Annotated in this window: 61 protein-coding genes, 1 tRNA gene and 1 riboswitch (2 of these 63 cut by a window edge); of the genes, 25 read left to right on the plus strand and 37 right to left on the minus strand. The window is 43.9% G+C overall.

The window, feature by feature from the left end; all coding sequences use genetic code 11:
• Positions 1-560: the 5' portion of a LysR family transcriptional regulator gene (locus ACT6RZ_RS02085; RefSeq protein WP_444700533.1), read on the minus strand. It extends 349 nt beyond the left edge of the window; the window shows 560 of its 909 coding nt (coding positions 1-560); it begins with the start codon at positions 558-560; its stop codon lies off the left edge, out of view.
• A 299-nt stretch (positions 561-859) separates the two neighbouring features.
• Positions 860-944: riboswitch (Fluoride riboswitch) on the minus strand.
• 190 nt (positions 945-1134) lie between these two features.
• Here ACT6RZ_RS02085 and ACT6RZ_RS02090 point away from each other — a divergent pair.
• The 4 genes from ACT6RZ_RS02090 to ACT6RZ_RS02105 all read left to right on the plus strand — a co-directional run bounded on the left by ACT6RZ_RS02090 (position 1135) and on the right by ACT6RZ_RS02105 (position 4256).
• Positions 1135-1383, plus strand: coding sequence for a hypothetical protein (locus ACT6RZ_RS02090; RefSeq protein ID WP_444700534.1), 249 nt, complete (start codon positions 1135-1137; stop codon positions 1381-1383).
• Positions 1384-1542: 159 nt separating this feature from the next.
• The gene (gene crcB / locus ACT6RZ_RS02095; RefSeq protein ID WP_444700535.1) at positions 1543-1923 is read left to right on the plus strand and encodes a fluoride efflux transporter CrcB; all 381 of its coding nucleotides are present in this window, start codon (positions 1543-1545) and stop codon (positions 1921-1923) included.
• Positions 1924-1933: 10 nt separating this feature from the next.
• Entirely contained in the window at positions 1934-2251 is a 318-nt protein-coding gene (locus ACT6RZ_RS02100) for a DUF190 domain-containing protein (RefSeq protein WP_444700536.1), read from the plus strand.
• A gap of 562 nt (positions 2252-2813) precedes the next feature.
• Positions 2814-4256: a porin gene (locus ACT6RZ_RS02105; RefSeq protein WP_444700537.1), complete on the plus strand. Its 1443-nt coding sequence runs from the start codon at positions 2814-2816 to the stop codon at positions 4254-4256.
• A 195-nt stretch (positions 4257-4451) separates the two neighbouring features.
• Here ACT6RZ_RS02105 and ACT6RZ_RS02110 read toward each other — a convergent pair whose 3' ends face one another.
• Positions 4452-8537, minus strand: a complete 4086-nt coding sequence (locus ACT6RZ_RS02110; protein ID WP_444700538.1) for a chemotaxis protein CheB — start codon at positions 8535-8537, stop codon at positions 4452-4454.
• Positions 8538-9429: 892 nt separating this feature from the next.
• On the opposite strand from ACT6RZ_RS02110, the gene xth reads away from it, so the two are divergent.
• On the plus strand, positions 9430-10212 hold the full coding sequence (gene xth / locus ACT6RZ_RS02115) for an exodeoxyribonuclease III (protein ID WP_444700539.1): 783 nt from the start codon (positions 9430-9432) through the stop codon (positions 10210-10212).
• A 520-nt stretch (positions 10213-10732) separates the two neighbouring features.
• On the opposite strand, the gene ACT6RZ_RS02120 is transcribed toward xth, so the two are convergent.
• The 7 genes from ACT6RZ_RS02120 to ACT6RZ_RS02150 form a co-directional block, all read right to left on the minus strand.
• Positions 10733-11161, minus strand: coding sequence for a hypothetical protein (locus ACT6RZ_RS02120; protein ID WP_444700540.1), 429 nt, complete (start codon positions 11159-11161; stop codon positions 10733-10735).
• A gap of 146 nt (positions 11162-11307) precedes the next feature.
• Positions 11308-12207 (minus strand): SDR family oxidoreductase, encoded by a 900-nt coding sequence (locus ACT6RZ_RS02125; RefSeq protein ID WP_444700541.1) that lies wholly within the window; start codon positions 12205-12207, stop codon positions 11308-11310.
• A gap of 189 nt (positions 12208-12396) precedes the next feature.
• A complete protein-coding gene (locus ACT6RZ_RS02130) occupies positions 12397-13650 on the minus strand; it encodes an NRAMP family divalent metal transporter (RefSeq protein WP_444700542.1) in 1254 nt (417 codons plus the stop codon).
• On the minus strand, positions 13651-14064 hold the full coding sequence (locus tag ACT6RZ_RS02135; protein WP_444700543.1) for a hypothetical protein: 414 nt from the start codon (positions 14062-14064) through the stop codon (positions 13651-13653).
• 207 nt (positions 14065-14271) lie between these two features.
• Complete coding sequence (locus ACT6RZ_RS02140; RefSeq protein ID WP_444700544.1) at positions 14272-14796, minus strand: DUF4142 domain-containing protein; 525 nt, start codon at positions 14794-14796, stop codon at positions 14272-14274.
• 67 nt (positions 14797-14863) lie between these two features.
• Positions 14864-16030 (minus strand): zinc-dependent alcohol dehydrogenase, encoded by a 1167-nt coding sequence (locus ACT6RZ_RS02145; RefSeq protein WP_444700545.1) that lies wholly within the window; start codon positions 16028-16030, stop codon positions 14864-14866.
• A gap of 189 nt (positions 16031-16219) precedes the next feature.
• Complete coding sequence (locus ACT6RZ_RS02150; protein WP_444700546.1) at positions 16220-16405, minus strand: hypothetical protein; 186 nt, start codon at positions 16403-16405, stop codon at positions 16220-16222.
• Between the two features lie 391 nt (positions 16406-16796).
• Here ACT6RZ_RS02150 and ACT6RZ_RS02155 point away from each other — a divergent pair, with 391 nt between their 5' ends.
• Entirely contained in the window at positions 16797-17690 is an 894-nt protein-coding gene (locus ACT6RZ_RS02155) for an SDR family oxidoreductase (protein ID WP_444700547.1), read from the plus strand.
• Here the strand turns inward: ACT6RZ_RS02155 and ACT6RZ_RS02160 are convergent.
• Positions 17680-18228, minus strand: coding sequence for a CBS domain-containing protein (locus ACT6RZ_RS02160; protein WP_444700548.1), 549 nt, complete (start codon positions 18226-18228; stop codon positions 17680-17682). The two genes, ACT6RZ_RS02155 and ACT6RZ_RS02160, sit on opposite strands and share 11 nt — an antisense overlap.
• 56 nt (positions 18229-18284) lie before the next feature.
• A complete protein-coding gene (locus tag ACT6RZ_RS02165) occupies positions 18285-18449 on the minus strand; it encodes a hypothetical protein (protein ID WP_444700549.1) in 165 nt (54 codons plus the stop codon).
• A gap of 203 nt (positions 18450-18652) precedes the next feature.
• Between ACT6RZ_RS02165 and ACT6RZ_RS02170 the strand changes: the two genes are divergently transcribed.
• From ACT6RZ_RS02170 to ACT6RZ_RS02180, 3 genes are all read left to right on the plus strand, one after another.
• The gene (locus tag ACT6RZ_RS02170; RefSeq protein WP_444700550.1) at positions 18653-18823 is read left to right on the plus strand and encodes a hypothetical protein; all 171 of its coding nucleotides are present in this window, start codon (positions 18653-18655) and stop codon (positions 18821-18823) included.
• Between the two features lie 263 nt (positions 18824-19086).
• Complete coding sequence (locus tag ACT6RZ_RS02175) at positions 19087-19530, plus strand: DUF6232 family protein (RefSeq protein ID WP_444700551.1); 444 nt, start codon at positions 19087-19089, stop codon at positions 19528-19530.
• Positions 19531-19814: 284 nt separating this feature from the next.
• On the plus strand, positions 19815-21779 hold the full coding sequence (locus tag ACT6RZ_RS02180; RefSeq protein ID WP_444700552.1) for a PAS domain S-box protein: 1965 nt from the start codon (positions 19815-19817) through the stop codon (positions 21777-21779).
• A 148-nt stretch (positions 21780-21927) separates the two neighbouring features.
• Here ACT6RZ_RS02180 and ACT6RZ_RS02185 read toward each other — a convergent pair whose 3' ends face one another.
• Positions 21928-22212 carry a hypothetical protein gene (locus tag ACT6RZ_RS02185; protein ID WP_444700553.1) on the minus strand — a complete coding sequence of 95 codons (285 nt, stop codon included), beginning with the start codon at positions 22210-22212 and terminating at the stop codon, positions 21928-21930.
• 781 nt (positions 22213-22993) lie between these two features.
• Here ACT6RZ_RS02185 and ACT6RZ_RS02190 point away from each other — a divergent pair.
• Complete coding sequence (locus ACT6RZ_RS02190; RefSeq protein ID WP_444700554.1) at positions 22994-23845, plus strand: aldo/keto reductase; 852 nt, start codon at positions 22994-22996, stop codon at positions 23843-23845.
• 79 nt (positions 23846-23924) lie between these two features.
• Here ACT6RZ_RS02190 and ACT6RZ_RS02195 read toward each other — a convergent pair whose 3' ends face one another.
• From ACT6RZ_RS02195 to nhaA, 3 genes are all read right to left on the minus strand, one after another.
• On the minus strand, positions 23925-24701 hold the full coding sequence (locus ACT6RZ_RS02195; protein ID WP_444700555.1) for a mechanosensitive ion channel family protein: 777 nt from the start codon (positions 24699-24701) through the stop codon (positions 23925-23927).
• Between the two features lie 367 nt (positions 24702-25068).
• Positions 25069-25449, minus strand: coding sequence for a DUF6232 family protein (locus ACT6RZ_RS02200; protein WP_444700556.1), 381 nt, complete (start codon positions 25447-25449; stop codon positions 25069-25071).
• Positions 25450-25575: 126 nt separating this feature from the next.
• Positions 25576-26958, minus strand: a complete 1383-nt coding sequence (gene nhaA / locus ACT6RZ_RS02205) for a Na+/H+ antiporter NhaA (protein ID WP_444700557.1) — start codon at positions 26956-26958, stop codon at positions 25576-25578.
• A 703-nt stretch (positions 26959-27661) separates the two neighbouring features.
• Here nhaA and ACT6RZ_RS02210 point away from each other — a divergent pair.
• Positions 27662-28168 (plus strand): hypothetical protein, encoded by a 507-nt coding sequence (locus ACT6RZ_RS02210; protein WP_444700558.1) that lies wholly within the window; start codon positions 27662-27664, stop codon positions 28166-28168.
• Positions 28169-28278: 110 nt separating this feature from the next.
• On the opposite strand, the gene ACT6RZ_RS02215 is transcribed toward ACT6RZ_RS02210, so the two are convergent.
• Genes ACT6RZ_RS02215 through ACT6RZ_RS02230 form a run of 4 tightly spaced genes read right to left on the minus strand, consistent with a single transcriptional unit; the run spans position 28279 to position 31507 of the window.
• Positions 28279-29604 (minus strand): Y-family DNA polymerase, encoded by a 1326-nt coding sequence (locus ACT6RZ_RS02215; protein ID WP_444700559.1) that lies wholly within the window; start codon positions 29602-29604, stop codon positions 28279-28281.
• A complete protein-coding gene (locus ACT6RZ_RS02220; protein WP_444700560.1) occupies positions 29582-29968 on the minus strand; it encodes a LexA family protein in 387 nt (128 codons plus the stop codon). Before ACT6RZ_RS02220 ends, ACT6RZ_RS02215 begins: the two co-directional genes overlap by 23 nt.
• Before the next feature lie 43 nt (positions 29969-30011).
• Positions 30012-30887: a hypothetical protein gene (locus tag ACT6RZ_RS02225; protein ID WP_444700561.1), complete on the minus strand. Its 876-nt coding sequence runs from the start codon at positions 30885-30887 to the stop codon at positions 30012-30014.
• The gene (locus ACT6RZ_RS02230; protein ID WP_444700562.1) at positions 30884-31507 is read right to left on the minus strand and encodes a LexA family protein; all 624 of its coding nucleotides are present in this window, start codon (positions 31505-31507) and stop codon (positions 30884-30886) included. The genes ACT6RZ_RS02225 and ACT6RZ_RS02230 overlap by 4 nt, the downstream gene beginning before the upstream one ends.
• 131 nt (positions 31508-31638) lie before the next feature.
• Here ACT6RZ_RS02230 and ACT6RZ_RS02235 point away from each other — a divergent pair, with 131 nt between their 5' ends.
• Together ACT6RZ_RS02235 and ACT6RZ_RS02240 are read left to right on the plus strand one after the other, a co-directional pair.
• Positions 31639-33021 (plus strand): exonuclease domain-containing protein, encoded by a 1383-nt coding sequence (locus ACT6RZ_RS02235; RefSeq protein WP_444700563.1) that lies wholly within the window; start codon positions 31639-31641, stop codon positions 33019-33021.
• A gap of 65 nt (positions 33022-33086) precedes the next feature.
• A complete protein-coding gene (locus tag ACT6RZ_RS02240; protein ID WP_444700564.1) occupies positions 33087-33518 on the plus strand; it encodes a ProQ/FinO family protein in 432 nt (143 codons plus the stop codon).
• Between the two features lie 99 nt (positions 33519-33617).
• Here the strand turns inward: ACT6RZ_RS02240 and ACT6RZ_RS02245 are convergent, their stop codons facing one another.
• From ACT6RZ_RS02245 to ACT6RZ_RS02260, 4 genes are read right to left on the minus strand one after another with little or no spacing between them, the layout of a single operon-like run.
• Positions 33618-34199, minus strand: coding sequence for a helix-turn-helix domain-containing transcriptional regulator (locus ACT6RZ_RS02245; protein WP_444700565.1), 582 nt, complete (start codon positions 34197-34199; stop codon positions 33618-33620).
• A 27-nt stretch (positions 34200-34226) separates the two neighbouring features.
• A complete protein-coding gene (locus tag ACT6RZ_RS02250) occupies positions 34227-34481 on the minus strand; it encodes an AbrB/MazE/SpoVT family DNA-binding domain-containing protein (RefSeq protein WP_444700566.1) in 255 nt (84 codons plus the stop codon).
• A 19-nt stretch (positions 34482-34500) separates the two neighbouring features.
• Entirely contained in the window at positions 34501-35124 is a 624-nt protein-coding gene (locus ACT6RZ_RS02255) for a PEP-CTERM sorting domain-containing protein (protein ID WP_444700567.1), read from the minus strand.
• A gap of 47 nt (positions 35125-35171) precedes the next feature.
• A complete protein-coding gene (locus ACT6RZ_RS02260) occupies positions 35172-36005 on the minus strand; it encodes a hypothetical protein (RefSeq protein WP_444700568.1) in 834 nt (277 codons plus the stop codon).
• Between the two features lie 76 nt (positions 36006-36081).
• Between ACT6RZ_RS02260 and ACT6RZ_RS02265 the strand changes: the two genes are divergently transcribed.
• The gene (locus tag ACT6RZ_RS02265; RefSeq protein WP_444700569.1) at positions 36082-36318 is read left to right on the plus strand and encodes a helix-turn-helix domain-containing protein; all 237 of its coding nucleotides are present in this window, start codon (positions 36082-36084) and stop codon (positions 36316-36318) included.
• A gap of 20 nt (positions 36319-36338) precedes the next feature.
• Here ACT6RZ_RS02265 and ACT6RZ_RS02270 read toward each other — a convergent pair whose 3' ends face one another.
• The 3 genes from ACT6RZ_RS02270 to ACT6RZ_RS02280 are packed head-to-tail and all read right to left on the minus strand — an operon-like array spanning position 36339 to position 38625.
• Positions 36339-37130: a hypothetical protein gene (locus ACT6RZ_RS02270; protein WP_444700570.1), complete on the minus strand. Its 792-nt coding sequence runs from the start codon at positions 37128-37130 to the stop codon at positions 36339-36341.
• Positions 37131-37160: 30 nt separating this feature from the next.
• Entirely contained in the window at positions 37161-38399 is a 1239-nt protein-coding gene (locus ACT6RZ_RS02275; protein WP_444700571.1) for an Arm DNA-binding domain-containing protein, read from the minus strand.
• The gene (locus ACT6RZ_RS02280; protein WP_444700572.1) at positions 38392-38625 is read right to left on the minus strand and encodes a hypothetical protein; all 234 of its coding nucleotides are present in this window, start codon (positions 38623-38625) and stop codon (positions 38392-38394) included. Before ACT6RZ_RS02280 ends, ACT6RZ_RS02275 begins: the two co-directional genes overlap by 8 nt.
• Positions 38626-38773: 148 nt before the next feature.
• Between ACT6RZ_RS02280 and ACT6RZ_RS02285 the strand changes: the two genes are divergently transcribed.
• Positions 38774-38977, plus strand: coding sequence for a helix-turn-helix domain-containing protein (locus tag ACT6RZ_RS02285; RefSeq protein ID WP_444700573.1), 204 nt, complete (start codon positions 38774-38776; stop codon positions 38975-38977).
• Positions 38978-39781: 804 nt separating this feature from the next.
• Here the strand turns inward: ACT6RZ_RS02285 and ACT6RZ_RS02290 are convergent.
• Complete coding sequence (locus tag ACT6RZ_RS02290; protein WP_444700574.1) at positions 39782-40246, minus strand: RDD family protein; 465 nt, start codon at positions 40244-40246, stop codon at positions 39782-39784.
• 251 nt (positions 40247-40497) lie between these two features.
• Between ACT6RZ_RS02290 and ACT6RZ_RS02295 the strand changes: the two genes are divergently transcribed.
• From ACT6RZ_RS02295 to ACT6RZ_RS02310, 4 genes are all read left to right on the plus strand, one after another.
• Positions 40498-40869 carry a DUF6232 family protein gene (locus ACT6RZ_RS02295; RefSeq protein ID WP_444700575.1) on the plus strand — a complete coding sequence of 124 codons (372 nt, stop codon included), beginning with the start codon at positions 40498-40500 and terminating at the stop codon, positions 40867-40869.
• Positions 40870-41105: 236 nt separating this feature from the next.
• Positions 41106-41387, plus strand: coding sequence for a hypothetical protein (locus ACT6RZ_RS02300; RefSeq protein ID WP_444700576.1), 282 nt, complete (start codon positions 41106-41108; stop codon positions 41385-41387).
• Positions 41388-41512: 125 nt separating this feature from the next.
• A complete protein-coding gene (locus ACT6RZ_RS02305) occupies positions 41513-41959 on the plus strand; it encodes a hypothetical protein (RefSeq protein WP_444700577.1) in 447 nt (148 codons plus the stop codon).
• A 131-nt stretch (positions 41960-42090) separates the two neighbouring features.
• Positions 42091-42771, plus strand: a complete 681-nt coding sequence (locus ACT6RZ_RS02310) for a hypothetical protein (RefSeq protein ID WP_444700578.1) — start codon at positions 42091-42093, stop codon at positions 42769-42771.
• A 213-nt stretch (positions 42772-42984) separates the two neighbouring features.
• Here the strand turns inward: ACT6RZ_RS02310 and ACT6RZ_RS02315 are convergent, their stop codons facing one another.
• Both ACT6RZ_RS02315 and ACT6RZ_RS02320 read right to left on the minus strand, forming a co-directional pair.
• The gene (locus ACT6RZ_RS02315; RefSeq protein ID WP_444700579.1) at positions 42985-43506 is read right to left on the minus strand and encodes a hypothetical protein; all 522 of its coding nucleotides are present in this window, start codon (positions 43504-43506) and stop codon (positions 42985-42987) included.
• Positions 43507-44185: 679 nt separating this feature from the next.
• Positions 44186-44262 (minus strand) — tRNA-Arg (locus tag ACT6RZ_RS02320).
• Positions 44263-44420: 158 nt separating this feature from the next.
• Here ACT6RZ_RS02320 and ACT6RZ_RS02325 point away from each other — a divergent pair.
• The 5 genes from ACT6RZ_RS02325 (at position 44421) to ACT6RZ_RS02345 (ending at position 49629) form a co-directional block, all read left to right on the plus strand.
• A complete protein-coding gene (locus ACT6RZ_RS02325; RefSeq protein WP_444700580.1) occupies positions 44421-45560 on the plus strand; it encodes a sugar phosphate nucleotidyltransferase in 1140 nt (379 codons plus the stop codon).
• 143 nt (positions 45561-45703) lie between these two features.
• Positions 45704-47194, plus strand: coding sequence for a choice-of-anchor I family protein (locus ACT6RZ_RS02330; RefSeq protein ID WP_444700581.1), 1491 nt, complete (start codon positions 45704-45706; stop codon positions 47192-47194).
• A gap of 255 nt (positions 47195-47449) precedes the next feature.
• Positions 47450-47872 (plus strand): c-type cytochrome, encoded by a 423-nt coding sequence (locus tag ACT6RZ_RS02335; protein ID WP_444700582.1) that lies wholly within the window; start codon positions 47450-47452, stop codon positions 47870-47872.
• Positions 47873-48005: 133 nt separating this feature from the next.
• Positions 48006-48842, plus strand: coding sequence for a symmetrical bis(5'-nucleosyl)-tetraphosphatase (locus tag ACT6RZ_RS02340; protein WP_444700583.1), 837 nt, complete (start codon positions 48006-48008; stop codon positions 48840-48842).
• Positions 48805-49629 carry a sulfite exporter TauE/SafE family protein gene (locus ACT6RZ_RS02345; RefSeq protein WP_444700584.1) on the plus strand — a complete coding sequence of 275 codons (825 nt, stop codon included), beginning with the start codon at positions 48805-48807 and terminating at the stop codon, positions 49627-49629. The genes ACT6RZ_RS02340 and ACT6RZ_RS02345 overlap by 38 nt, the downstream gene beginning before the upstream one ends.
• 1 nt (position 49630) lies before the next feature.
• Here ACT6RZ_RS02345 and ACT6RZ_RS02350 read toward each other — a convergent pair whose 3' ends face one another.
• The 8 genes from ACT6RZ_RS02350 to ACT6RZ_RS02385 form a co-directional block, all read right to left on the minus strand.
• Positions 49631-50407, minus strand: a complete 777-nt coding sequence (locus ACT6RZ_RS02350; protein WP_444700585.1) for a lysophospholipid acyltransferase family protein — start codon at positions 50405-50407, stop codon at positions 49631-49633.
• 15 nt (positions 50408-50422) lie between these two features.
• Positions 50423-51211, minus strand: a complete 789-nt coding sequence (locus tag ACT6RZ_RS02355) for a GNAT family N-acetyltransferase (RefSeq protein WP_444700586.1) — start codon at positions 51209-51211, stop codon at positions 50423-50425.
• Between the two features lie 152 nt (positions 51212-51363).
• Positions 51364-51822: a glycine zipper 2TM domain-containing protein gene (locus ACT6RZ_RS02360; protein WP_444700775.1), complete on the minus strand. Its 459-nt coding sequence runs from the start codon at positions 51820-51822 to the stop codon at positions 51364-51366.
• A gap of 82 nt (positions 51823-51904) precedes the next feature.
• Positions 51905-52876: a carbohydrate kinase family protein gene (locus tag ACT6RZ_RS02365; protein WP_444700587.1), complete on the minus strand. Its 972-nt coding sequence runs from the start codon at positions 52874-52876 to the stop codon at positions 51905-51907.
• 143 nt (positions 52877-53019) lie between these two features.
• Entirely contained in the window at positions 53020-53586 is a 567-nt protein-coding gene (locus tag ACT6RZ_RS02370) for a TetR/AcrR family transcriptional regulator (protein WP_444700588.1), read from the minus strand.
• A gap of 82 nt (positions 53587-53668) precedes the next feature.
• Positions 53669-54430: a hypothetical protein gene (locus tag ACT6RZ_RS02375; protein ID WP_444700589.1), complete on the minus strand. Its 762-nt coding sequence runs from the start codon at positions 54428-54430 to the stop codon at positions 53669-53671.
• A gap of 3 nt (positions 54431-54433) precedes the next feature.
• Positions 54434-54844 (minus strand): CopD family protein, encoded by a 411-nt coding sequence (locus tag ACT6RZ_RS02380; protein WP_444700590.1) that lies wholly within the window; start codon positions 54842-54844, stop codon positions 54434-54436.
• A 2-nt stretch (positions 54845-54846) separates the two neighbouring features.
• Positions 54847-55353, minus strand: a complete 507-nt coding sequence (locus tag ACT6RZ_RS02385; protein ID WP_444700591.1) for a TlpA disulfide reductase family protein — start codon at positions 55351-55353, stop codon at positions 54847-54849.
• 224 nt (positions 55354-55577) lie between these two features.
• Between ACT6RZ_RS02385 and dld the strand changes: the two genes are divergently transcribed.
• Positions 55578-56135 carry the beginning of a D-lactate dehydrogenase gene (gene dld, locus ACT6RZ_RS02390; RefSeq protein ID WP_444700592.1) on the plus strand. It continues 1143 nt past the right edge of the window, so 558 of the gene's 1701 nt are visible here — the first part of the coding sequence; its start codon is at positions 55578-55580; its stop codon lies beyond the right edge, outside the window.

Genomic DNA, 56135 nt, shown 5'->3' on the forward strand with positions numbered 1-56135 from the left:
GCCAGGTCGCTTAACTGCAGGTTGGTAGATGATGCATAAGCATGATCAATTGGTACCGCTACATAAAATGGATCATCAAATAATTTAACCCCTTCGAGCAAGGGATGCATCTCTGGAAATGGCAGCAAAGCGAAATCAATCTCCTGCCGGGTCAGCAAATCAACTAGCGCATCCACGTCGTCTTCCAAGTACTGAATCTTTAGTTGTTCGAACTGCTGCTTCAGTATGGCTACATACTGCAATGGGATGAAGTTGCCAAGGGACGGAAAACTGCCAAATTTCAGCTTTGATGGTTCAATCCGATTCGAATTGTGTGCGATTTGAACAATCAGGTTGGAGTTCTCTACCACACGTTTTGCAGCATCAATAATTCGTTGACCAATCGGAGTCACGCGTACGAAATGTGTGCTTCTTTCAAAGATTTCCACATCAAGAAAATTTTCAAGTTTTCTTATCTGGTTACTAAGCGTTGGCTGCGTGGTCGCGCAATAATCCGCGGCTTTGGTAAAATTTTTGTATTCAGATACTGCAAGTAAGTATTTTAAATCCCGTAAATTCATATCTCTGAGCCCTATTGAGGAAATGTGTCAGATGGAATCCACTTAACCATCTCTATCTTTTCAACGCAAACGCCTGTCAAAAGTGGCTCGACCATTAAGGAGGAAGCTCTGGTCGAGCAGGAGGCTCAGGGAATGGCCTTGGGATAATGGGAGGATAAGGTTGCGGAGGACATGAAACAAATGCCAGTAAATGCTGGAAAGCTACAATTTGATTTTGTGATTTAGACTTCAAGATACTTGTCCCAATTATTTTGAGAACAGGACAAGTTGTATAGATGTGTCTACACCCCCTATCCTGGGTCAGTGTAGACATCATTAGCACTAGGCGGTTAGGGAGGTTGCAGTTGCCAGCTCCCTTGGAGGAATGTCATCTCCAATTGGATTTCATCATAAACATGCTCTTATGCATCGTCAATGTCGAGAAGGTGCAATTTCACTCAACGTAAGCTTAGCGTAAGAAATGTAGTTCCATTGTTTGTCTGAATAAACCCATTCAAACAAACAATTTCATCTTCATCAAAAAACTGCGTAAATTTCATTTCACAGTTTCTGTCTTTTTTAAAAGGAGTCAATGATGAAGTTAATTTCCGCAGTTTTGTTATTATCATTTTCTATCGCCGGTGTTGCTGCAGACGCAGCTTCGTCTACCGATTTGAGCGCCGTCGAGAATATGTTGCATACCAAGTTTGATGCGAGCCAGTCCAGCACACAAACGGTTCCATCTAACAGGAAGACCAACGAGAATTCATTTATCGAACAGGTGATTGAAAATACTCTTGAACCCAAACACCAGATGGCATCTGGTCAAGACCGGCATAGCTAATTGATAACACATCAAGGGTTAGAATAAGCTAGAGACAGCTTAATCAGTTGATTAATTCATACCGCAATAACCATCTTCGATAAGTTTGATGGTTATTGTTGTTTGTTTTCAGGCTTTGGTTTTCTTGTTATATTCAACGTTTAATCTACGGTAAAAACTATGTGGAAATCTGTAATTGCAATTAGCCTTGGCGCATCGATGGGTGCTTTGCTCCGTTGGCAATTAGGGCTTAAGTTTAATAGTGTGTTTTCGGCGTTACCGTTAGGAACACTGTCTGCCAATTTAGTCGGTGCTTATATTATTGGTGTTGCCATAGCCTATTTTTCCCAGATACCACAAATTTCGCCTGAAGCACGTTTATTGATCATTACTGGATTTTGTGGTGGATTAACTACCTTTTCTACCTTCTCTGCTGAGGTGTTTACCCAATTGCAAAATAGCCAGATACTCTGGGCATTCAGAACCATGCTGGTGCATGTCGTTGGGTCAGTGCTACTGACTTTTCTGGGATTTGTTTCTTTTCAGTTATCACGTATTTAACGGAGCTATTATGCAAGGTTTTCAAATCACTTTTTTTACCCGCCTGGATCACAAACATGGCAATGACATGTTGAGTGAATGGTTGATGTTAGCTGCTAGAGACTTGGGCATCCATGGTGCAACCATTTTCGCTGCAAGCGAGGGATTTGGGCGGGATAAAAAAATCCATGCCGGACACTTTTTCGAGCTGGGTGACCAACCTCAAGAGATTGTCGTAACGGCCAGCGAAGAACAGACAGCAAAACTGTTTAGCTTACTGAAAGCAGAACAAGTCGATATTTCTTATATTAAAACTCCCGTTGAATTCGGTACCACTAGCGAATATTAATGGGTTGCAAAGTTTAAGCTTTGTCACATTTAACATCGGAAACTATCCCTCAGTCGCTTGAAAAATCTTCTGATTATTTATTCAGCCGCCAATGTCAAAATGGCGGCTTTTGTTTTTATCGCTTTGAACATCTTGAAGAACCAAATCTTGCAGATACTTTTTTGCCGTCTCATCTCTGGTTCTCCTCGAATTGCCCATCCAGCGCAGAGATGCCTTGATAAAATTTTTGAATAGCTTTGCGAAGACAGTAACCCTCTACGTTTATTTTATTATTTGGAGGCAATGCGGCTACTTGAATTGCCTGTGACCTACGCAAGATGTGCTGAATAATATCCTCGCTTGCCAATCCTCGAGAGGAGGCTTTTCGAGAGCGCCTGCTGCACTGCCAAACATTTATTGCACTTATCTAGCTATACACATGCTCTTTAGAATTAACGCATTCGCACGGGGGAACAGCAACATTTAACAGGGGTTGTTTCAAGGTATCAACCCTGTAAGGTATATGAAAGTTTTATGACAATATAATCCGGCTATAAAAATTTAATATCCGGGGTTGATTTTCATGAAGTTAACATTCCGGCCAATGTGGGCCATATTAATGCTGTGCCCAGTGTTTTCCCAGGGTGCTCCGATCAGTCCGGCAGTTTCGGATACACCAATAAATTTTTTCCAGTCTGAAGCTCCTTTCCGCTATGACTTCGGAGAAGGTCAACATCGTTCTTTTATACAGTTTTACGGCGTTATCGATCTCACACGGGCGCGTACTAATCACACCTTGCCCGCCAATTATCAGTTATCAAATAATTTTTATCCTTATGCAGGCACGCGTGTCACCAATGGCGCTAGTACGCACACGCAATGGGTTAATGGCGGGCTGCAAGATTCACGTTTTGGATTACGGGGTGAGATAGGCCTTTTCAACATTTATCAAATCCCTTTCAAATTATTGTATGTTCTTGAAGGGGGATTCAATCCTATTGATGGGTCGCTTAACAATGCAGCACAAACTCTGGCTGATAATTCAGGCACAAATACCAATCATAATGTGAGTGCCGACAATTCATTGAATGGCGACTTGTTTGCGCGTCAGGCGTGGGCGGGCGTACAAGCTGGTAAATATGGAAGACTTTCTTACGGCAATCAATATAATTTATTTTTTGATATTTTTGCGGCCTATGACCCGAATAACAAGGCGGATACTTTTTCTCCGTTTGGTGAAAGTGGAGCCGTGGGCGGAGGCGGGGGTATTTCTGAAAATGCACGCATGCCGCATGCACTGAAATATACCAACACGCTTTCCTTATTTGAGAGTACTACTCTCCACACTGGGATTATGTACCAGCTTGGCAATGCAGAGAGTACGGCGCATGGCGAAGGTATGGCTGCACAACTCGGTTTAGAGAATAGCCGGTTTGGTGTTCAGTTTTCATGTAATAAATTTAGCGATGCGATCCGTGCTGCCTCTGCTGGGCCTGGCAATCCGTTAGCAAATAATACTATTACGGGTGCTCTGTTTAATACAGAAGCGACTTTGTTAACACTACGCTGGTTTCCTCGGACAGATTTGCGTCTATCAGGGGGGTGGGAGTGGTATCAATTGAGGCCATCCACAGATTCGACATTACGTTACTCCCAACTTTTTGATCAAACTGTGTTCGGCGGAAGCATTAGCTCAGGCTTGGATAGAGGCTTCAAACAAAACATCAATGTTTACTTTGCAGGCGCCCGTTACGAATTTGCTGATCGCTTTCCCCGTTTGAGTGGGCTATCGGCTTCTATTGGTTATTACGATACTCGTTTTGATTCTATCCAGGGACCAGCAGTCTCTACAAACTCTCAAGGGGAAATACAAACCTACACCAGCATTCTGGATTATGTATTGAATCGCCGTTTTGATATTTATCTTGCATACACTAATAATCATTTCAGCGGTGACCGTTTCCCTGCGGCTAATTTCTACAGCGACGTTTCAACTTTGGGGGCTGGTTTACGTTTGCGCTTTTAAATTAAATTCTAGAACACATTTGATTGAATATCTGTGAGCAAAAATGTAAAGCAGCGCATTGCTTAAGCATTTATTCTAAAATCTGTCATTGCATTATTTCTATATTTGTGGAAATATATAAACTAAGTTCGGATATGTCTTGATTGCTGTCTTTTGAGATTGCAATCAAGAAAGGGAAAGCTTGTTTGGTAATGATTACAAAACCGAATTGACTGTCCTTAATAATTCGGTGAGATCAATAGGTTTGGCCAAGTGCGCTTCAAAGCCTGCTGCAAGCGCCTGCTTCACGTCTTCTGGACGGCTAAACCCCGTCAAAGTGATGACCGGCAAGGCTGGTTGGATATTTTTAATCGCCTTCAAAAGTTGATAACCATCCATTTCAGGCATGGCAATATCCGAAATGATCAAATCAAAGTGATGCAGTTGAATTTTATCCAGTGCAATTTTTCCGGATTCTGCAAGTTCATAATCTACATCGTATGCGGATAACAGCTCACCAAATGCTGATAAAAACTGCTTATCATCGTCAACAATTAATATTTTCTTTCCAGCTAATGAATCCTCTAACGAATCTAAATCAGGCACCACATCAGAATTGCTGATGCCCATGCTGGATACTAAAGGAAGCTGAAGCGTAAATTGTGATCCTTTACCCAAACCTTCAGAACTCGCAGAGATATTGCCGCCGTGACTTTCCACCAGCTCTTTAACCAGCGCTAAACCGATACCTAACCCGCCATGGACACGGGTGGTACCTCTCTCGGCCTGGTTAAACATTTGAAAAATAAACGGTAAATAGGGCTTTTCAATCCCTTTACCCGAATCTGTGATGGTCAAAATATAGCAATGTTCATCTTTTTCCAACTGGACGTGCACGCTGCCGCCAGCCCCGGTGAATTTGATCGCATTGGATAGTAAATTCCAAATGATCTGTTCAAATCGAGTCACGTCTGCGTAGTAGGGCAGTGTGGACAGCTTGATTGTTTGTGTCAGATTTAAATTTTTACCGATAATATCTTCTTTAAAAGCGGCTATCACCTGATCTAAAATCGGGATTAAATCGACTTGTTTTTTATCAAGATGCAATTTACCTGTTTGCACGCGTGAAAGATCCAGTAAATCATTAATCAGTGTTGCTTGACTTAATGCAGCGCTACGAATGCTGTCTGCAGCGCTAAGGACTTTTGGCAAGTCACGCACTTCTGGAACGCGTTTCAGCATCTCAGCGTTCATGTTAATAAGATTGAGCGGTTGTTTTAACTCATGAGAAAGTACGGCGAAAAACTCGTCACGCATTTTCGCCGCAATTTCCATTTTCCGTCGGGTATCACATTCCTGCTCAAACAATGTTTGTCGGCGGGATTCCTCATCTTTAAGCCACGTCAAATCCCGCGCAATTTTGGCAAAGCCATAGGTGGAATCTTCCAGTATTGTTGTCACACCGCTACAGAAAAACTTGCTGCCATCTTTTCGTAAATGCCAACGCTCATCTTCTGCGGCGCCATCAGAGAGTGCTTTTTTCATTTCCTCTTCAGGAATACCTTTTTTCTGATCTTCCTGCGTAAATAAGAAGTGCGTTGACTTGCCTAAGACTTCGGACTCTTCATAGCCAAATAAGCGTTGCGCGCCACAGTTCCAACTGGTGATTCTTCCAGAAACATCAAAAGTGAATATGGCGTAATCTTTTGTACTCGCAGCGATCAGCCTCATGCGCTGCTCTTCTTCAACTAACCTTTTTTTCGTATTGTGCAAACTCGTAATATCAATAAAAGTCAGCACAAGGCCATCAATACGGTCCTCATTGGTACGGTAAGGGATCAGACGCGCAATAAACCATCGATCGTCGTCACTGACTACTTCCCGCTCGATCACGCGCAGTGACTCAAAAACGCTGGCAGCATCCGCTTGCAGCGATTCATACTGTAACTTGTGCGTGATATCCAATAATGGTCTACCAATATCAGTAGAAATCAAATTGAAAATTTCAGCGGCATGGGGCGTGTAGCGCTTGATGCGCATAGCCCGGTCAACAAAAATGGTAGAGATTGCTGTGGCTGCAATGAAGTTTTGCAAATCGTCATTACTTTTTCCCGTCTCATCGACCTTAACTTTAAGCTCATGATTCACGGTAATGAGCTCTTCATTAATGGACTGCAATTCTTCCTTGCTGATCTCAAGTTCTTCGGAAGTGGAACGTAACTCTTCGTTCATCGCCTGTAACTCCTCATTAGAAGCTTTAAGCTCTTCAGAGGAGGTTTCATATTGTTCAATCGTCTGTTGCAATTGCTCCTTGGTCATGGCCAACTCACCTTCAAGTTGGCCCACTATATTGGAAGGGGCAGAATTTGGCAGAGATTGAGTGACTAAGTCCAATTCAATTTCATTGAATAAAATAAGGTAGAGATTGTTTGCCGAATTTTGCGGTTCAATTGAGCGAATGATCAATCCGATATGTACATCCTTGCCGTTTCTAGAGAAACGAACCGCTCGTGTTTCTATACTAGTGCCATGCTGGGTCACTTGAAAAAGTGCTGTTCTTAATTCAATCCGAAGCTCAGGGATAATCAAGGTCAGCAGATTACGCGAAGGTTCGCCGCCCACATACCGCAAATATTGACCCGCACGATCTGATGAGAAAACGATATTGCCTTCTTTATCGACCAACACACTTGGCGGTGAATATTCTTCAACCACCCTGCGGTGAAGCTCTGCATAGCCGATGGATGGTTTCACTTCTTGTTGTAATGTTTTGGCTTGAATCAGAGAAGGGAGTCCACTGCGTTTCGGCAATGCCGAAGAGTAGTTTTGCGGGGTGATAAGTGCGCGGTAAATACGATTTTTCTTATCAACGGCCACAAAATATTTGGAAGAGAGCTCCGCTGATTCAGAGTTACCTAAAAAGAGGTAGCCACCAGGTAATAAGGCAAAATGAAACATCTCAAAAATGTGTTGCTGCACATCACGGTTTAAGTAAATTAGCAGATTGCGACATGTAATCAGATGCACACGGGAAAATGGCGGATCACGCAAAATGTTATGCCCGGCAAAAAGAACCTTCTCCCGAATCTCCTTTTTAACTTGATAGTGACTATCCTTTTTTACGAAAAAACTTTTTAGGCGGGTTGGGGCAATATCAGTAACAATCGAGTCTGGATATAACCCTCTGCGTCCGACTGAAATCGCACGGTCATCAATATCGGTGGCAAATACTTGCATATCCACCATTGAAGATTGCTGGTCACGGTGTTCCGCCATCAACATCGCGATCGAATAGGCTTCCTCTCCCGTGGCACAGCCTGCGCTCCAGGCGCGGATCTGGGTGCCTGGGTCCGCTTCAGAAAAAATTCTCGGGATGATTTCCCTCTCCAGCGCGTCGAAACAATCTCGATCTCGAAAGAAATTAGTCACGCTAATGAGCAAGTCCTGCAGGAGTTGCGGCGTTTCTTCTTCGTGCTCTTCGAGAAACTCCAAGTAAGCATTTAAATGGCTTACGCAATTTACTTGCATCCGGCGTTCTATACGCCTTAATACAGTAGCTCTCTTGTAATGCGAAAAATCATGGCCGGTGCGTACTCTCAGTAATTCCATGATTGAATTGATAATGTCATCGCTGCCATCGGTGGTCGTGGCTTTTTTAGTCAAGTGCACGCCATCAATGACTGGTAATTCAATTTTGGCGATGTTTTCTTTTAACTCGATGAGCTTTTGCGGGATATCTTGTAACGGTAGAACAAAATCAACGATGCCTGTTTCCACTGCGCTTCCTGGCATACCGTTATACTCGGCTTCACGGGGATCCTGGACGATAGTTACGCCACCATTTTCTTTTATCCTCGCAATGCCAACAGCGCCATCTGAACCTGTGCCGGTTAATATCATGCCGATGGCATTTTCCATATGGGCTTCCGCCAATGTCCGGAAGAAAAGATCAATCGCAGTATGTTTGCCAACCGGGCGGGTCAAATCACGCACGATTAACATGCCATCGGTCATCAACAAGTCTTTTGAAGGGGGAATAACGTAGATACTATTTTTTTCAATCTTGATGGGTTCAACAACCTGCTGGACGGGGATTTTGGTCGCATTCTGCAGTAATTTTGGGAAATTACTTTCATGCTTGGGAGAGAGGTGCAACACGATAACAAAGGCCATTCCATTGTTAGCGGGCAGGTTGGTAAATAAATCCAGTAAGGCTTTTAATCCCCCAGCCGACGCACCAATGCCCACTATCGGAAAATGCAGGTTACTTTTTTCAACCATATTAGAATTATTGTTGATCATCTAAAGGGATCTATTCATTTAAAATCCTAATTTGCGAGATTAAGAGTGCACCATCGAACAAAGCAATTCTAAATTTTGCTTCGATTCAGTTATTCGACTAATACTAATGCTGGAATTTGAAATTCGTATAGAAATCAAATTATTGATTATATTCAATAATTTATTGTAACTAAGAGAGTTTTAGAATTCAAGGCATACATATTGAAATAAATTAACAATTAGAACAATTAGTAAATTGTATAGTTCGAGATGTTTTTTAATGTGCCAAACATTCATCGGCTAAAAGAGTTTCAAATTGAGAGAGCATTCTAAAACGTAATCTCCCCACAACTGGGATTATTTTTCCATAGGCTTCACTGCATATTTTCTCGATTTCAACAAAAGAGTATTTGGAAGATTTCCTGTTTCATTCAAGCTTTTTACTAAAAAGACAAATTAGTTACTTAATGATCACCGATTGTTTTTTTATTATTGTCATAGCATGGGTAATGAGTTTGCACATGAGTGTTACACGAGCAATTGCTGAGACAAGATCTTTATAGTTTAATTTTAGAGCGGGCTACCATTTCCGGTCAGTTCACTAGCTCTCAGCCTGTCACTTCTAGAAATCACCTACTCGCAGAATTAAATCCTGCTCACACTCGCACGTCTTGAGTCATAGCCAAGCAATCAGGGGCTGGTCCGACGGTAATCCTAGTTGAGATCATTGGCCGGTGTGTTGATTTGGCGGGAAAGTTGAAATTTTCCAAACGGAAGTAACTTAGCGTCTGGATAAGATTCGATGGTAAGGTGGGCAGTTCAAGATGAGAGACTTGAAGTTAACGCTTTGGGTCTTTTTTGTTTTAAGGTATCTATCTTTTGAACATTGTCATTACGTTAGGTGGATAACCATATGAAGATTGCCACTTACAACATTAATGGGATCAATAATCGTATTGAGAGATTATTAGAGTGGTTAAGCGAAACAGAGCCTGATGCAGTGTGCCTGCAGGAGCTCAAATCAGAAACAAACAAGTTTCCTATCAAAGCGATTGAAAAAGCGGGTTATGGTGCTCTGTGGGAAGGGCAAAAAGCGTGGAATGGTGTAGCTATTCTTAGTAGAGATTGCGAGCCTCTTTTGATACGCCGCAGCTTACCTGGAGACTCATCTGATACACAAGCAAGGTATATTGAAGCAGCTGTTAATGGATTGATTTTGGCCAGCATATACTTGCCGAATGGAAATCCTCAACCAGGCCCAAAATTTGACTATAAACTAGCTTGGTTTCAGCGGTTGAACGTTCATGCAAAAGAGCTATTAGATACCGGTTTGCCAGTAGTTCTCGCTGGGGACTATAACGTTGTTCCGACCGATGCGGATATATATAAAACTACCTCTTGGGATCAAGACGCCTTATTGCAACCTGAAAGTCGTGAAGCATTTGCCAACTTGATAAAACAAGGTTGGACTGATGCTTTGAGTGATTGTCATCCCCATGAAAATATTTATACTTATTGGGACTACAAACGAAATCGCTGGTCTCGCAATGCCGGATTGAGAATAGACCATGTATTACTCAGTCCACCCTTGGCTTCAACAATTCAAGATGCTAATGTCGATAAAGAGTATAGGGGCAGAGAAGGAGCCAGCGATCATGCTCCAACATGGGTGGAATTAGAATGGGAGCCTAGCTAAATTGTGTAGCAATGATGTACCCATTACTCATGCTCAATCAACTTGGGTTGAAGAGAAGGTCTGATGTGACTTACCAGTCCTTGTCGATATCAGTTTCTTCGGTATCAACTGAAACCGTGATGTCTGGATTCAAGCTACTTTCGATATGGTTACGGTTTTCAAGCGTTTCTTTTTGCGTCATCACAATCTCCAATTCAATTTAGTATCACAGTTGAGTGATTTTGAGCAGCTTGAATTGAAGATCCTAAAACTAACCTTCACATCTTTATTTCAGGCCGTTGAAAGATCACTCAAACATTAATCGGAGTAGAAACGGTGGCCTCGAAAGAACCACCGACGTGTCCAATAACAATTGAGCAAGGCCTCGGAAAACCTATAATTCTTGTTTGGACGATTCAAGAATAGTATAAGAATGCATTATTAATCATCAGACATTTGCTTTGTTAAATGTAGGAGCCAACTTACGAAGGGATGGAAGCGTTCATATCAGGTTCCAAACTCAAAGGGGAGCTTAAGAACTTTATTTGGATAAGACATTTTTTTGATCCAATAGATATACATAGCCGACCACCGATATTCGAAAGCCATAGTGAAGAACTAATAAACCCACAGAGGTACTTGCTGGTATTCCAGAAGCACCTATTAATTGCAGCAATAAAATAATATTTATACCAAGTGATATCAGAAGAATATGCAAAGCTATTTTGCGCCTTTGAATTAAAAATACTCCTCCAACCAAATTCATAGTTATTAATAGGATTGCCATAAATCCCATCGGCAATGGCATGTTATTCCAATACTGTTCTTGATCAGAGGTCAGGTATAGGAGGCCACTTACGCGTAAGATATGCCCTAGCAGATTCGCTACAGCCAAGGAAATTGTGTAAACAGCAATTATCCATAATCCCACTAATAAGCCTATTTGATCCCTTCCTCTATTTCTACTCATAAATCTTTCCCAAAATCTTGACCGTATGCCACATAACTTTTAACTGTGCCTTACAAAACTTACCAAAAGGATAAATTCTACTGCTGCTATAAGATTTGTAAAGAAAAAGGCCCAAAAAATCTTGAGCCTGTTATCAAGTGTGAGTGCTAATGCACTTCTCTCCCACCACTACCGTGAATCTTACCTTGACCGCTCGCACTATATAAGGCGCCATCCGGATTTCTTGGACTTTCGTCATAATGTTGTTTGTCCACCAATTTTGCTGACATTTTCTCAGCTAAGGAGGGCACCAAGTTTTGTATGGCAGTATTGATTTTGGACATCGCACCTACCTTAATATGATGGGTGATACTTGTTGCCGCTTCAATGATGGCGCTAGCAACTTCTGTCGGATCAATTTGCGGAGTAGGTAGCTTCGGCTCTTTATCCATATAGTTCTTAGCATGCTCAGGATATGGCGTATTTACGGCAGTTGGTTGAATTAGCGTAATTGAGATGGGAGCTTGATCAACTTCTTGAATTTCCACTCTAAGCGAATCTGTAAATCCTTTTACAGCATGCTTCGACGCTGAATAAATGCCCTGTAATGGAGCTACTGCTTCAGATACTTCACTACCCACATTAATCAATGTACCTTCGCTTAGAAGCAAGTGAGGAAGTGCAGTAAGAGAACCATTCACTGTTCCCCAAAAATTAATGTCAAACAGTCGGCGGTTATCCTGATCACTTACTTCATCTAGTCGTCCGTAAATTGACAAGCCAGCATTATTTACCCAGGTATCAATTCTTCCAAATGTATCGATTGCAACTTGTGCAACTCTTTCAACATCTTCTCGCTTGCTTACGTCTGCTACAACTGATATTGCTTGTGAACCGGTGTCATTGATTGCCTCAACAACTGTATTAAGAGTTTCCTCGCTCCGAGCAACTAAAACTAATTTAGCGCCTTGTTCTGCAGCGGTATATGCGGTTGCGAGTCCAATGCCGCTAGAGGCACCGGTGATGACAATGACTTGCTTTTCGATTGGTTTGATATTTTTTTTCATGATTAAGTCCTCTATAGTTTATGTTCACTAAACGCTGTAGTCACCCGTGTAGTTGCTAAGTACCGAACCACTACTCTAAGAGGGAAATCAATTTACCTTTATCAGGGGTTTGCTGAATACTCCGTAAGATTTCAAATTCATGTCTATAAACATGATTTCAATGGCATTGTGGAAACTCCCATTTACTAATTAGTACATAAATGTACATCCCATCATCCCAACCGCAATGATCATTGCCAATGTACATCCCCAACCAGTAGTTATTAAGATATTGCTCACTTTGAGATCACCCACAATCTTTTTGTTATGAGCCATGAACATCATCAAAACCATAATTGGAATTGCCAACACTCCGTTGATCACAGCACTCCAGTAAAGTGCTTTGATTGGACTAATTGGGGCCATGCAAAGCCCAATACCAACTAAGACTGAAACTCCAATAACTGCATAGAAACGTTTGGCTTTCCCTGGGGCTAACTCTAGGCTGCAATCCCAATCAAACGCACCTGACATTGCGTAAGCTGCTGATCCTGCCAATACCGGAATCGCAAGTAAACCTGTACCAATAATCCCTACACTGAAAAGTAAAAATGCAAACTCACCGGCTATGGGCTTCAGCGCTTTTGCGGCATCAGCTGACGTTTCGATATTAGTAATTCCGCTAGTGTGCAACGTAATAGCAGCAGTCAAAATAATGCAAAATGCGACTAGATTTGAGAATCCCATACCAATCATAGTATCAAGTTTGATTCTGCCCATATTTCTTGCTGTTTGTTCGGGAGCTTTGATTAATGGTTTTTCTGCAGTGTTTTGTTGAATTTCTTCCACCTCTTGGGATGCTTGCCAGAAGAAGAGATATGGACTGATTGTGGTTCCAAAAATAGCAACAAGGGTCGTGATGTAGTTTTTGTCCCAATGAATATCTGGAGCAAAAATATTTTGCATCAGATTGTTGGTTGGAAGCTTTACTAAGAAAAGGGTAGCGACATAAGCCAAAAGCGCTAACGTCAACCATTTGAGGACACGAACATATTTTTTGTACGGAATGAATATCTGGAGAAGCAAAGAGAGCAAACCGAAAAAAATGGCATATATCAGTTCACTACCACCAAATAGCAGTTTAAGTGCATCACCCATTGCTGCAAGATCTGCCCCAATATTGATTACGTTGGCAATCAGCAGTAGTGAAACCATTAAGTATAAGATTGAACGAGGATAATGCTGTCGCATATTTCCTGCTAAGCCTTTACCACTCGCTCGCCCAATAATTGCACTAATCATCTGAATAGCGACCATCAAAGGGTAAGTAAAGATAATTGACCAAAGCATACTAGTGCCAAATTGAGCACCAGCTTGTGAATATGTGGCTATTCCGCTGGGATCGTCATCAGCTGCGCCAGTAATAAGTCCTGGCCCAAGTTTCTTGAGAAATGATTTAAACATTTACTGTGTTAAGGAGTTACTGAGTAATTTATTAGTCCAGGCAAATACATTATGAACTTTGCCTTTTGACATCTTGAAGCGAACGTCGTAGAGGAATTTTTCTGGATATTCGATGGGTGGTACAGTTTGATTAGAATTGCTTCTGTAGATTGCATGAATGTAATGCGTCTCTGGGATAGGTTTTAATTGATCATTTGTTTGTGGTGGAAGTTGCTCATCCGCTAGTGGTTCATTGGTCGCATCTAGGAAATTGTAGTGTCCTTCATGGATTTCACCATGACTGGATACAACACCTGCTAAGAGGATTGCAACCAGTGATATACCCATTATTGCTAATGCTGCTGCAACAATAGCCCCAGTAGAAACGCTCACAGAAATCAAAGTAGTTAAAGTTTCTCTTTTTAAAAGCTGCATTATTTACCCCCCTGATCCTAGAAGCTGATTAGGAGCCATAATGCTTTCTTGAATAGGGTCTACCTATCCATCTCTATCTGAATGTTCCGTAAGAATTCACGCACACGTCCAAATGCCTCGCACATGATTTATTGTGGATGTTAAAAAAGCCACTGGGGTTCAGCAGCTTTTCTATAGTCAGATTTTCCAATCTTTCATCTCAGATTGTTAGTCGTCTTTATTTACTCGGATATCAATCCTTTTCGCCTCTTCAAGATGCTTCCGTAATACGGGTAAAGTCTCAGAAGCGAATTTTTTTATATCGAGATCATCTGCATCTTCTGCAGCATCTTCAAACAGCTTTATTGCCTGCTCATGAGCTGAAACTCCAATATGGGACGCGTAGCTTTTGTCAAACTTTACGCCGTCTCTACTCTCCAAATATTTAAGCTTGGCCTGCTGCATTAAACTGGGCTCTTTCGGCAATTCCACCATTCTTCTTGTGGCTAAATCTTTAAGCTTAAAAGCAGCTTGGGAATGATCTTCAGTCATCATCTTCGCAAAGCGTAAGATATCTGCATCCTTTGATTTCTTTAGTGCAAACTTGCTACCTTCAACTTCAAACGTTCCTGCCTCAGCAGCACTCTTCAGGAAACGCTTGTCTGACATAGAAACTCCATCAGCTTTGGCCACATTTACAAATAGAGCACCTAAGACAACGGAGCAACAAATTAAACGGTTCAAGCGAGTCATCTTTTTCTCCTTTATTATCAAAAATGAAAGTACAAACCAATAACTAGTTATATTCACCACAAAATTATCAACTAGGTGTAAGAACCACCTTCCGGCAATCCTGTTCCTTGTTATTGAAAATCTCATATCCCTGAGGTGCATCCTCTAATCTCATACGGTGGGTAATAATATCTGCTGGCCTCAATTTATCCTCTTCGATGAAATTCAATAATTCAGGAAGGTAAGTTTGCACATGTGTTTGACCCATTTTGAACGTTATACCTTTGTCAAAGGCATCTCCTAAGAGAAATCCATGAATGAATCCTGAATACACCCCTGGTACGCTAATGACACCACCGCGCCGTGTCGCAGCAATGCATTGTCGTAACACTTCCCCACTACTAGTTTCAAGTTTCAAAGTAGTTAAAGTAGTTTCGATAGCACTTCCTTTGGCTTCAAAACCAACCGCATCAATGGAGGCATCTACACCCCGGTTCTGGGTATGTTGAAGAATGAGCTCTGCAGGGTCATCGATATCATCAAAATTAATGCTGATTGTTCCATAAACTTGGTTAGCGAAATCCAGGCGATATTGATGATGATCAATCATAAAGATCTGTTCTGCACCTAACATACGTGCACATGCCGCAGCCATGAGGCCTACCGGTCCTGCACCAAAAATAGCAACGCTTGATCCAGGTTTTACATCTGCATTTAAGATAGCTTGATATCCTGTAGGTAAAATATCCGTAAGAAACAATACTTGTTCATCTGCAAGTGAGCCCGGCACCTTGAATGGCCCTACATTGCCTTTGGGCACTCTCACTAACTCAGCCTGGCCACCTGGTACGCCACCATACATATGACTGTATCCAAACAAAGCGGCAGGAGGTTTTGCACTTTTCTTGTTAAGCGCACCTCCTCGGTCCGGGTTAGTCGTTTCACAAGCCGCATACAAATTCTTTTCGCAAAAGAAGCAGTGCCCACATGCAATGACAAAAGGGATAATTACGCGATCGCCTTTCTTAACATTGGTCACCGACGGACCTGTATCTTCAACAACACCCATGAACTCATGTCCGAGAATGTCTCCATCTTTCATAGTCGGTATTTTGCCTCTATATAGATGTAAATCTGAGCCACAAATGGCAGTGGCAGTAACACGAAGGATCACATCGTCTGAGTCTTGAATGATTGGATCTGGAACAGTTTCTACTCGAACATCTTTACTGCCATGGTATGTCAGTGCGCGCATATTAAATCCTCTAAAAAGTCGTACGTGAAAGTAACTTTCAATATCTGAATGGAATAGCGAAAATCCTGCTGAATATAGAGATGTTAGAACCTTCACACAGCGTCAGATACAAATTACAAAAAAAGGATGTGCTAACTGCACATCCTTAAAACACCATACCGAGGTAACATCGGTGGGTGTCATCATGAATTAGCTATTTTTGTGGCTTTGGCTACCAGCTTTGGCATGTTGCTCGCTGGAGCCTCCACGGGAATTTGAGGAACCTTGATTGTTACCTTGGTTCTTGTGGCTTTGGCTGCCCGCTTTAGCGTGCTGTTCGCTAGAACCTCCACGAGAGTTAGAAGCACCTTGATGATTAGCTTGATTTGAAGCCATAACTATCTCCTTTGTGTCCAGATCATTAATACATTGCCTCTGACAATCTGGGAAATTAGAATGAGTTGAAGCAACGTGAAGTGAAGATTAAAACTTCATTTGAAAAGGGATTATCGGAAAGAGACTGATTAAAATGTCAGATTTTCAAACTCCATTCTTAAAAGTAGCCCCAGTTTACTTTGGTCAAGACTATGATATTCAAGGCCAATAAATTGAAAAAGAAATACTCGATCAGGTTTCTCTTATCACCTCTTTTGAGCAGTGAGTTCTTAATTTTCTGACAGGGATTTCAGTCAGTTTCTACTGGTCTCAAGGCCTATATCTTTCTAAGATTAACTCTCAATCCTCAAAGAGAAATGAGGACCGCTTTCATATTCTAAGGAGAGTTATGATGGAATTGGATGCTTTACATGATTCACGAGATCATCGCGATTTAGAACCTTCTGCACAACATCAAAGCACGCAGCCTGGATCTGAGGCTGATATGAATCCCCGGCCACAGTATATTGATCCAGGTTATAAATCCGCTTTGAAGTTACAAGGTAAAGTAGGATTGATTACAGGCGGGGATAGCGGAATTGGTCGTGCAATTGCTGTACATTTTGCTGCTGAAGGCGCGAATGTGGTGATTAACTACTTGAGTGACAACGAGCATGAAGACGCGCAGAAAACACTTTCCCTGATCGAGTCATATGGTGGAAAGGGTATTTCAATACAAGGTGATATTAGCGATGAATCATTTTGTAGAACATTGGTAGAGAAAACGGTGGGGACATTTGGAAAGCTGGATATCTTGATCAATAATGCAGCGCAACAATATCCTCAGGAAACGATTGAAGATATCGCACAGGAGCAACTGGAACATACTTTCAAAACCAACCTATTCTCAATGTTTTACTTGGTAAAAGAAGCCCTGAAATATCTCCCCGAAGGTGGCCGGATTATTAATACTGCATCAGTTACAGCTTACAAAGGGAATAAAGGCTTATTAGATTATTCTTCAACCAAAGGAGCCGTAGTTTCTTTTACAAGGTCGTTATCTCAGCAACTGGCTGAACGCGGCATTCTGGTGAATGCAGTCGCGCCGGGACCCATCTGGACGCCGCTAATTCCGGCTAGTTTCCCTGCTGACAAAGTAAAAGATTTTGGTACAGAGACTTTACTCAAACGACCAGGTCAACCAAGTGAAGTTGCTCCGGCATATGTTTTCTTAGCATCCAATGATGCTTCATATATAACTGGTCAAATAATTCACCCTAACGGTGGAACGATCATCAACGGTTAACTAAGATTGCGTTCTGGCTAGAGTCGAGTGAGTTGTCTTCGCTCGACTTTTCCTTTATTTGAAATTCAAAAAAGAGAGATTGCTTGCGTGGTCGCTTTACGAACTCATGCCATACTTGTGGTGCAATTTTGATTTGCTGAGAAGTGTCATGTGTAGCAACACCAGAACCATTATTCACACTCAGAATATCTGCCAGTGAAACAATGCCTACTAAATGATTTTCCCTGTCTAAAACCAATAATCTCCGAAGGTGATGTTCATTCATCAGATTTACTGCATAGTCAGTGGTTTGGTCATCAAAAACATATCTGGCCCCGTTTGTCATTAATGATTCGATGCTGGTGTTTTCGAGAGATACACCATTTTCGACCGCTTTAACCACAATGTCTCGTATAGTGAGCATACCCACCAAACGGTTGTGATCGCATATAGGCAATGCATCAAAATCATTCTGCTCCATGACTTGAGCCGCCAACTTGAGAGATTGATCCGGTGAAACAATAATGACATCTCTTGTCATTACTTGGCTAATTAACATTCGAGCCTCCCTTATGTTTTCAAGGTCAATGAAACTAAGTCAAAGAGAAAGATTTTTTAGAGTTCTTCTCGGGGAATGAAATTCTTCGGAATATCATTAGGAGGTTCAAAGGCTTCATCATATGGCTTATCGGGCGGCTTGCTCACAGTATCCTTAACAAGATGAATGAGCGTTTCTAATTCGGGATTTATATCTGGTGTATGTTCGGTGTCAGAAGCCATTTATTTCTCCTGAATTTACTTTTATAGAATCTTGATAATATAAAAGGCGACGCTTGGAATCTATCAGGCCTATTCTGATAATTTTGTAAGAAAATTCTCTAGTGATAAATGTAGGATCGAAACTTTACTAATAATTTTTAATCGATTCTTATGTGGGAGTTATACCTCCATTTATAGGCAATTATTTATCGCTAGGAGCTTTCATGGTTTTTCTAAAATTACTCTTATTTGCTGCGTTTATTGGTTCTATTATCTGGGCTGTGGCCGATCCTGATTATGATTCCATCACATCAGTAATAATTATAGCCGGGTCGTTATTAGCAATTCGCGTAAATGAACGAGCTCAAAAAGATAAGCGTAATTATGAGCCTTGACTGCTAAAGTCTTCAGATAATCCTAGAAGGCAGCACTAAAAATTTCTCAGAAATTTGGAAGGTGATATTTATAGGGTTTAGAACTTGCTGTCATTAGGTCTCATTCCTGCTCTCAATCTACGAGGATCCGTCATCAATAGTAGAGCACTTCCATCATAAAGTTAGTTGGAGTAGTATTTTGGATTTAGAAAGAGAGCACCTTACCCAGGTAATTTCTCTTGCATTTCAAACTTCGCCCTACTCATAAGGAAAGGGGATGTGCTATGAATAAAGATGTTTATTTTTGTCAAAATGGGGTTAGCGTGAGCTCTTCTCATCTGACTGTAAATGGCAAGACCTATCCTCTTAAAAGTATCATATTCTCTAGAGTTGCAGCGAGTAACACTTGGCGTGGCCTCTCAATCATCTCTATATTGTTAGGTCTGCTTCTTATGGCTGATGAAGGACCCCTATTTGTTGTTGGAGGTGTACTCTTTTTTGCGGGTGTTCTGACATGGATTAATTCCAATGCTGCCTATTCTCTTTTGATAACGTGGTCTGACGGGGAGTCGCCTGTGCTAGTGACCAATGATAAGCTGTTCATGGAAAAGGTCATTGGAGCTTTAGATGCAGCTATGACCGACAAAAAATGGAATTCAGAGAATGTGAATCTTACCCATGAAACATTTACTCCATCCTCTAACAATCACAATCATCTAAGTTTTTAGTTGCAGTTTAGGGCCTACTTAACTGTAGGCAGTGATTAAATTTAGAAGATACTAAATTAGATTTAATTAGCAATATGACATCTTTCGCCTGACTACCGTTTTTTCCTACCAAATCCACAGGTTTCAGAATATTCATCCCCATTCAGAATTTAGTGAGGATGGCTTTAAAACATTCAGCACGCATGTTTTAATATCACTCATCGAAATACTCAAAGTACTACCTTGAAACAGAGTACGCCCTGATTTTCGGTTCTAATATAGCAACAACCAATTGAGAGATAGTAATGATCCTTAAAGAATTCATGGGACTTCCTAAAAAAAATCTCGATGCTTTGATCAATTCAGATAAGCGATTCGAAATACTCGTTTCATCCATCAGAGATTATGCAATCTACCTTCTTGATCCGAACGGAAAGATTGTTAGCTGGAATGCAGGTGCGCAGAGATTTAAAGGCTATACGGAAAGTGAGATTATAGGAAAACACTTTTCAACTTTTTTGTCTGAAGCTGATCGGGATGCAGGGGTTCCCCAAAGCATATTAGATCAAGCAGCTATCCATGGTCGTTTCGAATCCGAAGGTTGGCGTATTAGAAAAGATGGCTCCGGGTTCTGGGCCAACATTGTAGTAGAGGCTATCTATAACAATGCACAAGAATTAATAGGCTACGCCAAGATCACCCGTGATATCACAGAGCGCAAAACAGCTAGGGATAAGTTACTTGAGAGTGAGCGCAAGTTCAGATATTTGGTGGAAGGTGTTACTGACTACGCCATCTATATGATTTCTCCTGAAGGGATTATCACCAACTGGAATTCTGGAGCACAACGCATAAAAGGTTATTCTGCTGACGAGGCAGTCGGAACTCATTTCTCAAAGTTCATGACATTAGAAGACCGAGAATCGGGTGTGGCAGAGCGCTCACTAGAGATAGCAAAAATAGAAGGACGTTATGAAAATGAGGCATGGCGTGTTCGCAAAGATGGCTCTCTATTTCTAGCCCATGTAATCATTGATGCCATTCATAACGATTACAATGAGTTAATAGGATTTGCCAAGATAACTAGGGACATCACTGAGAAAAAAATAGCTGAAGACAACTTAGCTAAGGCCAATGCAGCGCTTTTCCAAGCTCAGAAAATGGATGCCATTGGCAACCTGACCGGTGGCGTTGCACATGACTTTAATAACCTTCTATCCGTCATCTCGAATGGCCTTGAGATATTCAAACTTTCCAATTTGGATGGTAAACATCTGAAACTGATAGAAACAATGAAACGTGCTGTCACCCGTGGGGCGACGCTGACACAGCAGTTACTTAGTTTTGCCCGACAACAGCCATTACAGCCTGACCCCCATGATGTGAATCAACTCATCAACAGCTTCGAGTTAATGTTGGTTCGCGCTGTTGGCTCAAATATTAATATTGATTTCGAGTTCATCCAAACGCCTCTTCCTGTGATGGTCGATAGCACAAGGTTTGAGGCAAGCCTGCTGAACCTAGTGGTCAATGCCCGTGATGCCATGCCTGATGGAGGAAATATTCGCATTACCTCCAGAAAACGTTTTCTAGCGAGAGGCGAGCTGGAAGATTTGCCTGAAGGTCCCTATGTGGAAGTCAATGTAACTGATACCGGTAGTGGTATCAGTAAAGATAACCTTCAACACGTCACAGAGCCTTTTTTTACAACAAAAGAAATTGGTAAAGGATCTGGTTTGGGTCTAAGCCAGGTATTTGGGTTTACGAAACAATCTGATGGCACCTTGCATATTAAAAGTGAGGTGAATATTGGTACATCAGTTAGCATGCTATTTCCTGCTTTAAACGATGAAACCATTTTGGCCGAGGCAGTAGATGAAACCTGCGATGCTGTGCTGGTTGTTGAAGACGAGCCGGATCTGCTTTCGGCCACATCTGAAATATTCAAATTGTTTGGATACGAGGTTTACCAGGCATCAAGTGGCGAGGAAGCATTAGAAATCTTGCGTCAGGGTACCAAAATCAGTCTTATGTTCACTGATATATTAATGCCTGGAATTAATGGGATAGAGTTAGCCCGGAAGCTGCGGGAATCAAATCCAGCTATTCAAATTATTCTTGCCTCTGGCTATCCACTTCCAGCCTTAAAAAAAGAACATGGCGATCTAGATGAATTTCAATTTCTCAACAAACCGTACGAATTGGCAGATATTGCAAAAGCCATCAGATCTAAAGATCAATCATTGAAAACCGCGTATGAGGATCTCTGATTGGAAAAAAATCAGGTGACCATTCTCCATATGCCAACGGAATCATGAATATCTCCTAACAGATATATTAGGAGATTTGACTCGAAACCCAAGTGGCCAAGTACCTAGATGTAAAAAAAGAGATTGCTAATGCAATCTCTTTTTTATACTACTTAGTTGATGCCCCTGGTGCTGGTTCAGACTCTGTTGGCTGTAAAGGGTTATCCTCCGCGCCGTCAGCTTTAGGGTGGTTATGCTTAGTCTTCTTGCTCATGTTATTTTGCTTCTTGGAATTCATACCAGAAGTTTTTTTCTTACTATTCATATTCTGATCTTGAGCTTGGGGAGTTTCATTGGTTCCTAGCTCTGCACCATTTGTTTGTTTATCTGTGTCCGCAGCATAAGCTGTCATTGCGAATGCTGATAATAATAATGCCATAAGTAGTTTGCTCATTTTTTTATCCTTTGTAGGTTAATTTCTAATCCGCTATTCACATACTTTAGCGTGTCCTATTTAAGCTTGGACAGAGTAACTAGCCAATCCGAATGTCTCTCATATTTATGTAGGAAGTAACTTACTAACTCAGCAGTAACTCTCTGGAATTCAGTGGCTTTTACTAGCAGCTATTGGAATTTCATGACAGCGGATTTGAAGCGCCAACACTAATTCCTACCAAAGACATATTTAACTGGCTATTGAATAGAAGACCATTGTTAGCGAATTTGCTTACTCAACAAGCTTTAGCAATAAATGATGAGAATATAATCAATAGCTTGATTTTATTACTGCATAGTCCAGAAGGATTAACCTATACCCAAAACGAACCATATTTAAAAACTAATTCTAAAATCAAATGTAACCCAATATTGTTATGGCCCATGTTGCTTAGGGCAGAGTCGTGGCTTTATGCACGCAGTACTTTACGAAATAATTGGGGCGGGAAAAGAATTAAAGAAACAAATTTGATATAAACCTAGAGAGTGAAATACGGAATCATGCTCTTAAATAATGTTTATGATGCTTACTATCTAGTAAAGCGTAAAAACATTTGAGATCTGCAGGGTTATGGCATCAAAACATGATTTGTATGTGCGCTGGCACTCATACAAATTTATGCTGGAATTTTTCAGTTTGATCGATAGCGACTTTCGAACCCATAAACTATATTAAGACATACGACTCTACAAACTAAAACCTTTAGATTTTTTAGATAAGTTATAGCTAGGAATCAAGTATGAAATACGTCACCCTAAATACCGGTAATCAAATGCCAACCCTAGGATTTGGAGTCTTCCAAATACCTGATGCTAAAGAGTGTGAGCGCTGTGTAATAGATGCCATAGAAGCTGGCTACAGGCTGATTGATACGGCAGCGTCTTACATGAATGAAGAAGCTGTTGGAAAAGGCTTTAAAAGTTGCGGTATTGCTCGTGAAGAGCTTTTCGTTACGACTAAACTGTGGGTGCAAGACACAGGCTACGAGAAAACAAAGCAAGCGATAGAAAAATCCTTGCGTAAATTGCAATTGGAATACCTAGACTTATACCTAATTCATCAACCTTTTGGTGATGTACATGGTTCTTGGCGTGCTTTAGAAGACGCGTATCGTGAAGGTAAACTTCGTTCTATTGGAGTTAGTAATTTTTACCCCGACCGCTTGATGGACATCATTGCTTTCAATGAAATTCCACCGTCCGTTAATCAAATAGAAGTGAATCCTTTCCTTCAGCAAGATGAAAGCTTGTCGTTCATGCGGGAAAATAACGTTCAAGCAGAAGCTTGGGCACCTTTTGCAGAAGGAAGAAACAACCTCTTTCAAAATGAAGTCCTAACTGCTATTGGCGCAAAGTACGGAAAGTCTGTTGGTCAAGTTGTTTTGCATTGGCTGGTTCAACGCGACATTGTAGTTTTGGCTAAATCAGTGCGTCGTGAACGCATGGCTGAGAATCTGGACATATTCGATTTTAAGTTAGACGCAGATGACTTAATCAAAATCGCAACTTTGGAAACTGGTACTAGCAGCTTTTTCTCGCATCGAGATCCAGCCATTGTGAAATGGATGAGTGAACGTAAATTGAATATCTAAACGTTGTTCAATAGAAAATGAGCATTTAGTGGCAATGCTACTTAATAGCAGGTGGCTTTTTTAAATAGAAACTAATGGTTTATTTCATAGTAATACGCACGACTCTCCTTTCCGCCATGCGCTTGTAGTTATGAATAATGTTTTTCAGCAGTTCTGTATTCCCGCAAACAATTTGCTCTCCACTTAGGCTGCGAATATGTGTAGTCTTTAAGCCCACCCGCTCAACAGTGCCCATCACATCACCGAAAATAATGAAATCACCAATCACAAAAGGCTTATCCAAACCAATAGCTAATGATGCAAATAAGTCACTTAGTATATTTTGAACAGCCAATGCAACAGCTACACCGCCTACACCTAAGCTGGCGACGAAAGCAGTGATGTTGACTCCTGTATTGGCAAGAATACTTAAGAGCGCAATTGACCATACAATCGTTTTGAATATCCAAGAGAGCATAGTCGTTAATACAGCATTTTCAGCTGAGCCATCAGTCGCTACTATTTTTGCATTGGCCCATAATGTAATTCCCTTGCTCAACCACATAGCGATCTGAATGCCTATCACTAAAAAGGACAGATAATCAAGGCGAGTGACCCATTTTGAGTTGAGGTCCAGGAAGTGCATAGCGAACAACAATGAAAATAATGCGAACGTCAGTTGATTTGTACTTCGCATTACTTCGACAATCAAGTCATCCAATTTTGTTGGACTTTTTAGAGCGAATTTTGTGATTTTATTGATTGCAAATTTCCAAAGTATTTGCAATCCAACATATGCGCATATGAAGATTAGCAGGGTATAAAGCCACTCATTAATGGTAAAACTTAGGAATTTGTATTGAAGCCAGTTATTCATAGTTGTCCTTTATGTAAGATGAATTGGGTTGTCAGGAGGTATGTAAACTAAAAAAATAAACAGGCTCCAGTGAGTTCCCCATGTAAACAAGCGATAGGTATTTACAAAGAGTAGGATGGAAATGTGGTTGTAAGTTCATTAGGAAACTCATTCCCAATAGTATTAGCGCCTTGGTCAACGACTTACAGTCTTTGAAATTGATCACTCAATAAAGTGGTATTTTTAATCCTGAAAGAGGGTAGGCTGCTTATGTAAGTCTGCAATATAAATGGTGATGTATGAAATGTGGCTTTCAAAGTTTGTCATCGGTAATATAGTGAGCCACGAATAGGCTCACTTTTTTCATCAAATCATATATCTATTGAACTCAGAAGGTGATTTCTCTCATTCCTAATGCAATATTCAAAGCTTTAACGATATTGTCTACTTCCAGGCTATTTTCGCTAATATAAGCGTCCTCTTTGCGACCTATTATATTTATAACAACCGAATATCTTGGCTTGGCTGTGAAGCAGAGTACTCCACCATAGATGAATAAAATTCCACCTAAAATAGGCAAGTTTTCATTGCCAAATAATAGTATCAGACCACCAAAAACTGCTAACCGAGCAACTCCTCGTTCTGGCTTCAAAAGTCCTATTTCAGCTGAAGATGTAATATTCTTTATTGGATGAATTTTTCCGTTGACAATAAATTCGTCGTAACTAACGCTGACATATTGGTTGTTGAAGATTAATTCCATTTCCATTAAACCTCCCCAATTTTTTGTCAGACTAACTAAAGGATATTAAATTGCTAATCAATATTCACCACTTGTTCGAGATCAATCAAACATCAGAACAAGTCTAAAAGTTTAATAATCATTTATCGAGTCTTATTTTTCTATTGCATGCCTACCTAAAAAGCGTAAGCCACTGTAACCAATAATTCCAGCAATCATAGACCCTGCCAATACACCAGACTTAGCCATTAATAAATAATCAGGATTATTCGAGAACGCCAATTCAGCAATAAATATTGACATGGTAAATCCGATACCACCTAATACCGATACTGCAGCAATTTGATTGAACGTCGTACCTGCAGGTAACTGACCGAACTTCAAACGAAGAGCAATCCAGCATGCACCTGTAATGCCTAAGAACTTACCAAGGGCTAAACCAAAAAATACGCCTAGAAAAACTGGATGAGATAACGTCCCGCAAAGTGTTGAAAGCTCAATTGGAATCCCAGCATTAATAATCGCAAAGAGTGGGATGATCAAAAATGCCACCGGAAAATGCCACGCATGTTCTAAGCGTTGCAAGGGAGTTTGAATGCTGTTTGCAGTATTCTCAACTTCTTCTGCAATTGAATTCAGTTTTTGATTGGTCAAAACATTATCATTGTCTTGCCGATGTTGATTAAATTCAGTCACCAAAGTTTGTAATCTAGAGACGAATTTTGCGGAGTTATATTTAGATCTCGCTGGGACTGTGAACGCCCCTATCACTCCTGCAAGAGTAGCATGCACGCCTGACTGAAAAAATGCATACCAAAGTAAAACCGCTACAATAAAGTACGGTATGACTTTGCGCACACCTGCAAAGTTGAAAGTCATTAAAACAAATACCAATCCAGCAGCGATTAACAACCAGGAAAGATTAAGACTGTGTGTGTAAAAAAATGCGATGACCAATACAGCCCCTAAGTCATCAGCAATCGCCAATGCTACTAAAAATGTTATCAACCCTTTAGGTACTCTAAAGGCTAACAATACTAATACACCAACGGCGAATGCGATATCTGTCGCCATTGGTATTCCCCAGCCTGGGATCGCATCCGTTCCGTGATTGAATATATAAAAGATAAAGGCAGGTACGACCATCCCGCCAATTGCTGCGATGATAGGAAAAGCCGCTTGTTTGATGTCGGAGAGCTCGCCAACTAATATTTCTCGCTTCAGTTCAAGGCCAACAACAAAGAAGAACAATGCCATCAGTCCATCGTTCACAAAATGATGAAGACTCATGTCCATTTGCCAGCTGCCAAACATAACAGCCACTGGCGTATGCAATAGATGCTGATAGCTATCTGCATAAGTACTGTTTGCTAGAACCAATGCAATAACTGCCGCTAACATTAATAAAATGCTGCTAGTCGTTTGTTGATGAACGAAATGCTCAAGTGGGTTGATGACTTTTTTAAAGCGCTTTTCCCATGGGGCATAGTTGATTCCCTCACGTTCTGAGAGATGGTTGATATCTTGAGTGGTCATTCAGCTAGCCTACTTAAGTGAAATAAACTGAATTGTATCGATTTATGCCTTTCATGCGCGTTCATCATCCTTTAATTACCTAGCGCACATTAAGAATGGCTTGATAGGAGGCCAATTTCTTTACAGAACCCCCCATCAGTACTGGCTTAGGAGTCAGTACTCTTGCTAGCTAAATCCTCAATGCTTCATCCCTATTGGTATAGTCAGTCGTTAAAAGATTTTGCTCTGCCGCATTGTTGCTTAAAAACGTCCGAACCAGATCTTATTGTCCGGCGGGTATATTTTTAATGACCTGATCCAACACAGTCGACAGTGATTCTGACTTAGGCTTCTCTTCAAAAAATCCGAATAGATATGTTTGAGCACCAGGTTTTGCAAAAGTATCCAACATCATGACACCGCATTTTTGGAAATAACATCAGGCCTGTAAATATTTTTCATTAGCTTCCAAGCTATATTTGTGATTTGTAACTCACTGGCGGTTTAAGGGGTGGAACCTTTACTTGGAAGGTTTCAATCTCACTTATTTCAATAATAGTCTACTGTCCTCAAGTGCGTTTCCTCCATATTAGTTATCCTCTTTGGGTAAAAAGGCCAAATAAGTCTGACACATCCTACATTCATATCAGAAGAATCACACTCGCAACTTCTAACATCACTCCATACACTGATTGCTCTAATAAAATACATTTTGGAGATCAACATGACTACAGTTACCGGATTATTTAAAGATCAAGACAGTGCAGAACGTGCCTATATTTCAGCAACAGAAGCGGGTTACAGCGCGAATGAAATCAATGTCATTATGTCCGAGGAAACCCGTGAGCGTTATTACGGTAAAAATGCCACCTTGGAAACTGAAGTTGGAAGTAAAGCGGCTGAGGGTGGTGCTGTCGGCGGCGCACTCGGTGCAACGGCAGGTGCCATTGCAGCGGCCATTGCTGCTGTTGGTACCGTTCTAGTCTTGCCAGGCTTAGGTTTGGTAATCGCCGGCCCTGTAGCAGCTGGCATAGCAGGTGCTGGCGCTGGTGGGGTGACGGGTGGCTTGGTTGGAGCTTTGATTGGTTGGGGCATCCCAGAAGATACATTGAAGAAATATGAATCCGATGTCAAAGAGGGCGGGATTTTGATCGGTCTCAAATCAAAGAATGACGATGATGCTCGCCGATTCCAAAATGATTGGGGTAATCCAGAACTCAATCGAATTTAAAAATCATGGTTACTGAAACCACTTCAGGGTGGTTTTTTTATGTACAAACAGTAATATCAAAAATTTGATATTAGTATTGACGACTTTGGAAAGGATTCAATTCTGTATTATCAACATAATATTAATCGTGGTACAAGAATCTTTGCCTGTTTAATTCTGAGAGCCTCATCCCAATTGGTATAGTCTGGACTCAAGTAATTACGTTGCATCCCCCAATCTTGATTCATGATATCCGAGCCTGATCTGATAGTGCGTCGGGTATATTTTCTATTGATCTGATCAACCACTGTCATCAAGGATTCTGACTTAGGCTTTTCTTCAGAAAACCCGAATAGATCGGTTTGAGCACCCGGCTTTGGAACGGTATCTAAGAGCATGACACCACATTTCTGGAAGTACACATCAGCCCTGTAAATCTCCTCCATGAGTTCCAGAGCTGTGTTTGTGATTTGCAGCATGCAATTAGTAGATGCCGGAAAGCCTACTGAACGGTTGCCTGGATAAAACTCAGCAATGTCATGCGGGCTATTTTGAGCAAAAACATAGACGCCATTGGCATATAGACCTTTTCCTCGCATACGCTCGGCTGCTTGGCCAGCATGGAATGCTACAGCCTCTCTCATTGCTTTAATTGTAGAAATTCGCTCACCAAATGACCTTGAGCTCATGACTTGTTTGGCTTCGGGGAGCTCTTCTTGAAGATCAATCCAAATCTCACCATTCAGCTCTCTGACAGTGCGCTCAAGAATCACACCAAACTTATCGCGTACTCGTTTTGGATCGGCTCTTTTCAACCTCAATACCGTGTAAACACCAAGAGCATTTAATTGTTTTTCTAAACGACCTCCGACGCCCCAAACTGCTTTTACCGGCAGTTTATCCAAAATGGCATCCACCTCAGCTTCACTAAGACTAGTTAAGTCGCACACACCATTCCAGTGAGGCTGTTTTTTTGCACAATGGTTAGCCAACTTCGCAAGGGTCTTGCTATATCCGTAGCCCACACAAATGGGAAGCCCAATTGAGTCTTTTACGTCTTTCCTGATGGTTTGACCGTATTCTGTGTAGTTGACATTGATCCCAGTCATTTCCAGGAACACTTCGTCAATTGAATATTTCTCTGCCAACGGAGAGTACCTACACATGATGATATAAAAGCGATCACTCATGTCCGCGTACATTTCATAATTGGAAGAGAAGACAACCGTACCTACAGCTTCAGCAAGCTCTTTCATCTGGAAATAGGGCAGTGCCATTGGAGAATCTAATAACTGTTTGGCAAGTCTGTTTTGCGCGATGATACAACCATCGTTATTTGAGAGGACTACGACTGGTTTACCCCAGATGTCCGGACGAAATGCCTCTTCGCATGAGGCATACATATGATTCACATCTGCGAGCGCAAAGACGCGTTCAAATGTACCGATTGATGCCATGCTCTACTACACCCCATATCATCAGCTGCTGCCCCTCAGTGAGCTCAATTGGTAAGTAATCCATGGCCTTGTTATTGGATAAAAGGCGAATAACCTTTCCCCGTTTGTAGAGTTCACTAATCACGAATTCGTGATCCACTACAGCAAGGACAATATCGCCTGTTTTTGCTTTGGATGCCTTTGCTCTATTCACAAGCACCTTAGATCCAGGAAGAATTCCAACATCAATCATGTTGTCCACATCAATTTGAACAACAAAGGTTGCGGGTGGATCTTTGATCAGTTGCGCATTTAGATTTAAAGCCTTGCCTTCATAGCCTTGAACCGCCGGACTAAAGCGGGGTTGAACAGATTTGCCTGCCATTTTGTACTCCTAATGACAAAACAAATTGATTGAAGGTTGAACATTAGTTAGAGCTGATTGATGTTGTATATTCATAGTCTGTTGCCTTTGCTCTATACAACAATCGCTCGCCATCAGTTGTTTTTTCTTCTGTGAACTCGAAGAGCGCACTGGCTGTTGCTGCTGATTGTAATGATTCGAATTTGAAAGTATTGAAGAAACTATCTACTTCCTCCATGTACTGCTTTTTCATGACGTCGCATGCTGTTTGAAAGACGGCCCAGCCATCTCTGTCTCTCTTGATACCTGAATACCATTCGAGGAAATTAATCGGAGTCGAATTTTGAAGTCTGATAGTTTCCCACTGCCGGGCGCCTTCCGCTGATGCCCACCACTCACTCTCAACCTGAGAAGATTCGCTTAATAATTGAACAATCTGATTAAGATTTTGAATCTCTTCGTTGATTTTTTCATGTTGAGCTTCGAGCTCTTTCACCATTTCAGTCAGCATCGAAGCATCGGCGAAATCAATATTTTCGAAGTAATGATGCACAAGACGATTTCGGTCATCCACAAAGGCATCAATCGTTGCTCTTCTTTGTTGCACATATTCAGCAGTAGTTTGCAGACTGAATCGCCATCTCAGTTTCATCTCATTTGTGACCTGAGATTTAATCTGATCTTCGGACGTGAAATACAACCCTTCAAGTAACCAACGCATGAGTGTGCCCATGGTTTGTTTATTGAAAAAGCTTTGATGCTTGGCCAGTTGATCAGGCCATTCATTTTGTGGGCCTGTCAGCTCAAGAGTGATAGACGCATTCAGAAATTTTATCTGCTTCTCTATTTGTTGATAGAGATAGGTGCTTTTACCGACTGCTCTGAATATCTGGTCACGTAGAACTATTAATTCAGGACTTGAAGCTGGAAACTCACTCATTTGAATCTCCTAAAAGAACCTGTCACTACACCCCAGATTTCAAATTGCATCTGCTTTAAGATCAGGATGGGCTGGTATTTGCCTGATGAGTTTGCCGGCAGTAATTTGGGATCGCCATTTTTCTGTTTGGCCAATGTCTTGATAGTGAATTCGCCATCAATCATCGCTAACACAATATCACCAATGGCCGGCAGTTGCGCTTTATTAACGACCGCTTTGTCACCTGGTAACAAACCAGCTTCAATCATGGACTCACCCTGGATAGTGACAATGAAAGTACTGCCTTCTTTATCAATCAAATAACGGTTGGGGTCCATGTGCTCTTCCACATCCGTATCTGCGGGAGCGGGTACACCAGCAGGCACCTTGGACTGGAATAAAGGCAGACTGACTTCCTTAAGCTGTGATGAAAGTTCAGTAAACTCACCAACACTGTCCAAATTATCTTTGAGCTCAGCTAGCCGCTGCTTCTTGGCATAGGCATCCAGGAAGCTGCTAATGACTGGCTTCTGGCTATTTGGTACACGAATTACAGACGTGTCTTCTCTGAAAGGGCCAGTGCCAGACTTACGTCCGGAACCTTCTCTTTTGCCACCATTTTTTTTGTCTTCACTCTTCATGGAATTTATTGTAACAATAATCAGTTTTTAATGTAACATTAATCAGTTTTAAATTATTGTTAAGTGTTGTGGAGTAATTTCTTTTGCCTGATGACAGTAGATATTTGCCAGAGATAAGTTGGTTACCAGACATGGTAATTCTCGATATCGAGACGACTGGTGGCTCACATCTGTATGACCGAATCACTGAGATTGCCTTAGTCCGTATTGAAAATGGCGAGATCGTTGATAGATGGCAGTCACTGATTAATCCAGGAAGGTCTATCCCAATAACAATAACTCATATCACCGGGATTACCGATGAGATGGTGAAAGACGCCCCTACCTTTGAAGAAATAGCTCCAACCTTGTATCAGTATTTGGAAGGTTTGCCTTTAGCTGCGCACAATGTGCGATTTGACTATGGTTTCCTCAAGGCTGAATATCAGCGAATGAATGCAACATTGATTTTGAAAACGCTTTGTACAGTGAAGCTTTCACGCAGAATGTTTCCCGACCACAGAGGGCATGGCCTGGATGCCATCATGCAGCGACATGGGTTAACTACCAATGCTCGACACCGGGCAATGGGGGATGTGATTCTCGTACTGGACTATCTAGAAGTGGCTCGAAGGCTTCTTGGGTCAGTACGTGTGATTGAAGAAATCAATTATCAATGTAAGGGACCTAGCTTACCTACCGGCATCGATAGTGAATTGCTGAATAAAATTCCTGATAGCCCAGGGGTTTATTTATTCTTTGGTGAGACAGATCTGCCAATCTACATCGGCAAAAGCGTCAAACTACGCTCACGGGTATTGAATCATTTCAGTAGTGATCATTCGTCCTCCAAAGAGATGCAGATTGCCCAGGAAGTGAAGCATGTGGAATGGATTGAAACTGCCGGAGAGTTAGGTGCATTGCTTCTTGAGTCCAAGCTCATTAAAGAAAGACAACCGGTTTATAACCGAATGTTGCGCCGGAATCGTCAGCTGCAATCTATCAGGCTGGCAGAGACGTTGGATCAAACGCCCTGGGTAACCTACGTTTCAGCGGATGAGTTCGACCCAAGCTATTTCGACTTGCTCTATGGCATGTTCCGTTCCAAGCGTGCAGCCACTGAGGCAATAAGACAGATTGCAATTGATCATCGTCTTTGTCCGAGATTTCTTGGCCTTGAGACAGGTAAAGGCGCATGCTTTTCTTATCAGCTTAAGAAATGTTCGGGAGTTTGCGCTGGTAAAGAACCGCCTGAACTGCACTACTTGAAACTCAAACAGGCATTAATTGGAATGAGGCTTGAGTCATGGCCGTATGAAGGTCGGATAGGAATTAAAGAAATTGATAAGCTGACTGGTAAGACACAAATAGAAGTGTTTGATCAATGGTGTCATTTAGCAACGGTTGAGGATGATATTCAAATGGATGAAGCTATGCAGAGCAGATTTGAATTTAATTTTGATCTGGATACTTATAAGCTATTGATTAAAGCTCTGAAAAAATCAAATCTGATCATTCAATTCAAACGGAATTAAGTTGTAAGGTCTTTTTGTTCTGTAATGTGAGAAAATCCGTCTCTAATAAATTGAAAGCATATCCAATGGGCTTTGAACAACTCGCCGAACTGAAAAAGCAACTTGCTGAAGAGTCAAAACAATCGAAACCTCTAAAGGCTGAAAAGCTTAAGCAACCGAAGTCTGAACCAGTCGATAAAGTGGTTTTAATCATTGGCCGCTTGCAAAAGTTATTTCCTCTCGCATTCCCAAAGAATCCATCTCCTAAAGTGCCATTAAAAGTTGGTATTCTTGATGACCTTCAAGCACGATCTGAGGAAATAGATATTTCCAAAGACAATCTTCAACTTGCTGTAAAAACGTGGTGCAAAAGTCCACGTTATTGGTCAGTCACTAAAGAGGGTGCTGTGCGTATTGATTTGGAAGGAAATCCTGCAGGAACTGTAGAAGCTAATGGAGCTGCACAGGCGCGGATGATGGCTAGCAAACATTTTAAAGCTAAACAAACCGCTTCATAAATGGCTACTCTTACAACTGATTTATAGATTTTTCAATGTATTTGAGAGCAGCATTTATAATTAAATCATTACAGTGGGATGGATGTTTTAATTATTTCTTTACGAGCCTTTTCCAAGCCCACTTTTTCCAATCAACTTGTTTATACCATCGGACCTCAATATTACTTTTAAAGCTTCTGCTAAAGAAATAGGGTTATTTTCCGCTAGGGTATCTTTTAGATAAAGCATCACATCTTCAGCATCGTTAATGGAATCGGCAGGATCAAATACATTTAAATCCGCCACTTTTATTGAGCTTGATGATGCAGCTACTTTTTGAAGCACTTTTTTTGTGGCTGGTCTTTCCAAAGCTGTGCTTGTATCCTTACCCGTTCCAGACCATCCCTGTGAGGTTGCCTCATTGATTTCTTCTAAAGTAGCATGGATATGAGTACTTTCACTCAGCAATCCATTGCAGTGATATCCAATAGCGTCAGGACCTTCTTCATCCTTTCGTCTAAAATCTTCCATGATGGCTTTACCTTCTGGAGTAAAAATCGATAACATATGCTCCCAACTCAGATAGGTTAACTGTTGAGGCACTTCAGGAAACTTCCCCGCATCCAAATCTCTACCCATCTTTGATAAACTCTGTACAAGCTCCTCAGATGTCTCAACGCTAATTTGAATCTTAAAGCTCATTATGATCTCCTGAGAGTATTGATGATGCTAAAGAAACTCTCGCCCAATTGATTTTCCAAAGTCGATGCGTTCATGCTTATTTTCTTCAGTGACCGCTGACATTAATTCGGCAAAGCTGTATTCGTTTGTTTCAACTGTTTGCTCTTCTCTGGTTTCTTCAAACAAACTAGATAGCAGTTTCAGCTTAATGTCTTGTGGAACCAATCGAGAAATCGCAGACAATTGTTTCGGGGTGGGCAATCCATCGTCCGGTGGATAAACGGGCTCTGTCTCATCTTTCATAATTCAACTCCTATCAAGATTATTTCAAATTGCTTTGGCTAGCCCTACGCGAGATATAGGCCAATCCCAGCAGCATCATGATTACTGATTCAGGCTCTGGTACCAGCGTAGCGGTTCTCACCAGGAATGAGGCCAGGGTGGCAGTCGACGCCGAATCTTCATAACGACTGAAGTTCGCATAGCTGGTTATATTGTTTGTGTTATAGGTGCTCCTGATGAATCCATAATACTGGGAGTCTTCATTGTTGTTTTTATAGTCTTCTGATGTGAGTCCCAGCAGGTCTTTTCTGGTCGAGCGCGTATCCGTGGCACCCAAGGCATCAATCAACGTAATAAAAAACAAATCATCATCAACCGTTGGCGTTGATGCAGTCAGTTTGGATGTCCCTTCAAAGCTGTACCCGCGACTGGTAAATATCTGCTTGAACTCATCATAAGTCGCATACCGCCAACCATCTAAGGATTGGGCACTCCCCAGCAAGTCTAATACCTGATTATAGGATTTTCCTTTAGTAAAACTGGTATCCAGCCACTCCAGGCCTGAATTCTGATCAAGCGTGTAGCCGCCATAATCCACCAGATTGTAGGAATTGGCATGTGCCATGTTGCATAAGAACAGTACTAAAAGATAAAGATACTTCATGCTTGGTTCTCCCTATAGGTCGATTATTAGAAATTATTTTCGAGGGGTTACTTGTGTAGATTCAATTCATCATCCGTATCACATGGATACCATTTGTTGGCTGCATCGACAGCGATGCTGGGGGTAAAGCGTGGGTCTTGCGCTCTGCCAACATTCTTTCTATCCACATACACATGGATTGTTTGATCTTCGATCTTGTTGACGATCCCTGAATACATCCATTGGCCAACGTTCTTGCAAGCCCTTCGACCAACGCCTCTGGCTAGAATCAATGTTGCATTGGCTTCTGCGTCATGCATTCGATTCAATGACTGCTGATAAGCATTATCTTTCGCTTTTCTTTCTTGATCCTTGATTGTTGCCATACTGGTATAACCATAGGCTTTCTTCACTCTGTTATTCCAGTCTTCAGGTTTCGCACCCTCTGAGGTTGAAACCACCAATGAGAAAATCCGGTTCTGATGACAGTATTGCTCTATGGTCGATGGGCCAAAGAAACTCAAGTCTCCTGCAGTCATAAAGAACAGTGGTTTGTCTTCCTTGGAACGACACCATCTGTCATGCATATCGCCACCCAACTGATAACAGTAATCTATGGCGATATTGAAGGTACGTCTTTTCATTTCAGCCACCGGTAGTGATGAACACCAGAGCCGGCGATATTCATGCACGCCTTCAATTCTGGTATCACCAAATTCGGAATCAAACGTCATCCACTTCTTCACTGTCTCCGCATCCATAATTTGTCCGATCGTGGATTTGTAGAAGGAGTGATACTGTTGAATCAGATCCTGATTGGCAGTCTCACTTGGATTGTGAATAGTCCTGCAACTGCTGATGCATAGCGAAACTAAAGCAATAAATACCAGTTTGATGGGCATAGTTATCCTTGATATATTTTGTTTATTGTAGATTATATTCCGTGGACTGTTAATCTCATTCATAAAAGAATGGGGCATGTCCTCAATGCTGGAAACGATTCAAGCCAATCTGGCGCGCAACATCATCGCGCGCAGAAAAGCTTTGAATACGTCTCAGGAGAAACTGGCACTGTTAGCCGGGGTTGACCGGACTTATGTCAGTCAGTTGGAGCGCGGGATTGCCAATCCGTCTGTATCAATCCTGTGTCGGATAGCTGAGGTATTGCAGTGTGAACTGCATGACCTCTTATCCGATGAGCCTAGCTTTGCCTGAAGCAGTTCCCCTGCCTAAACTCAGTACTCAAAATCCAGATGCATGATCACACTGATCAGTCGATCAAACGTGAGCAGATCTTTCATATTGAGCGGTCTTCTGGCTTCATTGATTAGATCAATGGCTACCTGTCTTGGATCATGCTTATCTTTGGTTGAGCGTTTCTTGTAGCAATTCGTGCGGGTGTCATAGTCAAACTGATTGTAGTGACCGATACCTAACAGGATGACCGCAGCGATCAGTTGCTCTTTAGGGCGCATCAAGCGCTGAGCAACCCGATCCGATTCCAGAAAATCCAGCTGTAGAAGCGTTCTCTCAAGATTGCCTCCCAGAGCTTTAAACTCACCACTTAATGACCACGGTGTTTTGAGGAAGTGATAAAGCGTATAGTGGTTAGTCAGTACCTGGTTAATTAGTCTGTTATATTCCAATGGCAGGCTTGAGATTGTTCTCAACAATGCACCAACTGCAAAACCATCCTGCATCCAGGCTGGAATCAACGTCGTATCCAAACCTTCGCCTTCTAGAAGCATGCCTACTGAGCTGACGTTTTGAATAATATTGGTTCCTTCCAAAAATACTTTTTTAGTCAGCCATACAGCACGAACCAATACGCCATAGCTGATATCCTTACGTTCAAGTTTAGATAACCAGGTGACACGCACGGTACGGAAATCTCTATAGAGCGTTGCCTTATAGATATAGGTAGAGTCAGGGTTTTTCTCGCAGGAGATATGCTGGATTCTGAACAGGTTGTAGATACTGCAAGTCGCCATTAGCTGGGTATTTTCGATTGCCTTCAAAAACTTCATTTGTTTATCCTTTCCTATATGCGCTGTCTGCTAGCTTTTCGCCAGATTGGTTGAGGCTAATGGCACAACCAAATTACCGGATAGCAAGCGGTTGAATGCCGAGCCATCATTCCTGGTGAGGTTTGGGACATAGCGGCTGTAAACACGGAACAACATTTCAGTTGTGGAATGTCCCATTTGCTTGGCAATCCACTCAGGGTTCTCACCTGCAGCGAGCCATAAAGTGGCCGCTGTATGGCGGGAGGTATAAGGCCTACGTAACTCAAGGCCTAAATAACGAAGTAGGGGATACCAGACTCGATTGGTCAAGTTGTTCAGGTTGTAAGGCTTACCCTCAGAATTACAGAACACAAACGCAGATTGGTTGGTGACTTCACGTTGACGCATAAATGCGTCATACACCACGTCAGACATAAATATTTCGCGAATGGATAAATCAGTCTTACCTTCTTCCTCCATCTCATCACCGACCAGGGTTTCTCGAATCAGAATCTGCCGATTCCTGAAATCAACATACTTCCATTTCAACCCATGGATCTCACCTGTGCGCATACCGGTGAAAAAGCGGATGATGAAATAATCGCGATAGTCTGGCCTCACGGTTTTAAGGATCAAGTTCACCTCATCAAGCGTGAATGGCTTGATATCCAGACGCTTGATCTTGAGGGGTTTGATTCTTTGACCTGGTGAGGTAAAGTTATAGCGGTCAGCGGCCTCATTAAGAATTTGTCTTAATCCCAATACAATGGCATTGATGCGACGTGCAGAGAGTGTTTGACCTTTTCGTCCAGGGACTTTGGCGAGTTGCGAACGAAAATCAAGAATGTCTTCACGACGGATGCTGCTGACTACCTTCTCACCGAAATACGGCACCATGTGTTTATCGATGGTATCGCGCATGGTCTGCACATAGCTTTTGCGCCAACCAATCTTGCATTCATCAAACCATTTTTCAGCGAAGTCTTTAAATAGCGGACTGCTAAAAACTAACTGGTTGGCGGAGATAAACTGCTCATTTATGCTCGCTGGATGAGTACTTGTTCTACTATCAATGCTGATAGCAAAAGATTTTACTAACTTGCTATTTGGGAAATAAGTAGCATAGTCAAAAGCATTGGCTTTGATTTCAGCTTCTATCTTTTCTAAAAGCTTTCCAAGTTTCTGTCTGTTGGCTTTTGTGTCTGTAAGTAGAGTGTATTCTCTGCATCTTTTACCTTTATATCGGAAATCGCAAAAAAGCTTGCCGTTGTAATCGCGGACACTAGCCATGGCAGTAACCGCCATTTGCCATTGGAATTGCAGCCGGGCTAACAGATCGGGTCATAATTTCACTTTCAATAGCCTCCCAGATGTATAGAATTTTTCTCCGTCCGAATGGGCGAATGTAGTGTTTACCTTCGATCAAAACACTATCTTTTAATTGATTGCGAATAGTTCTCGCGTTGTAATTGATACGCTCTGCTAGTTGATCTGTCGTGAGAAACGTTTGTGACATAGGGATTCCTTTCTAAAAATAAATAGTCAATGTAGAATGAACATATGCCGTTCAAAGCATATAAATTTCATTCTAAACGACATTTTAGGTGGAATTATTTCACTTTGCAACAATTATTTTCATTTAGAATGAAAAATGAGAGGTTAGTGTGATTAAGTGTCACTTATCCCGAATAATGGGAGAGAAAAAGTTAAAGGTTGCAGATGTTGCTAGAGCAATTGATGTGCATCGCAACTCAATTACACTTTTATATGATGAGACTGCTACTCGAGTCGATTTGGATACGCTGAATAAGCTTTGTATTTATTTAAAGTGTGACATACAAGATTTATTTGAGTTTTTACCTGAATAGCATTTTATTAGAGCTAATCTCAATCAATGGAAAAAAACCCTCAAGGCCAACATTGATAGGTCTTAGATCGGTTGAGTAGCACGTGGCGAGCACAATGTCGCGGTGATTAACCTGCTTAAGATCGCAGATGCTTTAGATTTGAAGCTGAGTGATGTGTTGAGTAGTTGTGATCTTTGATTGAGCTCCTTTCATTTAGCTAACTTTAAAAATCAAAAGGCACCCCCGAAGAGATGCCTTATAGCATTAAACCAATATGCAAATTAGTGTATGTGGGTAGGGATTGATTCACCCCGTTAAAAATAAGTTTCCTCACACCTAACAGTCCTAGTGGCAAAGCAAGCCCTGATGTAAGAATGAGGGGAAACACTCTACATTGATATGGGAATTATTCCCGACATTGTCAAAAACATAGAGTTATCTTTGACTGGTAGTTTTAAAGAATTTATATTTGAATCACATCAAATCTTTCCCGAGGATGCTGATGACTAAGCCCGACATTTCTACCCCGAGTGTTGGGCTTTTTTAATTCGGTGCTCTATTTCTTAGGTGGATTATTAGATCTACCCGGGCCTGATGGCTTACCCGTTTTACTTGGTGCATTTTTTAAGTAAAGATTGCATATAGGTGTTTTCATATTTATTTACCCTTCCGAGAATAATTACTGATGAAAGCTAAATGCAGAAATCTAAATAACACAGATAAGAAAGGTCTAATGCAGTTATCAGCTCATACACAGGAATTGAACCTCATCAGTATAGATCTCAACTTAGTGTTTTGAAGGATTTATCATTCTTCAATGATGTATTAAGTGCTTTCAAAAACGACTGGGTTTGATTGCTTAGTCCTTTGACGTACTACAACAGTACCTGCAATTTTGTCATGCCATCCCTGCTTACGACTGTCCACTGCCACCCAAATAATTCCCAATCCCAAAGGTATTGTTGCAACAAAATAACTAATATATCTAAGGATAGATTGGCCAGTAGTTAGCGCGTTTCCAGTTCTGGCATCAACTACTCTTGCTGATATCGCCATCTTTCCAGGAGTAGCTTGTCTTGTTAGCCAAAACAGAATGGTTGCCACTGCTGGTAAAAGATACGATAAAAATAGATCCATTGGACCTTGTACCATGCCGGGCTTATCCCAGAATCCTTCTCCGTAAAATGCTGTGAGTAACGGCCCTATGATTGCAAATACCAAAATGGTATCAATAATCGCGGCGCCAACACGCGGCCAGAATCCTACATATTCCAATTCTTCTGCTTGCATTATTTGCCTCTCTTTTTTAGTTAATTTGGGCTAATTCTACATGAGGAAAAAAATAAATCATCCGACTTCTAACTGCCCACTCTAATTCCTAGTAAAAGCCAATGGAAATTGTCTATTTGAATTAGTACAGGACATTCGCCAACAATATTTTAAATCCGTCTCGCCTTATGCCATAATAATTTGTTATTAATTGTTAATAATGATATTTAATTGTTAACTATGAATTAGCAAGAATGACTAGGGGCAGATAAATGCACGAGACAATAATCTACCGTTACCAAGATGTGAGCATAAGCTATAGTCGATTAATCGCTAAGAGCAAAACCTACCCATTGAGCAGTATTGGATCTATTGAGAACCGGGTGATTAAGCCAAGACGGTGGGTGGGTCGATTCCTGATATTCAGCGGACTTCCATTGCTCTTCGGTCATGCAAACTTACCTATTACTGGTCTTTTGTTAATGCTTGTGGGCTTGTTGCAATGGCGATTTGCCTGTTTGAGATATGCAGTCGTGATCCATACTACGTCTGGTGAGTTTCAAGCCTTAATCAGCGAGAATGCGCAGGATATCGATAATATGGTTAGTGCTTTAAATGTGGCCAAAGCTATGAGAGGAACTTAACTAAGTAAGATTTAAAAAATCCACATCAAGCCAACATAATGGCCAACGATTGCCACCAGGATTACGGTCGTATCAGCGAGCCCCTGTTTGCTGGGCTATGACTTAAGGCGTGCGGCTATGGGAAGGCTTTGGGGCTGAGAGTGGGAGGGTTTTGGGGCGGACGGGAGTCCCATAGTCGAAAAGGTGAAAAGCTGAGATACTGGAAATCTGAAACAGTCACAATTATAGGGGATGAAATGATTACCGGAAGAGAGTTAATGGCGCTTGAAGCTATATTGGATGAAGCAATAGTCAAAAGCACCGAAGATGATGGTGATCCGGTATTTCATGAAGTGGATGTCAGCACTGTGAATCCTTTTCCAGACAAACAAACTCTTGAAGAGGTGTATGAGAGCCTTGCCACGAAAAATCTAATTGCAGGCAGCGTTATGGAAGATAGTGATGGGAACGAGATCGAATTTGTTTGCATTACTACGCAAGGATTAGAGGCACTTAAATCAGCACAAGGTGTGCATTAGAAGATGAACATCACTACAGTCATCCTCACCAAAACTTTGAAGTTTTCATTTGAGCACACGAAATCATGAAAAGGTTAACCATAGTTACAACAAGGCTATGTACTCTCATCATTGCCTTGAGTTCCATGCAAATCTACGCAGAAGGATTTGAAACTTTCAGCTATCATGAAAAATTAAACAATAATTTAATCATTGCTGTTGGAGGTATCAACAAAATACCTTTGAGATTTTCAGAGTCTCAACCATATGAAATTACCAATGACCATTATTATCGAATTGGGTCCAAATGCTTCTCATCAATTTTTGATATGCCCAATAAACCCGGAGCGTTGCTGATAGATCAGTACTCCAACATCAACATAGGGGTTTTTGATAATTCAGTATTAGGCATAAAAGTTGAATATCAACCTGTAACACTTATAGACTGCCAAGAAGTTGCGGATCTGAGAATGGAAGTTTTGAGAAAAGAGCAATCCTCAACTCAAAGACAACTGGAGCTAGAGAAGGAAAAATTGAAATCAATGATTGAGGAGTATCAAAAATTACAGCAAAAACAAAAGAAATATAAATAAATACATGGTTGCCTAGTGGCTAAAATCAGCCGCACGTACACCAATTACTATTCAAAACGTATAAATATAGAAAACGTTGGTAACCCAATGCAACATTGGCAATTGCAAAAAAAACACTTAAGGACAAGTTTATGAAAGCGATACTTCCACTCACTGCGTTAGTTGTCGTTGGTTGCGCTGTTACACCTGCTAAATATACTGATAGAGATGGAAACACAACTGAGGTTCAAGCCGTAAGTATGGGTGATAGGGAAGCGATTCAAGCAATGCGGGAGGAACAACTCGGCACCTCTTCAAGTGTAGTTGTTTACGCAATTCCTCACGGGACTCAAAAAGATGACTCTCTTTTTATTACTCACAACGAGTTGGCACAAGTAGCAAAGTTGGTTGAATGCCCACCCCAATCAACTAAATATCCATTGGACACCTATAAATCAGAAGCGAAAATTTTAGACATGCAAGTTTTGGTGATCGCCAATCGCTCCAACTGCGTTATAGACCAAGCAAAAGCCAAAGATTATTTAGATAATGCAATTAAACATAATAAACAAAAGCACTTCGAAAATACTGACAGACTTCAAAGGGAAAGAGAGATAGATCCAAGAGGGCCATATGCTCTGGGTTGCGAAGCGTATCAAATGCATGTGAGAGGAATTAGAGATGTGACAACTATGGCCACCGCCATCAAACTGTATCCCAAAATAAATGAAGCCTATGTAAAAAATCTTTACGTTACAGGATGGAATGACGCAAAGGTTTACGGTGCGCGTGGGGTTGACTGCCAATATTTAAGTGCATCTGTCCGCCGTTAAACAGCGGGCACTTGATAAAACGAAAATATCTTTTATAGTACAAATTATTTATACGTCGTGGTGTAAGCAGTTTTCTTCAGGAGCTTGTGCCTGCTAACGTAAAGCCCTTCTCGATTAGTAGTGACATTGCGAGTCCTTGTTAAGCCAAACGTTTGATTAAGGGGCGGGCTTTTGCCTGTCCCAGTGAGCGCCATGAACTGTTTGAACCAGTTGTTAGAGATTAAACGATTTCACAGCATAGTCTCCGAAAGACCAAATTAATGTGCCTGCAATAACTAGTGACTTTCCAATTATTGAGATTATGAAGTTGTATCTGTAGTACGATTCTGGCAGTGGCTTTAAACCTTGCAGGGCTTTTATACTTTCGGTTATTACCATATCCTTAATATCTTCGGCTCTTCCCATCACTGGCTCCATGCCTGCAGCCTGAATAACGGTTGCCTGATTTCTAAGTGCAATTTTTGCAGCTCTATCAACGCTGGCAAGGCCTTCGGATATAACGCTGATTGTTCTCCACATGACTTTAAACTTGTCTTCTTGTCTCTGGATTTGAATCTCGTGTGTTCGAAATTCTAAAAATGCAGCGAATAAAGCCATGATTGCCCCAGATCTCAGAAACAAATCATTGGAGATGTTGTTTGCGTCTGTGTAAAAAGCAATTCCTGGAAACGTAATGGCTAATAAAATTAATGTGAAATCTCCAATTATGCGTTTCCAGTAATATTTGTGTTCCATATACTATTCTTTCTTAATTCAGGCATGCTTCTAGAGAGGAGGATGCTTTAGTCCATAGTTTACCTCACCCCCAATAAAAAAAAGACTCAAGGTGTTAACCTTAAGTCTCATCATGATGAACTGCCCATCTAACGATCAAATCTAACTACTAACGCTAAGCTACTCCCGCCTGGACAAATCCCAACTCCCACACCAAGCCAACATAACGGCCAACGATCTAAATCGGGATCACCGTCGTATCAGCTAACCTCTGATTGCTTGGCTATAGCTCAAAGCGTGCGACTATGTGCAGAGTTTAGAGGCTTTAAGGAGCGAGTTTCGAGTGCAATTGGGAAACCAAAAATCGCGAAATGCTGAAAAACTGAAATCTGAAACTAAGTTCAGTGTCGAGAAAAGAAAAACGGCTCACATTTCTGCAAGCCGTCTTTTATATTTTGGTAGGGTGTGCGGGGGATCGAACCCACGACAAACGGATCAAAAGTCCGCCTTTCTCTAATCCTCGAGTAATAAATTAGAGTTTCATAAGCTCAAGATTCCGTGGGCCATGGACTAAAGGTCAAATGCTTAGTAGTTTTTTTTAATTCAAAGTGTGCGGGCTAAACTTGGGCCATAGATGGGCCATGAGTGGGCCACAATAAAATCAAGTTAGTGATTACTTTCATGGTTTTGCTTTTATTTATGGTGCGCCCGGCGAGATTCGAACTCACGACCCTTGGCTTCGGAAACCAATACTCTATCCAGCTGAGCTACGGGCGCAATCCCGCCATTATAGCAAATAAGTCGCACTGCCTTGGCGCGCGGGTAGTCTTTTTGTATGCCTTTGCTGGCATAAGTCGCCTGAAATAATCTTGTCATAGAGCATGACTATGCTTGATCCTGAAAAACGTTAAAGTTATTTAAGGATAGATGCAATTATGAAAGCCATGATTCTGGCGGCGGGTAAAGGCACACGTGTTAGACCGCTCACTTATGAATTACCCAAGCCTATGATCCCAGTGCTGGGTAAGCCGGTGATGGCTTACCTGATCGAACATCTGGCCATGCACGGCGTGGCCGATATCATGATCAATGTCAGTTATCTGCACAAAAAGATCCAGGATTATTTTGAAGACGGGCATCGCTTCGGGGTGAATATCGGTTATTCGTTTGAGGGCGATATTATCGATGGCCAGGTGGTGCCGCATGCAGTTGGTTCTGCCGGTGGTATGCGCAAGATACAGGATTTCAGCGGTTTTTTTGATGAGACGACCATTGTGCTGTGCGGGGATGCGGTGATAGATCTGGATATCACGCGCGCGGTGAATGAGCATAAAAAGAACGGTGCGCTGGCGAGTCTGGTGACCATGCAAGTGCCTATGGATAAAGTGTCTGGCTATGGCATTGTGGTGACCAACCAGGAAGGGCGCATCATTTCCTTCCAGGAAAAACCGACCCAGCTTGAGGCGCGTTCTAACTGGGCCAGCACTGGTATTTATATTTTTGAACCTGAGGTGCTGGACTTGATCCCTGGCGGTAGCGAGTTTGATATAGGTTCAGATTTGTTCCCTTTGCTGGTGCAGCGCGGCCTGCCTTTTTATGCGATACAGCATCCGTTTAACTGGATAGACATAGGCGTGGTGGCTGATTACTGGCTGGTGATGCAACAGATGATGCAGGGCTTCTTCCCTTCGATGCCTATCCCCGGCAAGCAGATCAAGCCTGGGGTCTGGGTAGGTTTGAATGTGCACATCGATTGGGAGCATACACATATTGAGGGGCCGGTGTATATAGGCTCAGGCTCACGCGTGGATAAGAACGCACGCATCATAGGCCCGACCTGGGTCAGCAATGGTTGCCATATCCAGCGTGACAGTACGGTGATCCGTTCGATTCTGTTTGATTACACGCGTATCGCCCAGGGCTACCAGGTGGAAGAGCGCATCGTGTGTGGCGAGTATTGTGTGGACCGCGATGGGCGCATGATGCATATCGATGACGAGAATTGCGACATTATCTGGACCGATGCGCGCGAGAAAGTGGTTTATCCGCAAAACTATGCTTATGCGCGCCTGTGATGCTGGGTGTGCGTTCGGCAGTCGATTCGAGCAAACTGATCAACCGGCTGCCTATAGTCTGTTGACATTTGTCTGACACGCCAGCTTCAAGGATTTGTCATATTGGCTGCGTATTCTCTAGGAACTTTTGAGGAGAGGATATAATGAAAAAAATGACTTTGATGCTGGCATTAGCGTTAGGCACTATGAGTGCCGCGCAGGCCGCTAGCAATTACCAGATCAGCAAGGAATGGACGTTCACCCATAGTGGCAGCGGTTACCTGGCTGAGATCCCGGCTTATGATGCCATCACCAACACCTTGTGGGTCGCCGGCGTGAAAGGCGTGGACGTACTGAACGCCAGCACCGGCAGCTTTCTGCAACATATAGATACCAGCGCTTACGGCAGTATCAACAGTGTCAGCATCAGCAATGGCCTGGCCGCATTCGCGATCGAAAACAACACCCGCACCAATGCCGGTATCGTGCAGTTGTATGATACTTCCAGCAAAAGCCTGGCATCAGGGACAAACACCTTTTCCGTAGGTGCGTTGCCAGACATGGTGACATTCACGCCTGATGGTTCAAAGATCCTGGTGGCGAACGAAGGCACGCCAGGCACCTATGGCACACGTATAGGCACGACTGTTCCGCGCAATTACAACCCGGCAGTGAATGACCCTGAAGGTAGTGTGACGGTGATCGATGTCGCTTCACGTACAGTGGCTGCGACCGCCACATTCAACGGCGTGCCGACCTCTGGTAGCCATATACGCACCAACACCGGCATGAACTTTGAGCCGGAGTACATCGCGGTGAGCCCGGATGGCAGCAAGGCTTACGTCACGCTGCAAGAAGCGAATGCGATCGGTATCCTTGATCTGAATACCAACACGTTTACCAGTGTGGTCGGCCTGGGCGCCAAGGATTTCAGCCAGCCGGGCAATACCATAGATCCATTGAATGATGGCAATATCAACTTTATCAGTGCCAACGTCAAAGGTCTGTACATGCCGGATGGCATCGCTGCTTATTCTGCAGGCGGCCAGACTTACCTGGTGACCGCGAATGAAGGCGATTTCCGTGAAGATGATGGCGACCGTTCAGCGGCCAGTTCTTTAGGTGCTACCGGCGTGCTGGCTAATATCCGTATTTCAAACACCGATTCTTCACCGGGTGATCTATATGCGGCAGGTGCACGCTCATTCAGCATCCGTGACGCAAATGGCACGCTGGTCTATGACAGTGGCGACATTCTGGATAAAGAAGCTGCCGCACGTGGTATTTACGATGATGGCCGTAGCCGTGACAAGGGTGTAGAGCCTGAAGGTGTAGAGTTGTTCACACTGGGTGGCCGTACGATCGCTGCAGTCGGCCTGGAAAGAACTACCTCTGGCGCCATTGCTTTGTTTGATATCACTGACCCGACTAAAGTCAGTTTTCTCGACATGATAGTCTCTGCCGGCGATCTGGCACCTGAAGGCTTGGTTGCGTTCGAGCTTGGTGGAAAATCTTATCTGGCATTTGCCAACGAGGGTTCTAACACCACTACACTGTACAGCATCAGTATCAGCGCAGTGCCAGAGCCGACCTCTGCCGCCATGCTGGGCCTGGGTATGCTGGCTTTGAGCGCATTGCGCCGCCGCCAGAAGTAATCTTCGCAGTCATCGTTTTAGCATGATCAATAACAGCCAGACAATATTTGTCTGGCTGTTTTGTTTTTAGCGGTGATTAAGTCTGTGCGGCTTGCTGAAGCCATGTTACGTTTCATGACACCAGGTTCTGCGTTATAATCGCGCAGGTAATTTCAAAATCAATGGGGCACAGATATGTCGGGGTACAAGGAAGGTTCAAGCATCAAAGAGTTAATCATTGTGATACCAGGCACAATTATTGGATTCACTCTGTTAGTGTCACTGCTAGCTTATCTTTTTGGGGTCATTGGCAGCGAGAAACCTGCGCCAGCCAAAGAGGTGACTGAAGCAGCCGAGCAAAAAATAGCCGCTAATATCCAGCCGGTAGCCACGGTTGAGGTTGCAGCAGAGGCAGGCGAGCATGTAGAAAAAAGTGGTGAAGAGATCGTAAAAGTCACCTGCGCTGCCTGTCATGGCACCGGTGCGCTGGGCGCGCCAAAAATCGGTAATGCCGGTGATTGGGGTCCACGTATTTCACAAGGTTACGAGACGCTGGTGAAACACGCGATCGAAGGTATACGCAGCATGCCACCTCGTGGCGGCGGCGCCGACCTGACTGATCACGAAGTGGCCGATGCGGTCGCTTATATGGCGAATCAGGCCGGGGCAAAGTTTGATGCTGCCAGCTTGAAAAAATAAAAGCCAGCAGATGCAAAAGCCGCTTGTAACAAGCGGCTTTTTTATTTGCCGGCGGCGCTAAGTTTCCGGCAGCACCGGGTTTATAGTGCAGAATAGAGGCTGAGGGTTATAAAAAAACAGGCGGGTGGCAGGCATGGCAAGATTTGCAATCGGGGATATACAGGGGTGCTATCACTCGCTGATGCATTTGCTGGCAGAAATAAACTTTCAGCCGGCAAATGACCAGCTGTGGCTGGTGGGCGATATCATCAATCGCGGCAACGGCTCGCTCGCTGTACTGCGCTGGGCTTATGCGCACAGGGCGCAGATCCAGTTGGTGCTGGGTAACCATGAGCTACATGCGATCGCCGTCGCCCATGGTGTGCGGCCACCGCACCGGTTTGACACGCTGGCAGAGATTTTTGCTGCACCAGAGGGTGGTGAACTCATGCATTGGTTACGCCAGCAGCCACTGATGGTGCTGGAAGATGACTATGCCATGGTGCATGCCGGCCTGTATCCGCAATGGACACTCACCAAAGCCAAGCGGCTGGCCGAGGAGGTAGAGGCGGTTTTGCGCGACACCGATTACGCCAGCTTTTTATTCGCCATGTATGGCAATAGCCCGGCACAATGGAACGATGCGCTGGTGGGTATGGATAGGCTGCGTGCCATCGTCAATGCTTTTACCCGTATACGTTTGTGTAACGCGCAGGGCGAGATGGAATTCACTTTCAAAGGCGAGGTGCCGGATATGCCTGCCGGTTATTACCCCTGGTTTCAGATCCCCGACCGCCGCTCGGCCCAGGCGCAAACGATTCTGTTCGGCCACTGGTCAGCATTAGGCTTGCACCAGGGCGATGGCGTGGTGGCGCTGGATACTGGTTGTTTATGGGGGCGCCAGCTGACGGCCTATGATCTTGATAGCCGGCAGGTGGTGCAGGTGGCGCTGGATGAACGCGACCGGCCTGCGACTGGTGGCGGCGACTAACGACGGTGACTGGCGGCTGGTTGCCATGACGGATATCTGGCTGGTCGTGCTGGCTTCTTTTCTGGCCGGCATCATGGATGCCATGGTCGGCGGTGGTGGCCTGGTCACGGTGCCAGCGCTGTTATCCACCTACCCGACATTGCCGCCTTCGTTGCTGCTGGGCACCAATAAATGTTCTAGCGTATTCGGCACGGCGGTGGCGGCGTTGCGTTATGCGCAGCGGGTCAGGCTGGACTGGGCCTGGTTACTGCCGGCCGCGCTAGTGGCTTTTGCTGGCTCGTGGCTGGGCGCGTGGACCCTAACTAAGACTGACCCGCAGATGCTGCGCAAACTGCTGCCGCTGATCTTGCTGTTTGTGTTGCTGTACACCTTGATGCATAGACAGTTCGGTATGCTGCATAGCCCGCTACGCACGCAGCGGGTGCGCTTGTTACTGGCCATGGCGATAGGCGGGCTGATAGGCTGGTATGACGGATTCTTTGGCCCGGGCACTGGCAGTTTCTTTATTTTCCTGTTGATACGTTTGCTGGGCGTAGATTTCCTGCATGCGTCAGCCTCGGCCAAAGTATTGAATGCCGCCTCTAACCTGGCGGCAGTGTTGTTGCTGGCGGCCACCGGGCATGTCTGGTGGCAGGTGGGGTTAGCGATGGCAGCCGCCAATGTGGCAGGCAGCCTGCTGGGTACGGCGCTGGCACTCAGACATGGTGCCGTATTGGTGCGACGGGTATTTATTGTGATGGTGATACTGCTGATTCTGAAAGCCGGCTGGCAGGCTTATGCCCCATGATTCAGGCGACCGCTTGCTGATAGCCCGCTGCAGGGTATAGCGCCTGCGTGATTTCGGCATGCGCAAGCCCGGCCAGTGCCTGGCGGCTCATATCCCTGGCTAAAATAGGCTGGCAAAAATGTAAATGCACGCTAGGCCTGTGCATATGGATAAATGCCAGCATGGATTCTGCCATGGTGGTGTCGCCGGCATAAGCCGCAGCCAGGTTCAGGCTGCCATCAGGTAGCGCATAGCGGATCGCCACCGGGATGACCATGGTGTTGGCGTCAATGGCGGCTTGTATCAGGCTGCTTTTAAACGGCAGCACCTGCTGGCCTTCTGTGGTCGTCCCTTCCGGGAAAACGCATAAATTATCCCTGAGTTTCAAGGCATTGCTGGCCAGTTTCACCACCCGCGCCGCATCGCGCTGGCGGGTGCGGTTAATAAAGATAGTGCCGGATTTTCTGACCAGATAACCAAACACCGGCCAGTTACTCACTTCGAGCTTGGCGACAAAACGCACAGGTAGCACGCTGTTGATGGCATGTATATCGACCCAGGAGATATGGTTGGCGACAAAAAGTACGCCATGGGTATCTCTGCCCGGCGGGGAACCACTGACCGTGATGGCGATGTTAAAGCAGCGCAGCAGGGTTTGACACCACCATTGGATCAAGCCCAGCCGCACGCGGCGACTGGCCACTGGCAATACCAATGTCGCCAGTGTCAGCCCGGTTAATACCAGCAGGGTGATGCGGGTGATACGCCAGCCGCGGATGAATAGGGGTGTTTTTGTCAAAAATGTAAGGGCAAGTTATTTCTGGAAATGCGCTGCATATTTCGGGTTCATGCGCGAGAAAGGTAACAATACCAGCATATCGGCAGTATTAAAAGTGGAGTCCCAGGCTGGCTCGCCACAAATGTAAGCGCCCAGGCGCAGGTAACCCCTGATCAATGGTGGGCAGGTGACCTGCAAGGATTGATCCAGTGCCTCTATCGGCAACGGGTTATGCGGAAACACGCGATATTCGGCGGGCGACAGGTATTCTTCACGCAGGCGGCTGAACAGTGAAGCAGCCATATGGCCACCATCATGCATGGAGAGGCTGCCGCACCCTATCATGTATTCGTACTGGCGGGCCATCATGTATTTGGCCAGCCCTGCCCACAGTAAAGTAATGGTGCCACCAGTGCGGTAGTCTGCATGCACGCAGGCGCGGCCGACTTCTACAGTTCTATCACTCAACGGCGATAACCTGCTTAAATCAAATTCACCGGCCGAGTAATAACCGCCAGCCAGCATGGCCTGCATAGGGTTGAGAATACGATAGGTGCCGACCACTTGTTGTGTCGCATCATCGCGCACCAGCAAATGGTCACAAAACGCATCAAAACCATCCACGTCCAGGCCGTTGCTGCTTTTGATCTGTGCGCCCATCTCCTGGGAAAACACCTGGAAACGCAGGCGTTGCGCTTCGGCGATCTCTTCGGCGCTGGTCGCCAGCGCTACGCTGAGTGAAGCAGCCGGTCTACGCGAGAGATGGTTACTGTTTTGAATGTCTGACTGATGAATGCCAGGCTGTTGCAGATCTTGTTCAAACATCGCGCTTCTCCTTAGTGATCTAGCGAGAGAATAGGATTGCGATGTGAATGATTGGTGACTTTGTTGTGACAGTTATGTGCAGGTGTAACTAGTGGCAGGCAATAAAAAAGAGCGGTCAGGCCGCTCTTTTTTATTGCTCAATATCATTGAATTTAGTGGCTTACACGTGAGGTAGAGCCGTTTTCTACGATACGCACCCGGTCGCCAGGGGCAAACTGTTCATCTGCTTCCTGCACGATAGACACTAGGTTGCCACCATCCAGTTTGACGGTGATTTCATAGGCGTTTTTACGGGTCACCCCTTCTTCGATCGCCGAGCCTGCCAAACCGCCGGCAACCGCACCTATCACCGCAGCAATGATGCTGCCTTTGCCACCGCCTATGCTGCTACCGGCAATACCACCTACCGCACCGCCAGCCACAGTCCCTACGGGTGACTTGGTACCTTCCAGTTTGACGCTGCGTACACTTTCTACCACACCGGTTTTCACCGTTTGTGTTTTACGCGCTTCGTCGCGCGAGTAGACACTGCCGGAGTTAGAACTGGCACAAGCGCCTAAAAACCCCACTAGTACTGCTAAAGCAACCCACTTTAATGCGCGCACTCTCATTGTTTGTTCTAACATTGATTTTCTCCTTGTCTTGAATTTATCCTTGTTAATGCTAAATGCCAGGTTTAGCTAGATACCAGGTTTAGCTAGATGCCGGACGACTTAGTGTAGGGTCTTCCTTGATCGCATCCTGTACCAGCGCATGGCTATAAATACTTTCAATCTCTTCTCGACTGGCTTTGTGGTTCTGGCCACCTCTATGCGCGATCTTAATCGCACCCAGGGTTGCCGCCAGGCGACCACAGGCTTTCCAGTCCCAGCCGCGTGCAATGCCATATAACAAGCCGGCACGATAGGCATCACCACAGCCGGTCGGGTCTACCACTGCTTGTGCTTTAACGCACGGAATTTCATGGCGTTGACCATCCGCATAAATATGTGAACCTTCACTACCCAACGTCACGATCAGGGCTTTCACTTTGGCGGCAAGCTGTTCCAGTGTCAGTCCTGTCTTATCTTGGATGACCTGAGACTCATAATCGTTCACTGCCAGATAGTCTGCCAGTTCAATAAAATAAAGTAATTCTTCGCCATTGAACATGGGCAGGCCTTGACCGGGATCAAACATGAACGGGATGCCGGCTTCGTGACATTCTTTGGCGTGCTGGAACATGGCATCACGCCCATCAGGTGCAATGATAGCCAGTACGGCATCCTTGGCATCCTGCACGCTATTGGCATGTGCCTGTTGCATGGCGCCAGGGTGGAATGCCGTGATCTGGTTATCGTCTATATCTGTGGTGATAAAGGCTTGCGCGGTAAAGGCGCCATTAATGGTTTTAATGTGTGGTCTAGCTATATTGTGCTGGTCCAGCCAGCTTTGGTAAGGGGCGAAATCATCGCCAACCGTGGCCATGATCTGCGGCTGGCCATCCAGCATTTGCAGGTTGAACGCGATATTACCCGCCGTGCCGCCAAACTCTCTGCGCATCTCAGGCACCAGGAATGCCACGCTGAGTTTATGGATTTTATCTGCCAGGATATGGTTTTTAAACTGGTCGGGGAACACCATGATGGTGTCATAGGCCAAAGAGCCGCAAATTAGGATTTTCATGTGTCGTTTGAGCTGGAGTTAATGATAGCGTTGAGAATGAGCGGCTATTATTGCCGCCAGCCCCCAAGCTGGCAAGCCCTAGTTATATCAGATAGTGATGCCAGGCGTGGCAGGATTGCGGTTTTGCCAGGGGTGGCAGGGGTTCAGGATTGCCTGATAGCGATATCGATCAGGGTTTTTGCCGCTTTTTTGGCCGACTTGATGGCACCAGAGCCACGTTTGATCTGTTCTGCCTGCACCGCGCCTTCAAACAGGATGGAAAGCTGCAGCGCCAGGCCTTCTGCATCTTTGATCTGTGCTTCTTGCGCCAGCTGATGAATAAACTGCCGGAAGTCGCGTGACTGCCGGGATGACAGCTGGTGTATGCGGTTTTCTTCGTTGGGGAATTCAGCCGAAGCTTTGATGAACGCTACGCCGACAAACGAGGGCGAGGTCACCCACTCTTCAATAAAATCAAATAGTTGCTGGATCTTGGCGTCTGGTTTGTCGCTTAACGCAGCCAGTTTTTCATTCATCCAGCCTTGAAAGTCCTGATGGCTTTGCTGCAGCACTGCCAGAATCAGCTCTTCTTTGGTTTCAAAGTATTTGTACAGCGTCATTTTGGTGGTGCCCGCGACTGCCACTATGGTGTCTACGCCGGTGGAATTGATGCCACGCGTCTGGAACAGGTCGGTAGAAACCTGCAGGATTTTTTGCTTGAGCACACTCATGAGCTGGATTATAACACCCTATACTAAACGGTATAGTATCCATATTGGATTCAGCCAGGCCGCGAGTTCACCGCGTTGTTGATCACCTGGAGTTGGCCATCAGTTTTGGCGTGTAATTACATTGCACCTGATCCAGTAACTGATTCACCAGCACCTGCTCGTCCCTGTTGGTAGTGACGTGGCCATTGATCACGTTTTCGATATACACGCTTTTGAGCCTGTCCGGCAGATGCAGCACTTCGATCAGGCGGCAATCACCGTGTTTCATGGTTTCCAGGCGGCCATAGATCGCCGCCGTTTCAGACGGGCTGGCTTCAAAAGAGAACGGGTTAGGCGCTGGTTTTGCTGGCTGTTGGCGGTTAAATGGCTCGGCCGCATTCGCGGAGCGGATCTCAACTGGCTGCGAGATAGGCCAGAAATGCCCTGCCAGTATGCCGCTGCACAATACCATCGCCACAATGCCGTAATTGCGCACTGCCAGCCAGTCTATGTCGCGGCTGGTCTGTTCTTTGATCAGGGCTTGTGCTGCACGCTGTGCATGCAGCAGGGCGGTGGAATCCGGGTGGGCTAACTTCTCCTGGCAGGCGCTCATGGCCATAAAATACAGCTGGTTAGCCAGCATCTCGGGCAGCTTGGCGCCCGCTTTCTGCGACTGTATGGTGAGGTAGCTTTGCAAGCGACCGGCCTGTGCAGTGGGGTCATGTGCGTGTTGCCCGCTCACCCAGGGGCTGGAAAGCAGATCATCCAGGATAGAAAACAGGCCCAGCATTTTTTGCACAGGTTGCATGCCGGATTTATCCAGCATGCGTATCAACCATTCAGATTGCAGCAGGCTTTGCAACATGGCTTAAAAAGGTTTGACCACCACGAGAATGACGATGGCGAGCAGCAGCAACACCGGGATCTCATTGAACCAGCGGAACCAGGTATGCGAGCGCCGGCTGCTATGCGCGGCAAACTGTTTCAGCAATTTGCCACAATAATGGTGATAACCCAGCAGCAGGAACACCAGCGTTAATTTGGCATGCAGCCAGCCACCGCTGAAACCGTAGCCCAGCCACAACCAGAGACCAAAGCCTAAGGCCAGTATAGATAAGGGCTGCATGAAGCGATACAGCTTTTGTGCCATGAGCACCAGGCGTGCGTAGGCCTGCGCATCAGGCTCCATGGCCAGGTTGACATAGATGCGCGGCAGGTAAAACAGGCCGGCAAACCAGCTGGTGACAAACAGAATGTGAAACGCTTTGATCCATAACATGGTCAGTGTGCCTGTTGTTCTATCAATGCGTGCAGTTTGGGAAAGTCCAGTTCGCCTATCACTTTTTGCAGGCGACGGCCTTGCGGGTCATACACGAACGCAGTGGGCGTGAGATTGACGTTGCCAAAGGCCTTGACCATCTCGCCAAAGCCATCGTGCATCACGGCAAACGGCAGCGCTTTCTCCTGGCTGTAATTCAGCACCTGGGCCGGCGGGTCATAAGGCATGGCCACCGCGATCACTTCAAAATTGCTGTCTTTGTAACGTTTGTAGGTTTCGATCAGGGTCGGCATCTCTTTGATACAGCCCAGGCAATCGGTGGCCCAGAAATTGACCAGCACAGTTTTGCCGCGCAGCGAGGCCATGCTGATCTTTCTGCCATCCAGCGTAGTGAAAGTCACTTCTGGTGCGTGCGGTTTCTGCATCACTGCCATCGCCAGGCCGATAAACAAAGCCAGGGCAACCAGGGGCATGATCCATTTTTTGTATGAAAATTTGTATTTCGACATGATAATTAAATCTAAGATCCTAAAACGACTGTGTGTGGCCTGCTGCTGCATATCGCCATCGCTGGCAAGCTGATGCAGGCCAGATTCTACTCTTATTCTCAGACTATGGAATCCCGATTCGGTTTCGCAGTGAGTATCTGTCTTGTGCAGGCGCCAGCATGTCACAAAAGTGAACATGCTATAATTCTGCTGCCTATTTTAACTAGCATGACCTTCAGTTTCCTATGATACATCCAGCCAGTGCAACCTTGATCCGCAACCTGCAAGCCATCGTCGGCAAGTCATTCGTTTTGACCAGCCAGACCAAGATCGCCCCCTATAGCAAAGGTTTCCGCTTTGGCTCGGGTGAAGCGATGGCGGTGGCAAGGCCGGGTAGCTTGCTCGAGATCTGGCAGCTGTTAAAAGCCTGCGTGGCAGCCGATGTGGCCGTCATCATGCAGGCGGCCAATACCGGTTTGACCGGCGGGTCTACCCCGGATGGTAATGATTATGACCGGCCTATCGTCATTATTAACACCATGCGCATCAGTGATATTCACCTGATCAACGACGCCAAACAGATCATAGGCTTGCCTGGCAGCACCCTGTTTGGCCTGGAAGAAACCTTGAAGCCTTTTGGGCGTGAACCGCATTCGGTGATAGGCTCATCATGCATAGGCGCATCTATCATAGGTGGCGTGTGCAATAACTCTGGCGGTGCGCTGGTGCAGCGCGGGCCGGCTTACACCGAGCTATCGCTCTATGCGCAGATCACTGCCGATGGCACCCTGCAACTGGTGAAC

The organism is Methylophilus sp. (assembly GCF_052437885.1).
Taxonomy (GTDB): Bacteria; Pseudomonadota; Gammaproteobacteria; order Burkholderiales; family Methylophilaceae; genus Methylophilus.

Bases quoted from the DNA above. Each gene is read 5' to 3' on its own strand.
- ACT6RZ_RS02090 (WP_444700534.1), top strand. From the start codon at position 1,135: ATGAAGTTAATTTCCGCAGTTTTGTTATTATCATTTTCTATCGCCGGT.
- crcB (WP_444700535.1), top strand. From the start codon at position 1,543: ATGTGGAAATCTGTAATTGCAATTAGCCTTGGCGCATCGATGGGTGCT.
- ACT6RZ_RS02100 (WP_444700536.1), top strand. From the start codon at position 1,934: ATGCAAGGTTTTCAAATCACTTTTTTTACCCGCCTGGATCACAAACAT.
- ACT6RZ_RS02105 (WP_444700537.1), top strand. From the start codon at position 2,814: ATGAAGTTAACATTCCGGCCAATGTGGGCCATATTAATGCTGTGCCCA.
- ACT6RZ_RS02110 (WP_444700538.1), bottom strand. From the start codon at position 8,537: ATGATCAACAATAATTCTAATATGGTTGAAAAAAGTAACCTGCATTTT.
- xth (WP_444700539.1), top strand. From the start codon at position 9,430: ATGAAGATTGCCACTTACAACATTAATGGGATCAATAATCGTATTGAG.
- ACT6RZ_RS02120 (WP_444700540.1), bottom strand. From the start codon at position 11,161: ATGAGTAGAAATAGAGGAAGGGATCAAATAGGCTTATTAGTGGGATTA.
- ACT6RZ_RS02125 (WP_444700541.1), bottom strand. From the start codon at position 12,207: ATGAAAAAAAATATCAAACCAATCGAAAAGCAAGTCATTGTCATCACC.
- ACT6RZ_RS02130 (WP_444700542.1), bottom strand. From the start codon at position 13,650: ATGTTTAAATCATTTCTCAAGAAACTTGGGCCAGGACTTATTACTGGC.
- ACT6RZ_RS02135 (WP_444700543.1), bottom strand. From the start codon at position 14,064: ATGCAGCTTTTAAAAAGAGAAACTTTAACTACTTTGATTTCTGTGAGC.
- ACT6RZ_RS02140 (WP_444700544.1), bottom strand. From the start codon at position 14,796: ATGACTCGCTTGAACCGTTTAATTTGTTGCTCCGTTGTCTTAGGTGCT.
- ACT6RZ_RS02145 (WP_444700545.1), bottom strand. From the start codon at position 16,030: ATGCGCGCACTGACATACCATGGCAGTAAAGATGTTCGAGTAGAAACT.
- ACT6RZ_RS02150 (WP_444700546.1), bottom strand. From the start codon at position 16,405: ATGGCTTCAAATCAAGCTAATCATCAAGGTGCTTCTAACTCTCGTGGA.
- ACT6RZ_RS02155 (WP_444700547.1), top strand. From the start codon at position 16,797: ATGGAATTGGATGCTTTACATGATTCACGAGATCATCGCGATTTAGAA.
- ACT6RZ_RS02160 (WP_444700548.1), bottom strand. From the start codon at position 18,228: ATGTTAATTAGCCAAGTAATGACAAGAGATGTCATTATTGTTTCACCG.
- ACT6RZ_RS02165 (WP_444700549.1), bottom strand. From the start codon at position 18,449: ATGGCTTCTGACACCGAACATACACCAGATATAAATCCCGAATTAGAA.
- ACT6RZ_RS02170 (WP_444700550.1), top strand. From the start codon at position 18,653: ATGGTTTTTCTAAAATTACTCTTATTTGCTGCGTTTATTGGTTCTATT.
- ACT6RZ_RS02175 (WP_444700551.1), top strand. From the start codon at position 19,087: ATGAATAAAGATGTTTATTTTTGTCAAAATGGGGTTAGCGTGAGCTCT.
- ACT6RZ_RS02180 (WP_444700552.1), top strand. From the start codon at position 19,815: ATGATCCTTAAAGAATTCATGGGACTTCCTAAAAAAAATCTCGATGCT.
- ACT6RZ_RS02185 (WP_444700553.1), bottom strand. From the start codon at position 22,212: ATGAGCAAACTACTTATGGCATTATTATTATCAGCATTCGCAATGACA.
- ACT6RZ_RS02190 (WP_444700554.1), top strand. From the start codon at position 22,994: ATGAAATACGTCACCCTAAATACCGGTAATCAAATGCCAACCCTAGGA.
- ACT6RZ_RS02195 (WP_444700555.1), bottom strand. From the start codon at position 24,701: ATGAATAACTGGCTTCAATACAAATTCCTAAGTTTTACCATTAATGAG.
- ACT6RZ_RS02200 (WP_444700556.1), bottom strand. From the start codon at position 25,449: ATGGAAATGGAATTAATCTTCAACAACCAATATGTCAGCGTTAGTTAC.
- nhaA (WP_444700557.1), bottom strand. From the start codon at position 26,958: ATGACCACTCAAGATATCAACCATCTCTCAGAACGTGAGGGAATCAAC.
- ACT6RZ_RS02210 (WP_444700558.1), top strand. From the start codon at position 27,662: ATGACTACAGTTACCGGATTATTTAAAGATCAAGACAGTGCAGAACGT.
- ACT6RZ_RS02215 (WP_444700559.1), bottom strand. From the start codon at position 29,604: ATGGCATCAATCGGTACATTTGAACGCGTCTTTGCGCTCGCAGATGTG.
- ACT6RZ_RS02220 (WP_444700560.1), bottom strand. From the start codon at position 29,968: ATGGCAGGCAAATCTGTTCAACCCCGCTTTAGTCCGGCGGTTCAAGGC.
- ACT6RZ_RS02225 (WP_444700561.1), bottom strand. From the start codon at position 30,887: ATGAGTGAGTTTCCAGCTTCAAGTCCTGAATTAATAGTTCTACGTGAC.
- ACT6RZ_RS02230 (WP_444700562.1), bottom strand. From the start codon at position 31,507: ATGAAGAGTGAAGACAAAAAAAATGGTGGCAAAAGAGAAGGTTCCGGA.
- ACT6RZ_RS02235 (WP_444700563.1), top strand. From the start codon at position 31,639: ATGGTAATTCTCGATATCGAGACGACTGGTGGCTCACATCTGTATGAC.
- ACT6RZ_RS02240 (WP_444700564.1), top strand. From the start codon at position 33,087: ATGGGCTTTGAACAACTCGCCGAACTGAAAAAGCAACTTGCTGAAGAG.
- ACT6RZ_RS02245 (WP_444700565.1), bottom strand. From the start codon at position 34,199: ATGAGCTTTAAGATTCAAATTAGCGTTGAGACATCTGAGGAGCTTGTA.
- ACT6RZ_RS02250 (WP_444700566.1), bottom strand. From the start codon at position 34,481: ATGAAAGATGAGACAGAGCCCGTTTATCCACCGGACGATGGATTGCCC.
- ACT6RZ_RS02255 (WP_444700567.1), bottom strand. From the start codon at position 35,124: ATGAAGTATCTTTATCTTTTAGTACTGTTCTTATGCAACATGGCACAT.
- ACT6RZ_RS02260 (WP_444700568.1), bottom strand. From the start codon at position 36,005: ATGCCCATCAAACTGGTATTTATTGCTTTAGTTTCGCTATGCATCAGC.
- ACT6RZ_RS02265 (WP_444700569.1), top strand. From the start codon at position 36,082: ATGTCCTCAATGCTGGAAACGATTCAAGCCAATCTGGCGCGCAACATC.
- ACT6RZ_RS02270 (WP_444700570.1), bottom strand. From the start codon at position 37,130: ATGAAGTTTTTGAAGGCAATCGAAAATACCCAGCTAATGGCGACTTGC.
- ACT6RZ_RS02275 (WP_444700571.1), bottom strand. From the start codon at position 38,399: ATGGCTAGTGTCCGCGATTACAACGGCAAGCTTTTTTGCGATTTCCGA.
- ACT6RZ_RS02280 (WP_444700572.1), bottom strand. From the start codon at position 38,625: ATGTCACAAACGTTTCTCACGACAGATCAACTAGCAGAGCGTATCAAT.
- ACT6RZ_RS02290 (WP_444700574.1), bottom strand. From the start codon at position 40,246: ATGCAAGCAGAAGAATTGGAATATGTAGGATTCTGGCCGCGTGTTGGC.
- ACT6RZ_RS02295 (WP_444700575.1), top strand. From the start codon at position 40,498: ATGCACGAGACAATAATCTACCGTTACCAAGATGTGAGCATAAGCTAT.
- ACT6RZ_RS02300 (WP_444700576.1), top strand. From the start codon at position 41,106: ATGATTACCGGAAGAGAGTTAATGGCGCTTGAAGCTATATTGGATGAA.
- ACT6RZ_RS02305 (WP_444700577.1), top strand. From the start codon at position 41,513: ATGCAAATCTACGCAGAAGGATTTGAAACTTTCAGCTATCATGAAAAA.
- ACT6RZ_RS02310 (WP_444700578.1), top strand. From the start codon at position 42,091: ATGAAAGCGATACTTCCACTCACTGCGTTAGTTGTCGTTGGTTGCGCT.
- ACT6RZ_RS02315 (WP_444700579.1), bottom strand. From the start codon at position 43,506: ATGGAACACAAATATTACTGGAAACGCATAATTGGAGATTTCACATTA.
- ACT6RZ_RS02325 (WP_444700580.1), top strand. From the start codon at position 44,421: ATGAAAGCCATGATTCTGGCGGCGGGTAAAGGCACACGTGTTAGACCG.
- ACT6RZ_RS02330 (WP_444700581.1), top strand. From the start codon at position 45,704: ATGAAAAAAATGACTTTGATGCTGGCATTAGCGTTAGGCACTATGAGT.
- ACT6RZ_RS02340 (WP_444700583.1), top strand. From the start codon at position 48,006: ATGGCAAGATTTGCAATCGGGGATATACAGGGGTGCTATCACTCGCTG.
- ACT6RZ_RS02345 (WP_444700584.1), top strand. From the start codon at position 48,805: ATGAACGCGACCGGCCTGCGACTGGTGGCGGCGACTAACGACGGTGAC.
- ACT6RZ_RS02355 (WP_444700586.1), bottom strand. From the start codon at position 51,211: ATGTTTGAACAAGATCTGCAACAGCCTGGCATTCATCAGTCAGACATT.
- ACT6RZ_RS02360 (WP_444700775.1), bottom strand. From the start codon at position 51,822: ATGAGAGTGCGCGCATTAAAGTGGGTTGCTTTAGCAGTACTAGTGGGG.
- ACT6RZ_RS02365 (WP_444700587.1), bottom strand. From the start codon at position 52,876: ATGAAAATCCTAATTTGCGGCTCTTTGGCCTATGACACCATCATGGTG.
- ACT6RZ_RS02370 (WP_444700588.1), bottom strand. From the start codon at position 53,586: ATGAGTGTGCTCAAGCAAAAAATCCTGCAGGTTTCTACCGACCTGTTC.
- ACT6RZ_RS02375 (WP_444700589.1), bottom strand. From the start codon at position 54,430: ATGTTGCAAAGCCTGCTGCAATCTGAATGGTTGATACGCATGCTGGAT.
- ACT6RZ_RS02380 (WP_444700590.1), bottom strand. From the start codon at position 54,844: ATGTTATGGATCAAAGCGTTTCACATTCTGTTTGTCACCAGCTGGTTT.
- ACT6RZ_RS02385 (WP_444700591.1), bottom strand. From the start codon at position 55,353: ATGTCGAAATACAAATTTTCATACAAAAAATGGATCATGCCCCTGGTT.